General features: G+C 71.2%; 54 protein-coding genes (2 of these 54 only partly in view). 20 read left to right on the forward strand and 34 right to left on the reverse strand.

Going from position 1 to position 55,765, the window contains the following annotated elements; all coding sequences use genetic code 11:
• Positions 1-28, reverse strand: partial view of a glucose-6-phosphate dehydrogenase gene (locus tag ACPEH2_RS13090; RefSeq protein ID WP_423718871.1) — the start only. It extends 1,337 nt beyond the left edge of the window; only the first 28 of its 1,365 coding nucleotides appear in the window; the start codon lies at positions 26-28; the stop codon falls past the left edge of the window.
• Positions 29-107: 79 nt separating this feature from the next.
• Here ACPEH2_RS13090 and ACPEH2_RS13095 point away from each other — a divergent pair, with 79 nt between their 5' ends.
• Complete coding sequence (locus tag ACPEH2_RS13095) at positions 108-1,907, forward strand: glycoside hydrolase family 15 protein (RefSeq protein WP_423718872.1); 1,800 nt, start codon at positions 108-110, stop codon at positions 1,905-1,907.
• An 84-nt stretch (positions 1,908-1,991) separates the two neighbouring features.
• Positions 1,992-3,416 (forward strand): serine/threonine-protein kinase, encoded by a 1,425-nt coding sequence (locus ACPEH2_RS13100; RefSeq protein WP_423718873.1) that lies wholly within the window; start codon positions 1,992-1,994, stop codon positions 3,414-3,416.
• A gap of 57 nt (positions 3,417-3,473) precedes the next feature.
• On the opposite strand, the gene ACPEH2_RS13105 is transcribed toward ACPEH2_RS13100, so the two are convergent.
• Together ACPEH2_RS13105 and ACPEH2_RS13110 are read right to left on the reverse strand one after the other, a co-directional pair.
• The gene (locus ACPEH2_RS13105; RefSeq protein ID WP_423718874.1) at positions 3,474-4,559 is read right to left on the reverse strand and encodes an ABC transporter permease; all 1,086 of its coding nucleotides are present in this window, start codon (positions 4,557-4,559) and stop codon (positions 3,474-3,476) included.
• On the reverse strand, positions 4,556-5,440 hold the full coding sequence (locus tag ACPEH2_RS13110; protein ID WP_217532133.1) for an ABC transporter ATP-binding protein: 885 nt from the start codon (positions 5,438-5,440) through the stop codon (positions 4,556-4,558). The genes ACPEH2_RS13105 and ACPEH2_RS13110 overlap by 4 nt, the downstream gene beginning before the upstream one ends.
• A gap of 214 nt (positions 5,441-5,654) precedes the next feature.
• On the opposite strand from ACPEH2_RS13110, the gene ACPEH2_RS13115 reads away from it, so the two are divergent.
• Positions 5,655-6,224, forward strand: coding sequence for an NADPH-dependent FMN reductase (locus ACPEH2_RS13115; protein ID WP_423718875.1), 570 nt, complete (start codon positions 5,655-5,657; stop codon positions 6,222-6,224).
• A 64-nt stretch (positions 6,225-6,288) separates the two neighbouring features.
• Here the strand turns inward: ACPEH2_RS13115 and ACPEH2_RS13120 are convergent, their stop codons facing one another.
• From ACPEH2_RS13120 to ACPEH2_RS13175, 12 genes are all read right to left on the reverse strand, one after another.
• Positions 6,289-6,960: a response regulator gene (locus ACPEH2_RS13120; protein ID WP_423718876.1), complete on the reverse strand. Its 672-nt coding sequence runs from the start codon at positions 6,958-6,960 to the stop codon at positions 6,289-6,291.
• Positions 6,957-8,216, reverse strand: a complete 1,260-nt coding sequence (locus tag ACPEH2_RS13125; RefSeq protein WP_423718877.1) for a sensor histidine kinase — start codon at positions 8,214-8,216, stop codon at positions 6,957-6,959. The genes ACPEH2_RS13120 and ACPEH2_RS13125 overlap by 4 nt, the downstream gene beginning before the upstream one ends.
• A gap of 64 nt (positions 8,217-8,280) precedes the next feature.
• Positions 8,281-9,681: an FGGY family carbohydrate kinase gene (locus ACPEH2_RS13130; protein WP_217532139.1), complete on the reverse strand. Its 1,401-nt coding sequence runs from the start codon at positions 9,679-9,681 to the stop codon at positions 8,281-8,283.
• The gene (locus ACPEH2_RS13135; protein WP_423718878.1) at positions 9,678-11,159 is read right to left on the reverse strand and encodes an FAD-binding oxidoreductase; all 1,482 of its coding nucleotides are present in this window, start codon (positions 11,157-11,159) and stop codon (positions 9,678-9,680) included. The genes ACPEH2_RS13130 and ACPEH2_RS13135 overlap by 4 nt, the downstream gene beginning before the upstream one ends.
• A gap of 42 nt (positions 11,160-11,201) precedes the next feature.
• The gene (locus tag ACPEH2_RS13140) at positions 11,202-11,978 is read right to left on the reverse strand and encodes an SDR family oxidoreductase (protein ID WP_217532141.1); all 777 of its coding nucleotides are present in this window, start codon (positions 11,976-11,978) and stop codon (positions 11,202-11,204) included.
• A 16-nt stretch (positions 11,979-11,994) separates the two neighbouring features.
• Positions 11,995-13,467: an NAD-dependent succinate-semialdehyde dehydrogenase gene (locus ACPEH2_RS13145; protein ID WP_217532143.1), complete on the reverse strand. Its 1,473-nt coding sequence runs from the start codon at positions 13,465-13,467 to the stop codon at positions 11,995-11,997.
• Complete coding sequence (locus ACPEH2_RS13150) at positions 13,464-14,417, reverse strand: NAD(P)-dependent oxidoreductase (protein ID WP_217532145.1); 954 nt, start codon at positions 14,415-14,417, stop codon at positions 13,464-13,466. Before ACPEH2_RS13150 ends, ACPEH2_RS13145 begins: the two co-directional genes overlap by 4 nt.
• A complete protein-coding gene (gene fae, locus ACPEH2_RS13155) occupies positions 14,414-14,947 on the reverse strand; it encodes a formaldehyde-activating enzyme (RefSeq protein WP_423718879.1) in 534 nt (177 codons plus the stop codon). The genes ACPEH2_RS13150 and fae overlap by 4 nt, the downstream gene beginning before the upstream one ends.
• Positions 14,947-15,888, reverse strand: a complete 942-nt coding sequence (locus tag ACPEH2_RS13160) for a glycine betaine ABC transporter substrate-binding protein (RefSeq protein WP_423718880.1) — start codon at positions 15,886-15,888, stop codon at positions 14,947-14,949. The genes fae and ACPEH2_RS13160 overlap by 1 nt, the downstream gene beginning before the upstream one ends.
• Before the next feature lie 34 nt (positions 15,889-15,922).
• Entirely contained in the window at positions 15,923-16,714 is a 792-nt protein-coding gene (locus ACPEH2_RS13165) for an ABC transporter permease (RefSeq protein ID WP_423718881.1), read from the reverse strand.
• 1 nt (position 16,715) lies between these two features.
• A complete protein-coding gene (locus ACPEH2_RS13170; protein WP_217532152.1) occupies positions 16,716-17,744 on the reverse strand; it encodes an ABC transporter ATP-binding protein in 1,029 nt (342 codons plus the stop codon).
• A complete protein-coding gene (locus ACPEH2_RS13175) occupies positions 17,737-18,402 on the reverse strand; it encodes an ABC transporter permease (RefSeq protein WP_217532155.1) in 666 nt (221 codons plus the stop codon). The genes ACPEH2_RS13170 and ACPEH2_RS13175 overlap by 8 nt, the downstream gene beginning before the upstream one ends.
• A 113-nt stretch (positions 18,403-18,515) precedes the next feature.
• Here ACPEH2_RS13175 and ACPEH2_RS13180 point away from each other — a divergent pair, with 113 nt between their 5' ends.
• Positions 18,516-19,376 carry an IclR family transcriptional regulator gene (locus ACPEH2_RS13180; RefSeq protein WP_423718882.1) on the forward strand — a complete coding sequence of 287 codons (861 nt, stop codon included), beginning with the start codon at positions 18,516-18,518 and terminating at the stop codon, positions 19,374-19,376.
• A gap of 36 nt (positions 19,377-19,412) precedes the next feature.
• Here the strand turns inward: ACPEH2_RS13180 and ACPEH2_RS13185 are convergent, their stop codons facing one another.
• On the reverse strand, positions 19,413-20,252 hold the full coding sequence (locus ACPEH2_RS13185) for an exodeoxyribonuclease III (protein WP_423718883.1): 840 nt from the start codon (positions 20,250-20,252) through the stop codon (positions 19,413-19,415).
• A gap of 52 nt (positions 20,253-20,304) precedes the next feature.
• Here ACPEH2_RS13185 and pyrE point away from each other — a divergent pair, with 52 nt between their 5' ends.
• The gene (gene pyrE / locus ACPEH2_RS13190) at positions 20,305-20,883 is read left to right on the forward strand and encodes an orotate phosphoribosyltransferase (RefSeq protein ID WP_253035811.1); all 579 of its coding nucleotides are present in this window, start codon (positions 20,305-20,307) and stop codon (positions 20,881-20,883) included.
• A gap of 17 nt (positions 20,884-20,900) precedes the next feature.
• Here pyrE and ACPEH2_RS13195 read toward each other — a convergent pair whose 3' ends face one another.
• Positions 20,901-21,047, reverse strand: coding sequence for a hypothetical protein (locus ACPEH2_RS13195; RefSeq protein ID WP_423718884.1), 147 nt, complete (start codon positions 21,045-21,047; stop codon positions 20,901-20,903).
• Between the two features lie 184 nt (positions 21,048-21,231).
• Here ACPEH2_RS13195 and ACPEH2_RS13200 point away from each other — a divergent pair, with 184 nt between their 5' ends.
• The gene (locus ACPEH2_RS13200; RefSeq protein ID WP_064002595.1) at positions 21,232-22,185 is read left to right on the forward strand and encodes an SDR family NAD(P)-dependent oxidoreductase; all 954 of its coding nucleotides are present in this window, start codon (positions 21,232-21,234) and stop codon (positions 22,183-22,185) included.
• Between the two features lie 130 nt (positions 22,186-22,315).
• Here the strand turns inward: ACPEH2_RS13200 and ACPEH2_RS13205 are convergent, their stop codons facing one another.
• The gene (locus ACPEH2_RS13205) at positions 22,316-22,960 is read right to left on the reverse strand and encodes a metal-dependent transcriptional regulator (RefSeq protein ID WP_359920399.1); all 645 of its coding nucleotides are present in this window, start codon (positions 22,958-22,960) and stop codon (positions 22,316-22,318) included.
• Between the two features lie 10 nt (positions 22,961-22,970).
• Complete coding sequence (locus ACPEH2_RS13210) at positions 22,971-24,242, reverse strand: Nramp family divalent metal transporter (RefSeq protein WP_359920396.1); 1,272 nt, start codon at positions 24,240-24,242, stop codon at positions 22,971-22,973.
• A gap of 218 nt (positions 24,243-24,460) precedes the next feature.
• Here ACPEH2_RS13210 and ACPEH2_RS13215 point away from each other — a divergent pair, with 218 nt between their 5' ends.
• On the forward strand, positions 24,461-25,102 hold the full coding sequence (locus tag ACPEH2_RS13215; RefSeq protein ID WP_359920393.1) for a TrmH family RNA methyltransferase: 642 nt from the start codon (positions 24,461-24,463) through the stop codon (positions 25,100-25,102).
• A gap of 12 nt (positions 25,103-25,114) precedes the next feature.
• Here ACPEH2_RS13215 and ACPEH2_RS13220 read toward each other — a convergent pair whose 3' ends face one another.
• Genes ACPEH2_RS13220 through ACPEH2_RS13250 form a run of 7 tightly spaced genes read right to left on the reverse strand, consistent with a single transcriptional unit; the run spans position 25,115 to position 32,148 of the window.
• Complete coding sequence (locus tag ACPEH2_RS13220) at positions 25,115-25,525, reverse strand: hypothetical protein (RefSeq protein WP_359920391.1); 411 nt, start codon at positions 25,523-25,525, stop codon at positions 25,115-25,117.
• The gene (locus ACPEH2_RS13225; RefSeq protein WP_359920389.1) at positions 25,525-26,949 is read right to left on the reverse strand and encodes an ATP-binding protein; all 1,425 of its coding nucleotides are present in this window, start codon (positions 26,947-26,949) and stop codon (positions 25,525-25,527) included. The genes ACPEH2_RS13220 and ACPEH2_RS13225 overlap by 1 nt, the downstream gene beginning before the upstream one ends.
• Before the next feature lie 28 nt (positions 26,950-26,977).
• Positions 26,978-28,297: an MATE family efflux transporter gene (locus ACPEH2_RS13230; RefSeq protein WP_363492452.1), complete on the reverse strand. Its 1,320-nt coding sequence runs from the start codon at positions 28,295-28,297 to the stop codon at positions 26,978-26,980.
• A gap of 39 nt (positions 28,298-28,336) precedes the next feature.
• Positions 28,337-29,758 carry a rhamnulokinase gene (locus ACPEH2_RS13235; RefSeq protein ID WP_359920383.1) on the reverse strand — a complete coding sequence of 474 codons (1,422 nt, stop codon included), beginning with the start codon at positions 29,756-29,758 and terminating at the stop codon, positions 28,337-28,339.
• Complete coding sequence (locus tag ACPEH2_RS13240; RefSeq protein ID WP_359920380.1) at positions 29,755-30,612, reverse strand: alpha/beta hydrolase fold domain-containing protein; 858 nt, start codon at positions 30,610-30,612, stop codon at positions 29,755-29,757. The genes ACPEH2_RS13235 and ACPEH2_RS13240 overlap by 4 nt, the downstream gene beginning before the upstream one ends.
• Positions 30,613-30,619: 7 nt before the next feature.
• A complete protein-coding gene (gene rhaI, locus ACPEH2_RS13245; protein WP_359920378.1) occupies positions 30,620-31,786 on the reverse strand; it encodes an L-rhamnose isomerase in 1,167 nt (388 codons plus the stop codon).
• The gene (locus tag ACPEH2_RS13250; protein WP_359920375.1) at positions 31,783-32,148 is read right to left on the reverse strand and encodes an L-rhamnose mutarotase; all 366 of its coding nucleotides are present in this window, start codon (positions 32,146-32,148) and stop codon (positions 31,783-31,785) included. The genes rhaI and ACPEH2_RS13250 overlap by 4 nt, the downstream gene beginning before the upstream one ends.
• Before the next feature lie 106 nt (positions 32,149-32,254).
• On the opposite strand from ACPEH2_RS13250, the gene ACPEH2_RS13255 reads away from it, so the two are divergent.
• Positions 32,255-33,256, forward strand: coding sequence for a LacI family DNA-binding transcriptional regulator (locus ACPEH2_RS13255; RefSeq protein WP_359920372.1), 1,002 nt, complete (start codon positions 32,255-32,257; stop codon positions 33,254-33,256).
• 468 nt (positions 33,257-33,724) lie between these two features.
• Here the strand turns inward: ACPEH2_RS13255 and crcB are convergent, their stop codons facing one another.
• The gene (gene crcB, locus ACPEH2_RS13260) at positions 33,725-34,108 is read right to left on the reverse strand and encodes a fluoride efflux transporter CrcB (protein ID WP_359920369.1); all 384 of its coding nucleotides are present in this window, start codon (positions 34,106-34,108) and stop codon (positions 33,725-33,727) included.
• Positions 34,105-34,593, reverse strand: coding sequence for a fluoride efflux transporter FluC (locus ACPEH2_RS13265; protein WP_359920366.1), 489 nt, complete (start codon positions 34,591-34,593; stop codon positions 34,105-34,107). Before ACPEH2_RS13265 ends, crcB begins: the two co-directional genes overlap by 4 nt.
• A gap of 97 nt (positions 34,594-34,690) precedes the next feature.
• On the opposite strand from ACPEH2_RS13265, the gene ACPEH2_RS13270 reads away from it, so the two are divergent.
• Positions 34,691-35,734 (forward strand): LacI family DNA-binding transcriptional regulator, encoded by a 1,044-nt coding sequence (locus ACPEH2_RS13270; protein ID WP_359920363.1) that lies wholly within the window; start codon positions 34,691-34,693, stop codon positions 35,732-35,734.
• A complete protein-coding gene (locus ACPEH2_RS13275) occupies positions 35,731-36,837 on the forward strand; it encodes a glycerate kinase (protein WP_359920361.1) in 1,107 nt (368 codons plus the stop codon). The genes ACPEH2_RS13270 and ACPEH2_RS13275 overlap by 4 nt, the downstream gene beginning before the upstream one ends.
• Before the next feature lie 215 nt (positions 36,838-37,052).
• Here ACPEH2_RS13275 and araA read toward each other — a convergent pair whose 3' ends face one another.
• From araA to ACPEH2_RS13295, 4 genes are all read right to left on the reverse strand, one after another.
• A complete protein-coding gene (gene araA / locus ACPEH2_RS13280; protein ID WP_359920358.1) occupies positions 37,053-38,555 on the reverse strand; it encodes an L-arabinose isomerase in 1,503 nt (500 codons plus the stop codon).
• Positions 38,552-40,174: a xylulokinase gene (locus tag ACPEH2_RS13285; RefSeq protein WP_359920355.1), complete on the reverse strand. Its 1,623-nt coding sequence runs from the start codon at positions 40,172-40,174 to the stop codon at positions 38,552-38,554. Before ACPEH2_RS13285 ends, araA begins: the two co-directional genes overlap by 4 nt.
• Positions 40,171-40,866 carry an L-ribulose-5-phosphate 4-epimerase gene (locus ACPEH2_RS13290; RefSeq protein WP_064002525.1) on the reverse strand — a complete coding sequence of 232 codons (696 nt, stop codon included), beginning with the start codon at positions 40,864-40,866 and terminating at the stop codon, positions 40,171-40,173. The genes ACPEH2_RS13285 and ACPEH2_RS13290 overlap by 4 nt, the downstream gene beginning before the upstream one ends.
• Before the next feature lie 240 nt (positions 40,867-41,106).
• On the reverse strand, positions 41,107-42,099 hold the full coding sequence (locus ACPEH2_RS13295) for a LacI family DNA-binding transcriptional regulator (protein ID WP_359920352.1): 993 nt from the start codon (positions 42,097-42,099) through the stop codon (positions 41,107-41,109).
• Positions 42,100-42,217: 118 nt separating this feature from the next.
• On the opposite strand from ACPEH2_RS13295, the gene ACPEH2_RS13300 reads away from it, so the two are divergent.
• Genes ACPEH2_RS13300 through ACPEH2_RS13310 form a run of 3 tightly spaced genes read left to right on the forward strand, consistent with a single transcriptional unit; the run spans position 42,218 to position 46,547 of the window.
• Positions 42,218-44,008 carry a lipase family protein gene (locus tag ACPEH2_RS13300; RefSeq protein WP_359920349.1) on the forward strand — a complete coding sequence of 597 codons (1,791 nt, stop codon included), beginning with the start codon at positions 42,218-42,220 and terminating at the stop codon, positions 44,006-44,008.
• Positions 44,009-44,043: 35 nt separating this feature from the next.
• On the forward strand, positions 44,044-46,026 hold the full coding sequence (locus tag ACPEH2_RS13305) for a M13 family metallopeptidase (RefSeq protein WP_359920346.1): 1,983 nt from the start codon (positions 44,044-44,046) through the stop codon (positions 46,024-46,026).
• A 5-nt stretch (positions 46,027-46,031) separates the two neighbouring features.
• Positions 46,032-46,547 carry a 2'-5' RNA ligase family protein gene (locus tag ACPEH2_RS13310; protein ID WP_359920565.1) on the forward strand — a complete coding sequence of 172 codons (516 nt, stop codon included), beginning with the start codon at positions 46,032-46,034 and terminating at the stop codon, positions 46,545-46,547.
• A 147-nt stretch (positions 46,548-46,694) separates the two neighbouring features.
• Here ACPEH2_RS13310 and ACPEH2_RS13315 read toward each other — a convergent pair whose 3' ends face one another.
• On the reverse strand, positions 46,695-47,276 hold the full coding sequence (locus tag ACPEH2_RS13315) for a recombinase family protein (protein WP_242088785.1): 582 nt from the start codon (positions 47,274-47,276) through the stop codon (positions 46,695-46,697).
• A 347-nt stretch (positions 47,277-47,623) separates the two neighbouring features.
• On the opposite strand from ACPEH2_RS13315, the gene ACPEH2_RS13320 reads away from it, so the two are divergent.
• The 4 genes from ACPEH2_RS13320 to ACPEH2_RS13335 all read left to right on the forward strand — a co-directional run bounded on the left by ACPEH2_RS13320 (position 47,624) and on the right by ACPEH2_RS13335 (position 52,481).
• Positions 47,624-48,688, forward strand: coding sequence for a hypothetical protein (locus ACPEH2_RS13320; protein WP_359921440.1), 1,065 nt, complete (start codon positions 47,624-47,626; stop codon positions 48,686-48,688).
• A 269-nt stretch (positions 48,689-48,957) separates the two neighbouring features.
• The gene (locus ACPEH2_RS13325) at positions 48,958-49,551 is read left to right on the forward strand and encodes an RNA polymerase sigma factor (RefSeq protein ID WP_359921442.1); all 594 of its coding nucleotides are present in this window, start codon (positions 48,958-48,960) and stop codon (positions 49,549-49,551) included.
• On the forward strand, positions 49,517-50,605 hold the full coding sequence (locus ACPEH2_RS13330; RefSeq protein ID WP_359921445.1) for a CU044_5270 family protein: 1,089 nt from the start codon (positions 49,517-49,519) through the stop codon (positions 50,603-50,605). Before ACPEH2_RS13325 ends, ACPEH2_RS13330 begins: the two co-directional genes overlap by 35 nt.
• A gap of 514 nt (positions 50,606-51,119) precedes the next feature.
• Positions 51,120-52,481, forward strand: coding sequence for a restriction endonuclease (locus ACPEH2_RS13335; RefSeq protein WP_359921309.1), 1,362 nt, complete (start codon positions 51,120-51,122; stop codon positions 52,479-52,481).
• Here ACPEH2_RS13335 and ACPEH2_RS13340 read toward each other — a convergent pair.
• A complete protein-coding gene (locus ACPEH2_RS13340) occupies positions 52,478-53,083 on the reverse strand; it encodes a hypothetical protein (protein WP_359921312.1) in 606 nt (201 codons plus the stop codon). The genes ACPEH2_RS13335 and ACPEH2_RS13340 overlap by 4 nt on opposite strands.
• A 269-nt stretch (positions 53,084-53,352) precedes the next feature.
• Here ACPEH2_RS13340 and cmtR point away from each other — a divergent pair, with 269 nt between their 5' ends.
• The 3 genes in view from cmtR to ACPEH2_RS13355 are tightly spaced (each overlapping or abutting the next) and all read left to right on the forward strand, a layout consistent with a single transcriptional unit that may run on beyond the window.
• Complete coding sequence (gene cmtR / locus ACPEH2_RS13345) at positions 53,353-53,712, forward strand: Cd(II)/Pb(II)-sensing metalloregulatory transcriptional regulator CmtR (protein WP_359921314.1); 360 nt, start codon at positions 53,353-53,355, stop codon at positions 53,710-53,712.
• A complete protein-coding gene (locus ACPEH2_RS13350; RefSeq protein ID WP_197491836.1) occupies positions 53,709-55,634 on the forward strand; it encodes a heavy metal translocating P-type ATPase in 1,926 nt (641 codons plus the stop codon). The genes cmtR and ACPEH2_RS13350 overlap by 4 nt, the downstream gene beginning before the upstream one ends.
• A protein-coding gene (locus ACPEH2_RS13355; protein WP_359921316.1) for a cadmium resistance transporter crosses the window boundary here: on the forward strand, positions 55,634-55,765 show its 5' end (the start). The gene runs 477 nt beyond the window's last position; 132 of the gene's 609 nt are visible here — the first part of the coding sequence; its start codon is at positions 55,634-55,636; the stop codon falls past the right edge of the window. Before ACPEH2_RS13350 ends, ACPEH2_RS13355 begins: the two co-directional genes overlap by 1 nt.

Genomic DNA, 55,765 nt, shown 5'->3' on the forward strand with positions numbered 1-55,765 from the left:
GGATGAGCAGGGTCGTGTCGGCCGTCATGCGCGTCACCCTAGCCCCGCGGTGCGCGCGAACCGGAGTCGGGTGCCGGCTCTTGCCCCGACCGTGCGCAAGGGCGACAATGACGACGATGCCTGCCCCGATCGAGTCCTACGCCCTGCTCAGCAACTGTCGGACGGCGGCCCTGGTGTCGGATGCCGGCAGCATCGACTGGCTCTGCCTCCCCCGCTACGACGCGGCGTCGATCTTCGGTGCGCTGCTCGGCGACGAGGAGCACGGCCGGTGGAGCCTGCGGCCCGCCGATGCCGAGGCCACCGCCGCGCGGCGCTACGACGGCGACACGTTCGTGCTCGTCACGCGCTGGACGACGTCCACCGGCGTCGCCGACGTCATCGAGTTCCTGCCGATCGACGAGGACGTCGTCGTGCGGCGGGTGGTCGGCGTCGAGGGGACGGTCGCCTTCGAGAGCGAGTTGCGCCTGCGGTTCGACTACGCGCGGGCGCTGCCATGGGTGCGGCAGATCGGCGACGACGACGCGGCGGCCGTGCTGCTCGCGATCGCGGGGCCCGACGCCGTCGTGGTCCGCGGTCCGCGGCTGCGCCCCGACGGGACGACCCACCGCGGATCGTTCACGGCCCGGCCGGGGACGACGGTCGACTCGGTGCTCGCGTGGGACCGGTCGTACCACCCGCATCCCGTCGCGTGCGACGTCGACGCCGCCCTCGACGCGACCCGCCGGTGGTGGACCGAGTGGGCGTCCCGCATCGAGGGCCACGGACGCTGGGCCGACCACGTGATGCGGTCGATGCTCGTGCTGCGCGCCCTCACCCACCCCGACACGGGCGGCATCGTCGCGGCGGCGACGACGTCCCTCCCCGAGGACCCGGGCGGGTCGCGCAACTGGGACTACCGCTTCGTGTGGCTGCGCGACGCCGCGCTCACGCTCGAGGCCTACCTCGCCCACGGCTACACGGCCGCGGCCGAGCGTTGGCGCGGATGGTTGCTGCGGGCGGTCGCCGGCGACCCGGCCGACGTGCAGATCATGTACGGCCTCGGCGGCGAGCGCGACTTGCCCGAGCGCGAGCTGACGAGCCTGCCGGGTTACCGGGGCTCGGCGCCGGTGCGGATCGGCAACGGCGCGGTCGACCAGTACCAGGGCGACGTGATCGGCGAGGTGCTCGTCGCCCTCGAGGCGGCGCGCCTGGCGGGAGTCGCCGAGACGCCGTCGTCGTGGTCGCTGCAGCGTGCGCTGCTGGCGCAGGTCGTCGAGTGGGTCGACCGTCCCGACCACGGCATCTGGGAGATGCGCGGCGACCTGCACCACTTCACCCACTCGCGCGCCATGGTGTGGGCCGCGCTCGACCGCGGCGTCCGCGCGGTGCGCGAGCACGGACTCGAGGGCGATGCCGACGTCTGGGAGCGACTGCGCGACCGCGTGCGCGCCGAGATCGATGCGACCGGAGTGGATGCCGCGGGCGGCCACTTCACGCAGCACGACACCACCGACGAGGTCGACGCCTCGCTGCTGCTCCTGCCGCTCGTCGGGTTCTGCGCGGCCGACGACCCGCGGATGCTCGCCACCGTCGCCCGCATCGAGCGCGACCTCCTGCGGGACGGCCTCGTCATGCGGTACCGGACCGCCGCCGGCACCGACGGACTGCCCGGCGACGAGCATCCCTTCCTCGCCTGCTCGTTCTGGCTCGTCGAGCAGTACGCGGCGACCGGCCGCATCGACGACGCGACGCGCCTCATGGACCGCCTGTGCGCCGTCGCCAACGACGTCGGCCTGCTCTCGGAGGAGTACGACCCCGCCACCGGACACCACATCGGCAACACCCCGCAGGCGCTCTCGCATCTCGCCCTCGTCGGCGCGGCCGACGCGCTCGCCGGCCACGTCGGCCGCGCGGCGCACCGGACGTAGCCGCTCCGTCAAGGGACTGCGGGGGAGTGGATGCCGGGGGTAGCGTCGTAGACGGGACCGCTGACCCGGGCGGAGGAGGAGACGATGACGGACGTACCCGAGCCGCTCGTCGGCGACACTCTGGCGGATCGTTACCGGCTGATCGCGCAGGTCGGTCAGGGCGGCATGGCGCGGGTCTTCCGCGCGGACGACACCGCGCTCGGGCGGACGGTCGCCGTCAAGGTGCTGCGCCCCGGCGTCGAGGGGGTCGCCGGAGCGCCTGAGCGCGCCCGGAGCGAGGTGACCCTCCTCGCCTCGCTCAACCACCCGTCGCTCGTGACCCTCTTCGACGCGCACCTGACCGGATCGCCCGAATACCTCGTGATGGAGTTCGTCGACGGGCCGACCCTCAGCTCCCGGATCGCCGAGGGGCCGCTGCCCCCAGCCGAGGTCGCCGCGCTCGCCGCGGAGCTCGGCGAAGCCCTCCACGTCGTGCACGCGTCGGGGGTCGTGCACCGCGACATGAAGCCGTCGAACGTGCTGCTCGCCCCGCCGCACCTGCCGGGCGGGCGGCCCCGCGCGAAGCTCGCCGACTTCGGCATCGCCCTGCTCCTCGACAGCGCCCGGCTGACGACGCCCGGCACGATCATCGGGACGGCCGCCTATCTCGCCCCCGAGCAGGTGCAGGGCGGCGATCCGGCTCCGCCCGCCGACGTGTACGCGCTCGGCCTGGTGCTGCTCGAAGCCCTCACCGGCGAGCGCGCGTACCCGCACACCGACGGGGTCGGCGCCGCCCTGGCCCGCCTCACCACGCCGCCGACGATCCCCGACGCGCTCGGCCCCGCCTGGACGTCGCTGCTGTCGCGCATGACCGCCACCCGCCCTGAGGAGCGTCCGACCGCGCTCGCGGTCGTCGAGGCTGCCGAGCGGCTGCGCACCGCGCCGGTCGACGGTGCGCCCCCGCTGCCGCCGGTGCGCGCGGCGGTGGCCGCCGGCATCCCGATCGCGGCGACGACCCCCGCCGACGCGCCGGCGACGCAGGCGGAGCCTCGCGACGACGACGCCCCGACCGTGCTCGAGCCGGCGGCCACCCGCACGGCGGGCGATGCCCCGACGCGCCGCTATCCGACGGCGGCGACGGTGGCCTTCGGCTCGGCGCCGGCTCCGGCATCCACCGCGGCGGACTCACGTCGCCGGTCCCGCCGTCCGCTCGTCATCGGGCTCGCCGTCGCGGTCGTCGCCCTGCTCGCCGGGGCCAGCATCTGGGCGGCGTCGCTCTTCGGCGGACAGCAGTCCGGAACGACCGACCCCGCGCAGACCGAGCCGACGCCCGCCCGGACGGCGGAGGTGACGCCGACCGCCACCCCGACGCCCACGGTCTCGACGGTCGACGACTCGGGCACCGATGACCCCCCTGCCGACGACAAGGGCGGCGGCAAACCCGACAAGCAGGACAAGCCCGACAAGCAGGACAAGCCCGACAAACCCGGCAAGGACAAGCCCGGCAAGGGCGGCCCCGGACGCGGCTGAACCGCCCCGCCGCGGGTGCGGACGGAGCGGTTCAGCGGATGCCGCGGTGCGGCAGGATCAGCGCGACAGGGCCTCGCGCAGCTTGACGCGCGCCCCCATGCGCAGGAGCGAGTTCTCGTAGATCTTCGCGCCGAGGAGGATCGCCCCGATGCACGCGGCGAGCATGACGGCCAGCGCGAGCAGGGGCTCCCACCACTGCGCCTCGCCGACGAAGATGCGCACCGGCATCCCCACCGGGGCCGAGAACGGCACGTACGACATGATCGTCAGCACGACGGGGTTGTCGTTGAAGAAGATGACGAGGAAGTACGGCGCCATCACGATGTAGGTGAGCGGCGTGATCGTCGGTCCGATGTCCTCCTGTCGCGAGACCATCGCGCCCGCCGCGGCGAACAGCGCGGCCAGCAGGACGAACCCGAAGAGAAAGAACACCGCGAACCACGCGATCGGACCGCCGAGACCCGCGATGAGGAAGTCCTGACCGGTCACCGTCAGGCCGATGATCGCGACCGCGGCGATACCGACGATCTGCCCCATCGCGAGCACCGTGTTGCCGAGCACCTTCCCGGCCAGGAGCGCGCGGGTCGGGATCGCCGAGATGAGCAGCTCGACCACGCGGGTCTGCTTCTCCTCGACGACGCTCGTCGCGATGGTCGTGCCGAAGGTGAGCGCCGCGGCGAAGAAGACGCCGCCGAACGCGATCGCGATGATGTAGCGCAGGAACCCGTCGGTGCTCGCGGGTTCGAGGATCTCGACCTCGGGCGCGATGCTCAGCTGCTGCAGCAGGCTGTTGGAGACCTGTTCGTCGAACACCACGGTGTAGCCGAGTGGCTCGGCGCCGCCCGGGATGACGGCGGCGTCGACCTCGCCGTCGCGGACGAGTTCGCGTGCCTCGTCGGCGGTCGCGGCATCCGTCACGTCGAAGGCGTCGGGGTCGGTGAGGGCCGAGGCGGTCTCGGAGGTGACCGCGATCGGCGTACGGTTGTCGCTCTGCGCCGTGAAGCCGGCCCAGAGGACCGCGGCCAGCACGATCACGAACATGACGACGGTCGAGATGATGAACGACTTCGAGCGCAGCTTCGAGCCGATCTCCCGCTCGGTGACGAGCCAGACGCTCTGGCCGAAGGACGGTGACGTGTTCACTGGATGACCTCCGTGAAGATCTGGGCGAGGGTGGGGCGGCGGGGGGCGAAGCTCGTCACGGCGCCGTGGGTGACGGCGCGCTGCAGGACGCGCTGGACGGTCTCGTCCGAGTCGGCCTCGAACACCGCGTATCCGCCGTCGAAGTCGACGACCTCGACGCCCGGCTCGTCGCGCAGCCAGCCGGCGTCGGTGGCCGAGACGAGTTCGAAGCGCCGCGAGGCGTGCTCGGCGCGCAGGCCGTCGCGGGTGCCGGCCGCGCGGATCGTGCCGCCGGCGATGATGACGAGGTCGTCGCACAGGCGCTCGACGACGTCGAGCTGGTGCGACGAGAAGAGCACCGAGACGCCCTGCGCGGCGCGGGTCTGCAGCACCTCGGCCACGACGTCGACCGCGAGCGGGTCGAGGCCCGAGAACGGCTCGTCGAGGATGAGCACCTCGGGGTCGTGCACGAGCGCCGCGGCGATCTGGGCGCGCTGCTGGTTGCCGAGCGAGAGCGTCTCGACGTTGTCGTCCAGGCGCTCCCCGAGCCCCAGCTCCTGCAGGAGCGCCGTCGCGCGGGTCGTGGCATCCGCCTTCGAGAACCCGTGCAGACGGGCGAGATAGACGATGTGCTCGAGCACCTTCATCTTCGGGTACAGGCCGCGCTCCTCGGGCATGTACCCGAAGCGGCGGCGGTCGGCGGTCGTGACGGGCGCGCCGTTCAGCGTGACCTCGCCGCTGTCGCGGCCCAGCACGCCGAGCATGATGCGCATCGTGGTGGTCTTGCCGGCGCCGTTGCCGCCGACGAACCCGGTCAGGCGGCCGGGGGCGACATCGAACGCGACGTCGTCGAGCACCCGCCGCGAGCCGTAGCTCTTGGTGATCCCGCGTAGCTGCAGCATCCGTTCCTCCTGTGATCCTGGGCCACCGGCGGTGGCACGTGTCCCACGTTAGGAAGATCGGATGCCGGGGGCCTCCCCCCGGCGGGTGATCCGGGATCCCCGCCGCGAGGGGGGAGCGTGACGTCTTATTGCATTCACGGGAATAGGGATGCCGGGGGTCCCGTTGGACTCCTCGGTGCCGAACGGCATCCGTTTCGACTCTTTTGGAGGACCCATGACGAACCGCACCATCGGCTACATCGTCGGCAGCATCTCGTCGACGTCGATCAACCGCCGCCTCGCCAAGGCGCTCGAGCGCCTCGCACCCGAGGGCACCACGTTGGTCGAGATCCCGATCAAGGACCTGCCGTTCTACTCGGTCGACCACGACGCGGACTTCCCGCAGGTCGCCGTCGACTTCAAGCAGGCGATCGCGGACGTCGATGGCGTCATCATCGTGACCCCCGAGTACAGCCGCTCGATCCCGGGCGTGCTGAAGAACGCGCTCGACTGGGCCGCCCGCCCCTACGGCCAGAACGCGTTCAACCTCAAGCCCACCGCCGTCATCGGCACCTCGGGCAGCGGCATCGGCACCGCCGCCGCGCAGCAGCACCTGAAGGCGATCCTCAGCCACTTCAACGCCCCCACGCTCGGCCAGCCCGAGGGCTACGTGCAGAGCACGCCCGGCCTGTTCGGCGAGGACGGCGAGGTCACCAGCGACGAGACCGCCGGCTTCCTGACCGGCTACCTCGAGGCGTTCGGCGACCTGATCGACCGCTACGCCAAGGTTCCCGCGGGCGTCTGACCCGCGTCACGGCTGGAACGGCCCCGCCCCGACTCGGGCGGGGCCGTTCCGCGTGCGGGGCGGCTCAGCCCAGGCCGTGCCGGTAGGCCCAGACCACGGCGGCGACGCGGTCGCGGGCGCCGAGCTTCTGCAGCACGTTCGACACGTGCGTCTTGACCGTCGCCTCGCCGATGTAGAGCTCCTGGGCGATCTCGCCGTTGCTCATCGCACGCGCGAGCAGGCGCAGCACCTCGGCCTCGCGTTCGGTGAGCTCCACCGGCAGGGTGGGCGCGGCATCCGTCGTCCGGGGGAGGGATGCCGCCGGTGCCGACTCCGCCTGCGCGAACCGCTCGATCACCCGACGCGTGACCGACGGCGCGAGCAGCGCATCACCCGAGTGCGCGACGCGCACGGCGTTCGTGAGCTCCTCGGGGCCGGCGTTCTTGAGCAGGAACCCGCTCGCCCCCGCCGACAGCGCCTGGAACAGGTAGTCGTCGCGGTCGAAGGTCGTCACGATGACGACGGATGCCGCGACCTCGGCATCCGCCACGATGCGCCGCGTCGCCTCGAGGCCGTCCATGTCGGGCATCTGCACGTCCATGCAGATCACGTCGGGGCGCAGGTCGCGCGCGGCCGCGACGGCGGCGCGGCCGTCGCCCGCCTCGCCGACGACCTCGATGTCGCCCGCGGCCTCGAGGATCATGCGGAACCCGGTGCGCATGACGGCGTGGTCGTCGACCAGCAGCACGCGGATCATGCCGGCACCGCCTGCGTCAGCGGCATGCGCGCCCGAACGAGGAAGCCGCCCCGGTCGCGGGCGCGCGCCTCGAGCGTTCCTCCGGAGGAAGCGGCGCGTTCGCGCATCCCGACCAGGCCGAGGCCCGCGCGTCCGGAGATCGGCGCGCGTCCGGTGTTCGAGACCTCGAGTTCGACGTTGTCGTCGGCGTAGCGCAGGCGCACGTCGGCCGTCGCGCCGGGGCCGCCGTGACGGCGGGCGTTCGTCAGCGCCTCCTGCGCGATCCGGTACAGGTTCACCTGCACGAGGTCGGAGGTCGGCACCGCGTCGCCGACGACCGACAGCGTCGTCGGCAGGCCGTTCTCGTTCGCGTGGGCGACGAGCGTCGGCAGGGCGTCGAGGCGCAGCGTCGACCCGCCGAGCGCGTCGGTGTCGGATGCGTCGGTGTCGGGCGTGCGCAGCGTCTCGAGCAGCTGGCGCAGTTCGGTCAGCGCCTCACGCGCAGAGGACTCGATGCCGGTGAGCGCGGTGCGCGCGGCATCCGGGTTCTGCTCGAACACCGTCCGCGCGGCACCCGCCTGCACCCCCATCGCCGAGACGTGGTGGGCGACGACGTCGTGCAGCTCGCGCGCGATGCGCACGCGGTCGAGGGCGACGGCCTGTGCCGCCGTCCGTTCGCGCTCGCGTTCGAGCTCGGCGGTGCGCTGCTCGAGCGCCGCGCGCTCCATCGCACCCGTGTAGGCGCGCTCGCCGAACAGGTAGGCGCCGCCGAAGAAGGCCACGTTGACGAGGAACTGGATCAGAGCGAACGCCGCGAAGGGCGAGAACGGCCCCTGCTGCGAGAGTCCGTCGTCGGAGGCCGCCGACTGGAACATCGTGATGAGCAGCCACACGAACATCGCGACGATCAGCAGGATGCGGACGAGCGCCGCACGGCGCCGGTCGGCGACCCAGGCGCCCACCGTGTACATCGCGATGAACAGCGACACGTTGCCGACGTACACCTCGGGGATGCCCGCCGACATGCCCACGAAGAAGGCCGCGGACACGACGACCAGCACCGTGCCGGGGAACCGACGTCGCAGGGCGAGGGGGACCGTGATCGCCGCGGCGTAGAGCAGCCCCCAGTGCAGGGCTGGGCCGTTGCCGCCGTAGATGTTCGAGACCGTTCCGAGGGCGGTGCTGATCAGGCCGGCGACCAGCATCCCGGCGGCGAGCCAGGCGTCGTGACGCCGTTCGGCGGGGGTGACGGCGCGGCGGAGCGTCGAGTCGGACATGCCTTCCACGCTAGAGGGGCGGATGCGGCGCGGCATCCGTCCTGCGGGGGAGCGGCGAGGCGGGTTACTCGTCGGCGAAGAGCGAGCGGATGCGGGGCAGCACCCGCTCGTACCGGGCGACGACCGGCTCGTACGCTCGCTGCAGCTGCGCGTCCACCGGAACGACGACGCCCGGCGCGACCATCGCGGCCATCGCCGCCGCCCACGACTCGTGCAGTCCCGTGCCGACCGCGGCGGCGATGGCCGCGCCCATGCCGGCGGCGTCGGCGACTGCTGGCCGCCGCACCGGCACGCCGTAGACCGCCGCGAGGATGCGGAGCATGAGCGGGGATGCGCTCCCTCCGCCTGTCACGACGAGGCTGCGAAGGTCCCGCCCCAGCGCCAGGCGGGCGCGGCGATCCGCCTGAGCGGTCTCGATCGCGAGCGCCTCGAGGATCGCGCGGTGGATGTGGAAGCGGCCCTGCGTGCCGTCGAACCCGACCAGCGCCCCCCGCCGCCACGGCTCGTCCGAGGTGGCCAGCCAGTCGAGCGCGACGACGAGTCCGCCGGCGCCCGGGGGCAGGTCTGCGGCTCCGGCGTCGAGATCCGTCTCGGTGTAGCCGCCGCCGGTCGACGACACGAGGTCGCGGAACCAGCTGACGGTCCACATGCCGCGGCGGACGCCGTGGCTCTCGTGTAGGAAGCGACCCGGTTCGGCGGCGAAGTTCGTCCAGAAGTCGGGATCGTCGAGCACCCGGCTCCCCGGCGTCATGGTCGCCACGTAGGTCCCGAGCGACAGCACCGCCTCGTCCTCGCCCTGCAGCCCCGCCCCGAGCGCCTCGACGGCCTTGTCGTTGGACGTGGCGACGACGGGCAGGCCCTCGGGAAGACCGAGCAGCGCCGCCGCGCGGGCGGTCAACGATCCGAGGGTCTCCCCGGGAGGGACGAGGTCGAACAGCCGGGAGCGGCGCAGCCCGGTGCGAGCGAACTCGGCGTCGTCGTCGCTCCAGTCCCACCGCGGGGTGTCGATCGGCCACATCCCCTGCACGTTGCCGGCGGCGTCGCGACGGCGGCCCGTGAGTCGGTGCCCGAGGTAGCCCGAGGACGTCGTCACGAAGGCCGCATCTTCCGTCTCCGCCTCGTAGGGACGCGAGAGCCGCTCGTCCATCCAGCTCATGACCGGCTGTGCGAGCGTGCCGTCGGCGCGCAGGACCGCACGGCAGAAGCGGATCGTGCACAGCCCGATGCCCCGGATCGCGGCGGGGTCGCCGTCGAAGTCCGCCATCGCCAGCCGGACGGCGCCCACGATCGAATCCCAGAGGTCGTCGTCCGGGTGCTCCCAGCGTCCGGGCGCCGGTGAGGCGTACGGGCGCAGCGGCACCCGGGCGCGGGCGTGCACGACGCCGCGCCCGTCGACGATCAGGACCTTGGTGCTCTGCGAACCGTTGTCGATCGCGACGACGAACCCCGCCGCGGGGTCGCTCACGCGGTCACCGCCTCGCTCTCCTCGACGGGGAAGATGGTGCCGCGGTTCATGATCCCGCGGGGATCCAGCCCGTCCTTCAGCGTCTGCAGCAGCACGAACGCGCTGCCGTGCTCCTCGCGGGTCCAGGGCGTGCGGTACTTGCCGATGCCGTGGTGGTGGACCATCGAGCCCCCGAGCCGCAGGGCCTCCTCGACGACGATCGCGTTGAGGGGCTCGTGGTACTCGGTGATCTCCTCGCGCGGCGCGCAGGTGATGTTGTAGTCGTAGACGAAGTAGAGGTTCGTGCCGGTCTGGTAGCTGTGCGAGGAGTGCGCGCCCAGCATCGTCAGATCGGCGGCGCGCGGGAACTCCGTGCGCGCGCGCCGCATGACCGACTCGAACAGCTCCGCCACGCCCGACCAGTCGATCGAGACCTCGGTGGTGTACCCGAGGTGCGAGCGTTCGAGCATCTCGCGCTTCTCGGCGTCGATCTTGTCCTGGCCCCAGTTGAGGTTGTCGAACCACGACTTGATGAGGGCGGAGTCGACCTTCTCGTGGGGGATGTCGGTGAAGATCGACTCGACGCCCGCCGCCGTGGCCTCGGCGATGCCCGCCGGACCCTCGGCCACGACGACGACGACGGCCTTTCCGTCGGCGAAGTGCGAGAAGTGCTGTGCGGCATCCTCCTCGGAGTAGGCCCGGGCCACCGACGGCCGGTACCCGGCGACGATGACCTCGCGCAGACCCGCCACGCCGGCGGGGAGCGAGTCGACCAGGTAGCCGAGGAAGCGGTCGTTCTCGGGCTGATAGGTGAAGACCTTGACGGTGACCTCGGTGATGACCGCCAGGGCGCCCTCGTTGCCGATCAGGATGTGGCGGATGTCGGGCCCGGCGGCGCGGCGGGGCACGTTCTTGATGCGGACGACCTCGCCCCCGGGCAGCACGGCCTCGAGACCGACGACCATGTCCTCGATCCCGCCGTACAGAGTCGAGAACTGCCCGATCGAGCGGGTCGCGACGAGCCCGCCCATCTGCGCGAGCGGCTTGGACTGCGGCGAGTGCCCGGTCGTCAGGCCCTGCGCGCGCAGGGTGTCCTCGAGCACCTGCAGGGGCACGCCGCACTGCGCCGTGACCATCATGTCGACCGGGTCGATCTCGACGATCGCGTCCATGCGCGAGCCGTCGAGCACGATGGTGTCCTCGACGATCGTCTCGAGCCCGCCCTCGGTCGCGGTGCGTCCGGTGCGCGGCACGACGTTGACGACGTTCTCGTTGGCGAAGGCGAGGACGGCGGCCACGTCGGCGGTGGAGCGCGCGTAGACGATCGCGGCGGGGATCGGTCCGTCGAAGATCCCGTGCACGGACGTGTACTTCTTGAAGCGGTCGACGCTCGCCTCGCGCAGCTCCTGCGCATCGGTCTCGACCTGCTCGGGGCCGAGGAGCTCCTGCAGAGCGGCGATGATCTCACCGCGCGAGAGCGCGGATCGTGAAGCAACCATGGGAGAATGGATCCTGTTCGTTGGGGTGGTGGGGTTGCGCGTTCAGCGCACGAGGTATCCGCCGTCGACGGACAGCACGTGCCCGTTGACGAAGTCCGAGGCCGCGCTGGCGAGGAACACCGTCGCGCCCATGAGGTCGGCGACGTCGCCCCATCGCCCTGCGGGGGTGTGGTCGACGATGCGCTGGTTGGCGTCGGGGTCGGCGCGGCGCGGCGCGGTGATCGGGGTCGCGAAGTATCCGGGAGCGATCGCGTTGACCTGGATGCCGTGCCCCCCGAGCTCGTCGGCGTAGGCCTTCGTCAGCCCGGCGATGCCGTGCTTCGTGGCGGCGTACGCCGGCGAGCCCAGTCCGCCCAGGAACGAGAACAGTGACGCGATGTTGATGATCTTCCCGGAGCCCTGCGGGATCATCCGCCGAGCGGCCTCGTGCGACATCTCGAACGCCGCCGTGAGGTTCACGGCCACCATCGGGTCCCACAGCGACCGGTCGAACTCGGTGACCTCGGCCGTGCGGCTGATGCCGGCCGAGTTGACGACCACGTCGAGGCCGCCGAGCTCGTCGACGCATCCGTCCACGATGCGCGCCGGGGCGCCCTCGCCGGTCACGTCGATGCGCACCTCGCGGTAGCCGGCCCCGGTCGCTTCGACCATCGCGGCCGTCTCGCCGCCGTCGTCGAAGAGGGTGGGCACGAACACGTCCGCACCCGCCGTGGCGAGGGCGAGCGTGAACGCCTGACCGAGTCCGGTGTTGCCTCCGGTGACGATCGCGCGTCGGCCACGCAGCGAGAAGTGGTCGAGGGAGAAGTCGGTGATGTGCACGGGGGATCCTTGGGGGTCAGGCGGAGGGGTCCGCGATGCCGATGTACGTCGTCTCGAGGTACTCGTCGATGCCTTCGAGCCCGCCTTCGCGGCCGAGGCCGGACTGCTTCACTCCGCCGAACGGGGCGGCGGGGTTGGAGACGAGGCCCGTGTTGATCCCGAACATGCCGGTCTCCAGACGCTCGGACAGACGCAGGGCGCGGTTGAGGTCCCGCGTGTACGCGAAGCACACGAGGCCGTACTCGCTGTCGTTGGCGAGGCGGACGGCCTCGTCCTCGTCGCGGAACGTCGTGATGGGGGCGACGGGGCCGAAGATCTCCTCCCGCAGGATGCGGGCGTCGTGCGGCACGTCGACGAGGACGGTGGCCGGATAGAAGTACCCGCGGCCCGACGGGATGCGCCCGCCGAGGGCGACGCGCGCACCGTCGGCGACGGCGCCCGCGACGAGCTCGGCGACCTTGTCGCGGGTCGCCCCGTCGACGAGGGGGCCGAGGGTCGTGCCGGGCTCGGTCCCGCGGCCGTTGACGTACCTGGCCATGCGCTCGATGAGACGGGCGGAGAACTCCGCGGCGACGCTCTCGTGCACGAGGAACCGGTTCGCGGCCACGCAGGCCTCTCCGCCATTGCGCAGCTTCGCCAGCAGTGCGCCCTCCACCGCCGCGTCGAGGTCGGCGTCGTCGAAGACGAGGAAGGGGGCGTTGCCGCCGAGCTCCATCGACACGCGCAGCACCTGGTGCGCGGCGTCGGCGATGAGGCGCCGGCCCACCTCGGTGGACCCCGTGAACGACAGCTTGCGAAGACGCGGGTCGGCGATGAGCGGTCCGGTGACCGCCCCCGCCCGGCTCGTCGGGATCACGTTGACGACGCCGTCGGGGACGCCCGCCTCGCGCAGGACCTCGGCGAACAGCAGCGCCGACAGCGGGGTGAGGGCGGCGGGCTTGAGCACCGAGGTGCACCCGGCCGCGAGCGCGGGGGCGATCTTGCGGGTCGCCATCGCCAGGGGGAAGTTCCACGGCGTGATGAGCAGGCTCGGACCCACCGGGCGCTTGGTGACCAGCAGCCGGTTGCGGCCGTCGGGCGCGGTCGCGTACCGCCCCGAGATGCGGGGCGCCTCTTCCGAGAACCAGCGCAGGAACTCCGCGCCGTACGCCACCTCGGCGCGCGACTCGGCCAGCGGCTTGCCCATCTCGAGCGTCATCACGAGGGCGAACTCTTCGGCGCGGGCCGTGACGAGCTCGAACGCGCGGCGGAGGATCTCGCCGCGCTCGCGCGGTGCGGTGGCGGCCCAGGACGCCTGGGCCGCGGCGGCGGCGTCGAGGGCGGCCAAGCCGTCCTCGGGGCTCGCGTCGGCCACCTGCGCGATGACCTCCCCGGTCGAGGGGTCGTGCACGTCGATCGTGGCCCCCGTGCTCGCCGCACGCCACTGTCCGCCGATGAGCAGACCGGTCGGGACGGCCGCGAGGACGTCGGACTCGTGAGCGGCGCTCATGCCTGCACCTCGCGGCGCAGGTCGTGTCCGAGGACCTCCTCGTACAGGCGCACCGGCGTCATCTCGCCCGCCCGGTCGCCGTAGCGGGCGCGGGCCCGCCGGAAGATCTGTTCGACGAGCGACGACAGCTCCACCGGCATCCCGACCGACCGTGCCAGGTCCACCGAGAGCCCGAGGTCCTTGCACGCGAGCGCGATCGCGAAGCCCTCGTCGTAGTCGCCGTCGTCGAGGATCGACAGCACGTCGCGCGAGACGAACGTGCTGTTGGCGGGGCTGGCGACCAGCGCCCGGCGCAGGACCTCGAGGTCGACGCCGGCGGCGACGCCGACCGACAGCACCTCGGCCGTCGCGACGAGGTGCGAGAACCACAGCTGGTTGATCATGAGCTTGACGGCGTACCCGGCACCCGGACCGCCGACGTGGAGGATCCGCTCCGGATCGCCCATCGCCTCGAAGACCGGTCGCAGCCGGTCGACATCGGCCGCCTCGCCGCCGATGAAGATCTGCAGCATGCCGGTGGCGGCGCCGACGGACATCCCGCTCACCGGCGCGTCGATCAGGTGCAGGCCGCGCCCGGCAGTGGCCGCGCGCACCCCCGCGAGGACCTCGGGAACAGAGGTCGACATGTCGATCCACGTGCCCCCGTCGGCGAGCCCCGCGACCAGTCCGTCGGGACCGGATGCGACGGACTCGACGTGCTTGGGGGTGGGGAGCATCGTGATCACGAGGTCGCTGGCGGCAGCGACCTCCCGAGGGGTCTGCGCCCAGCGGGCGCCGCCCTCGATCAGCTGCGCCGCCGACTCGCGGCGCAGGTCGGTGACCACCAAGGGGAAGCCCGCGGCCTGCAGGTTGCGGCTCATGCCGGAGCCCATGTTGCCGAGCCCGATGAAGCCCACGGTGGGCCGGGTCTCGACGGACTCCGTCTCGAGGAGGGGGGTGGGGGAACTCATCGGTCGTGCGTGTCCTTCGCGGAGGTGGGGGCGGTGAAGAAGGGGTTGTGCGGAGCGTGGCGGGCGGCGAGCACCTCGTCGAGCTCCGGCAGGGCGGCCGCGCCGTTCGCGAGCGCGGTGCGGGTCGCCTCGCGATTGTTGCGGTAGACCTGGTCGGCGTCGTCAGCGGCCGGGTTGACCCAGACCGCGGTGATGAGCGCATGCGTGTCGGCGGCCTCGCGCGGGATGACCCCGTCGGCGACGGCGTCGGCGACCCCGGCCGCCACGCCCGCCTGCGCGGGGCCCCAGATGAGCAGCCCGTGCTCGTCGCCGGCGGGCGCCGCCTTCGTGACGAACAGGGTGAGGGGCTTGACCGGCAGCGAGGGGCGCAGCACGGCCACGAAGGGGACGTGGCCCTCGCTCGGCGTGGCCAGCGCGGTGGCCCACGCCGTTCCGGCAGGCCCCTCGCGGTGGCCCAGCACGGTGTTGATGTGGGCGGCGTTGACGCCCTCGCCGATGAAGCTCTCGCCGAACTGGATCGCGGAGGTCATCAGATGAGCCCCTGCTCCTGGAGCCAGTCCACCGCGACGTCCTCGGGGTCCTCGCCGTCGACGTCGACCTTCGCGTTGAGCCCCTGCATGACCTCGGTGGTCAGCAGCGGGCTGAGCTCGCCGAGGACGTCGGTGATCGCCGGGTAGTCGTCGAGGGTGCTCTGCTTGAGGGTGAAGCCGCCCTGGTAGCTCGGGAAGAACTCCTTGTCGTCGGCCATGACGACCAGATCCAGTGCCGGGATGCGGCCGTCGGTCTGGAAGACCTCGCCGAAGTTGCAGTCGTCGCCCTTCTGGGTGGCCGTGTAGATGACGCCGGTATCGAGCATCGTGACGTTCGAGTCGGGGGCCTCGAAGCCGTAGGCGGCCTTCAGCCCGGGCCAGCCGTCGTCGCGGGTGGAGAACTCGCTCTCGATGCAGAACGTCTGGTCGGCCGACGGGAGGGCGGCCACGTCGCTGAGCGTCGAGACGCCGAGCTCCTCGGCCTCGCTCGCGCGGATCGCGAAGGCGTACGTGTTGTTGAAGGGCGCCGGGTCGAGCCACGCGATGCCGTTCGCGGCATCCGCCTCCTTCACGGCGTCGAACTGCGCCTCGGCGCCCTTCACCGGCGTGGTGTTGCCGTTGTAGGTGATCCACGAGGTGCCGGTGTACTCCCAGTACCCGAGGAACTGGTCGTTCTCGAGCGCCTGGCGGACGTTCGACGAGCCGACCAGCTTCGTGTTGGCCTCGACGTCGGCGCCGTGGGCGTTCAGGAGCTCGGTGGTCAGGTAGGCGAGGATGTACTGCTCCGAGAAGTCCTTCGAACCGATCTCGCCGCTGAGACCGTCGAGTTCGTCGCCCTGGGCGCCGGAGCCGCCGCCGGTGGCGGACGAGCAGCCCGTGAGGAGCAGGGCTCCCACGGTGAGACCGGCGAGGGATGCGGACGCGAGAGTGCGCTTGTTCATTCGGATTCCTTTCACGCTGAGGTGAGATGGGGTGTCAGATGCCCTTGGGGCGGGAGATGTCCTCGACGAGTCCCGCCGCCCAGTCGATGAGGACGGCGATCGCGGCGACGAGGACGGCGCCGACGACGAGGACGGGGTATCGCTGCAGCTTCAGGCCGTTGACGATCATGTCGCCGAGGCCCCCCGCGTTGATGAAGGTCGCGACGGTGGCGACTCCCACCGCGAAGACGAGTGCCGTGCGCAGGCCGGCGAGGATGACCGGCGAGGCGAGGGGGAGCTCCACCCGGAGCAGGACCTGACCGGGGCGCATGCCCATGCCGCGCGCGGCCTCGCGGATGCCGGGGTCGACCTGGGCGAGACCGGCGATCGTGTTCTGCAGCACCGGCAGGAACGAGTAGGCGACGAGGGCGACGAGGGCGGTCGTGAAGCCGGTCTGCCACACGATCGCCAGCAGAATCACGACGCCGATCGCGGGCGTCGCCTGGCCGATGTTGGCGATCGCGATGACCACCGTGCGCACGACGCGGGAGCGGGAGCGGCTGACCATGATGCCGGTGGGGATCGCGGTCGCGGCGACCAGCACCGACGCGATGATCGACAGGACGAGGTGCTCGCCGATGCGGGCGCTGATGTAGCCGGCGTTCAGGGTGCGCTGCTCGATCGAGTCGAGCTCGAGGCTCGAGACCCAGAGGTAGGTGACGAGCAGGACGGCGGCCACCACGATCAGCGGCATCACCCGACGCAGCAGCACCGGCATCCCACGCCGCGGACGGCGCTGCGTCTGCAGCAGCGTGGTCGCCGAGGGGACGACCTGCGGGCCCGTCATCTCACGCCCCCTGCGCGTCGGAGCCGCCGGCGAGGGCGGCCGAGACGGCGGCGTGGTCGATCGAGCCGACGATGGAGCCGGCGCGCGTGACGTTGACGCGGGGCGCGCCGGTCAGCACCAGCGCGTCGAGCGCCTCGCGCAGCGACGCGGCCTCGTCGATCGTCGTCGGGGGAGCCCCCGCGTCGGCGGCGCCGATGCGCGCGTCGGACACCGGGATCAGGGCGAGGCGCTTGAGCGCCGCGCCCTCGCCGATGAATGAGCGCACGTAGTCGTTGGCCGGTGCCGCGAGGATGCGGGCCGGAGTGTCGAACTGCTCGATGTGGCTGCGCTCGCCGAGCACCGCGATGCGGTCGCCCAGGCGGATGGCCTCTTCGAAGTCGTGCGTGACGAAGATGATCGTCTTGCCGATGTCGGCCTGCAGCCGCAGGAACTCCGCCTGCAGCTTCTCGCGCGTGATCGGGTCGGTGGCGCCGAAGGGCTCGTCCATGAGCATGACCGGCGGGTCGGCGGCGAGGGCGCGGGCGACGCCGACCCGCTGCTGCTGGCCGCCGGAGAGCTGGCGGGGGAAGCGGTTCGCGAAGACGCCCGGGTCGAGCTGGACGGTTCGCAGCAGCTCGTCGACGCGCTCCGCCACGCGTGCCTTCGACCAGCCGAGCAGCCTCGGCACGATCGCGATGTTCTCGGCGATCGTGACGTGCGGGAAGAGGCCGATCTGCTGGATCACGTAGCCGATGTGGCGGCGCAGCTCGTTGCCGTCGAGCGAGAGGATGTCGTCGCCGTTGATGCGGATCGATCCCGAAGTGGGCTCGATGATGCGGTTGATCATCTTCATGGTGGTCGTCTTGCCGCATCCGCTCGGGCCGACGAACATGACCAGTTCGCCGGGCTCGACGCGCATCGAGAAGTCCTCGACGGCAGCGGTGTCCTGGCCGGGATACCGCTTCGTCACGTGGTCGAGGACGATGTCGACGCCGCCGGGCTGAGCCGCGAGGGACGACAGGACGCCGGTGTTCGTGGTGGTGTCAGACACGGAGACCCCTTGAGGTGGTGAGGCGGGAGATGAGAAGGAGGATGCCGTCGAGCAGCAGGGCGAGCAGGATCACCGCGATCGTGCCGGTGAGGGCGTAGTTGAGCGCGTTCTTGGATCCGAGCGAGCTGAGGCCTTTGAAGATGTACTCGCCGAGGCCAGGCCCGGCGACGTAGGCGGCGATGGCCGCGATGCCGACGGTCAGCTGTGCGGCGACGCGGATGCCGGTCATGATGACGGGCCAGGCGATCGGGAGCTGCACGGTGAGGAGGATGCGGGTGGGCCCGAGTCCCATGCCGCGAGCCGATTCGAGCACCGACACGGGAACCTCGCGCAGCCCGACCACGGTGTTGCGCACGACCGGGAGCAGCGAGTAGAAGACGAGCGCGACGACGGTGGGGAGCCAGCCGAGCCCGAGGATCGGGCTCAGCAGAGCGAGCAGGGCGAGGGAGGGGATGGTGATTGCGACGGCGGCGGCGGTGAGCACCGAGGTGCGGGCGATGCGGCGATCGCGCACCAGGATGCCGAGGCCGACGCCGATGATCGTCGCCAGCGCGACCGAGACGAGCACGACGACCAGGTGGTCGCGGGTGAGCTCGATGATGTCGTCGGCGCGGCGGCTGAGAAAGGCGGCGAAACCATCCCAGGTGAATCCGGTCACGGGTGCTCCTATCTCGACGTTGAGGGGATACCGGGTGAGATCACCGTACGCCGTGTCGCCATTTGCGCAAAAGGTGTTGTGCATATGGCAACAAAGCGGATTAGGATCGACGCATGACCTCAGCCACCCGAGCGCCCCAGCCCCGCCGCAACGCGTCCGGTCTCGGCCGCGACGTCGAGATCCTCGAGCTCCTCGGAACCGACGAGGCGGTGCGCGGCGGCGGTCTCGGCGTCTCGCAGATCGCCGCGATGACCGGCCGCGACAAAGCGGTGGTCTCGCGGACTCTCGCGACGCTCGCCGAGACCGGCCTCGTCGAGCGCGACGACGCGACGCTGCGCTACCTGCTCGGGTCCCGCCTGTACTCCCTCGCCGCGCGCACGGCGAGCAGCACGCTCGTCCATGGTGCCCGCCGCATCCTGCTCCGACTGGTGCAGTCCACCCGTGAGACCAGCCACCTGTGCGTCCTGCGCGGCGGCAATGTGCTGACGCTGCTCAGTGAGCTCAGCCCGCACGACATCCGCACGACCGGATGGGCCGGCACCACCACCGCCGCCTGGCGGACGCCGTCGGGCCGGGCGCTGCTCAGCGACTGGGACGAGGAGTCGCTCGAGCAGTGGTATGGGCACCACGGTCACGACCGGCCGCTCGTGGGCCGCTTCGATCAGTCCGACGCCTCCGTCTTCCCCGTCCTCGACTCGCCCCCGCCCGGCAGTGCGCCCGTGTCGGACTTCGCGAGCCTGCTCGCCGAGCTCGAGCGCATCCGCGAGCACGGGTACGCGCTGTCGGACGAGGAGCTCGAGTTCGGAGTCGTCGCGGCATCCGCTCCGGTCATCGACTTCACCGGACGCGTCGTCGCCGCCGTCAACGTGAGCGCGCCGAAGGTGCGGATCGGACCCCGCCTCGATGCACTCGGCGGGCTGGTCTCGCGCGCTGCACGCGAGCTGTCCGCCCAGTTGGGCGCACTGCGCGGCTGAGCGATCGGGCGACCCGCGCGTCGCGGGCGGGCCTGGTCAGAAGATCATCGGACGGTCGTCGTCGTCCTCGCCGCCGAGGTCGAGGTCGACGACCACCGGCACGTGGTCGCTGGGGATCTCGCCCTTGCGCTCGTCGCGGTGGATGGATGCCCCGACGACACCGTCGGCGAAGGCCGCCGAACCGAGGATGAAGTCGATGCGCAGGCCCTCGTTGCGGGGGAAGCGCAGCTGCTTGTAGTCCCAGTAGGTGTAGCCGGTCGGGACGAGCGGGCGGACCGTGTCGGTGAGGCCGGCGTCGAGCAGGGACTGGAAGGCGGCGCGCTCCTCGGGCGAGACGTGCGTCGTCACGCCCTCGACGACCGTCGGGTCGCCGTTGTCGGCGTCGGTCGGGGCGATGTTGAAGTCGCCGACGAGGGCCAGCGGCAGGCCGGGCTGCGCGGCGAGCGTCGACTGCGTGTAGGCGCGCAGCGCCTCGAGCCAGTGCAGTTTGTACGCGAAGTGCGGGTCGTCGAGACCGCGGCCGTTGGGGACGTAGAGGCTCCACACCTTGACCCCGTCGATCGTCGCGCCGAGCGCGCGGGCCTCCTGCGGGGCATCCGGACCCTCGTGGCCCTTCAGGAACCCCGGCATGTCGGGGAAGGCGTACTCGACCTCGGTGATCGGCTCACGACTCGCGATCGCGACGCCATTCCACTGGTTCAGGCCGTGCGCCTCGACGTGGTAGCCCGCCTCTCCGAACGCCTCGTAGGGGAACTGCTCGGGCTTGCACTTGATCTCCTGCATCGCGAGCACGTCGATGTTCTCGCGCACGGCGAACTCGACGGTGCGCACGACGCGCGCGCGGATGGAGTTGACGTTCCAGGTGGCAAGCCGCATGGTTCCCAGCCTAGATCGGGCGTCCGACGCCGCCGGTCGTAGACTCGGAGCCGTGACCGTCGCCTCCACGCCCGCACTCGAAGCCGACCGCCAGAGCCTCATCTCGCTCATCCAGGAGGAGGCCGTGTTCCACGGCGACTTCACCCTGTCGAGCGGCAAGAAGGCGACCTACTACGTCGACATGCGAAAGCTCACGCTCGACCACCGCGCGGCGCCCGCCATCGGGCGCATCATGCTCGACCTCATCCGCGACGTCGACGGTATCGTCGCGGTCGGCGGGCTGACGCTCGGCGCCGACCCCATCGCGAACGCCGTCATGCACGAGTCCGCGCGCACCGACGCGCCGCTCGACGCGTTCGTCGTCCGCAAGGAGCCCAAGGACCACGGCCGCGGTCGTCAGGTCGAAGGAGCCGATGTCGCGGGCAAGCGCGTCGTCGTCGTCGAGGACACCTCGACCACCGGTCAGTCGGCGCTCAAGGCCGTCGAGGCGCTGCGCCGCGAGGGCGCCGAGCCCGTCGCGGTGGCCGTGATCGTCGACCGCAAGACGGGTGCGCAGGCCGCGGTCGAGGCGGCGGGTCTCACCTGGCTCGCCGCGATCGACCTCGACGACCTGGGCCTGCAGCCGCAGTAACCCCGCCGGCGCAAGCCCTACTTGGGGTCGAGGTCGTCCCACGGCTTGCGGCCGCGGCGGTCGTCGCCGCGCCGTCGGAACCCGCGGACGACGATGAGCACGAGCGAGGTCAGCAGCGACAGCCCGACGACGCTGTACAGCAGGTTCTGCTCGAGCTCGTTCATGAGTCCACTCTCGCACGCGCCGCGCCGGCCGGGTCCGACCCGAATCACCACCGAGGTGCCGAATCACCACGGAAATGCGCGCAATCGGGTGGTGACTCGGCACGCGGCTGGTGATTCGGCACGCCGTGGGAACGCCGAGCGCAAGAGGATGCCGCGCATAGGTGCCGAGCGTAGGGTCGAGCATGTGGCGCGCGATGACTGGGACCCGGACGATCTCCCCGATCTGAGCGGTCGCCGCTACCTCGTCACCGGCTCGAACACGGGTGTCGGATTCTTCAGCTGTCTGCAGCTCGCCGCGGCCGGTGCCCACGTCGTCATGACGGCCCGCAACCCCTCGCGGCTGTCGCGCGCGCGGGCCGCGATCCTCGACCAGGTGCCGGATGCCGACCTCGAGACCCTCGCGCTCGACACGAGCAACCTGGGCTCGGTCCGCGCCGCCGCGGCGACCGTCCGCGGACGCGTCGGACTGCACGGCGCCCTCTTCAACGCGGGTATCGTCCACCCGCCGGAGGAGCGCGAGGTGACCCGCGACGGGCACGAGCTCGTCATCGCCACGAACGCGCTCGGCCACTACGCGCTCGCCGGTGCCGTGCTGCCCGCGCTCGCCGCCGCCCGCGGCCGCATGGTCTGGCTCGGCTCGATCGCGACCAAGCTCTTCCCGTGGGACCCGATCGACCCCGAACTCGTCGACGACTACACCCCGTGGCGGGCGTACGTGCAGTCGAAGGTCGCCACCGCGGCGCTCGGTTTCGAAGCGGACCGGCGGCTGCGTGCGGCATCCGTTCCCGTCCAGAGCCTCGTCGCGCATCCCGGCTACTCGCTCGGCGGGCGGACGCGACGGATCCCCGGCGTCAGCGCGCCGTCGCGGCGCAAGCGCCTGCTCGGCGGTCTGCAGGCCGCCGTCGCGCAGTCGAAGGAGCGAGGAGCGTGGGCGCCGGTGCGCGCGCTCGTCGACCCCGACGCCGAGGGCGGCCAGTACTGGGGTCCCGCGCGGACGTACACCGGGGCGCCGGTGCTCGAGCGCGCGCCGCGGATCGCGATCGACCCCGACGTCGGCGCCCGCATGTGGCACTACGCCGAGCACGCGACACGCACCGAATGGCCGTACCTGAAGGGCCGACGGCTGCGCCTGCGCTGAGCTCTCGCGGTCGGGTGCGGTGACGGATGCACGACGGCTGGGGCGGGAGGGGACCCGGACCCGCGCGCGGTGCGACAGCAGCACCGGCGGTGGTGCAGACGTGCGGTGCTCCCGGCGAGAGCGCGCTGACTCAGGCGGTCAGCCAGACCGCCTGTGCGGCGGCCGGCGGCAACTCGATCGTCGGACCGCCGTCGATCTGCACGGCGCCGCGCCCCGTCGCCGTCAGGGTGTGGCTGACGTCGATGCCGATCTCTTCGAGCGAGCGCAGGAGCGCGGGGTCGCGGTCCGAGACGCGCAGCACGCGGCCGGTGTGTCCGATCGTCGCCTCGGCGAGCAGCACGAACGGCTCGCGCTCGACACTGCCGTCGGGCCCCGGGATCGCGTCGCCGTGCGGGTCGAACCGCGGGTGGCCGAGCCGTGCGTCGATGCCCGCCAGCAGGCGGTCGCTGATCGTGTGCTCGAGCAGCTCGGCCTCGTCGTGCACCTCGTCCCATGCGTAGCCGAACTCGCGCACGAGCCACGTCTCGATGAGGCGGTGGCGGCGGATCACCGCGGTCGCGCGGCGGGTCCCGGCATCCGTCAGCGAGATCGGTCCGTACGGGCGGTGCGCCACGAGGCCCTGCGCGGCGAGCTTCTTGACCATCTCGGTGACCGACGACGGCGCGAGTCCGAGTTCGGCGGCGAGCACCGACGGGGTGACGGGATCGGTCTGCCACTCGGTGTGGTGGTAGATCGTCTTGAGGTAATCGTCGACCGTGGACACGGAGGCGGGCACGGACCCCAGATTATCCGCCGAAGAGGGTCAGCCAGAGCAGCAGGGCGTTGAGCGTCACGAGGAAGACCGAGGCCAGGATGCCTGCGGCCGTCGTCCACACCCGGTTGCGGTAGCCGCCGAGCACGTCGCGCTTCGCGGTGAGCGCGACGAGGGGGATGAGCGCGAACGGGATGCCGAAGCTCAGGATCACCTGGCTGAGGATGAGGGCGAACGTCGGGTCGACGCCGAGGGCGAGGATCGCGAGCGCGGGGACGAGCGTCACGAGGCGGCGGGCGAGGAGCGGGATGCGGACGCGCAGGAGCCCGTGCATGATCTCCGCCCCGGCGTAGGCGCCGACCGCGCTGCTGGCCAGTCCGCTCGCGAGCAGGCCGACGGCGAACAGTGTCGCGACGACCGGTCCGATGCCGTCCTGCAGCGCCGCGTAGGCGCCCTCGAGGCTGTCGGTGCCGGGGACCCCGGCGAGGTTCGCCGCCGCGAGCAGCAGGATGCAGAGGTTCACGGTGCCGGCGATCGCGAGCGCGATCGTCACGTCCCACCGGGTGGCGCGGAGGATGCGGCGGGTGTCGATCGCGGCGTCGGCGGCCGCGGCATCCGTCCTCTTACGGTCCTCGGCGGGACGGAAGCGGTCGCGGGCGAGCGAGCTGTGCGCGTAGATCGCGTGCGGCATGATCGTCGCCCCGAGGATGGATGCCGCCAGCAGCACCGAGTCGGTGCCGTCGAACCGGGGGAGGAGGCCCTCGACGACGCCGGCGGGCTCGGGCGGTCCGACGAAGACGCCGTAGGTGAAGCCGAGGGCGATGATCGCCATGAGCCCGATGATGACGAACTCGAAGCTGCGCGCCCCGCGACGGGACTGGATCAGCAGCAGCGCGATCGAGACCGCGCCGGTGATGAGCCCGCCCCACAGCAGGGGGACACCGAACAGCAGCCACAGCGCGACGGCGCCGCCGATGATCTCGGCGACGTCGGTGGCCATCGCGACGAGTTCGGCCTGCAGCCAGTAGGCGCGACGCGCCGTGTTGGTGCGGATGCGGCTGCCGAGCACCTCGGGCAGGCTCTGCCCGGTGACGATCCCGAGCTTCGCCGACAGGTACTGGATGAGCCACGCCATGACGTTGCCCAGCACGACGACCCACACCAGCAGGTAGCCGTAGCGGGCGCCCGCGGTCATGTTGCTCGCGACGTTTCCCGGATCGAGGTAGGCGACCCCGGCGACCAGTGCAGGTCCCAGCAGCCAGGCCGCACGCGTGCGCGTGTCTGCAGGCGCTCGATTTTTCGGCATACCGAAAAATCTAGCGCACCGGGTGCGATGCGGTGCTCGTGCTGCTGCGCGCGTGGCACGGCGCGCGTGCGGCGTCGCCCCCTGGGCCGAATCACCACTCGGCTGCCGAGTCACCATTCGAATGCGCGCATTCCGATGGTGATTCGGCACGCGGCTGGTGATTCGGCGACGAACGGGTGCACGGGGCGCACGGCGCCGCGCGCGGCTAGCCTGGACCGGTGCCCGAGCAGACCGATCCGTCAGACGCGGAAGCGCAGCTCCCCGTCGGCGTCGGTCCGTGGCCGGGCGGCCCGGGCGCCTGGCCCGACGACCCGCGGTACGACCGCGACCTGCTCGCGGACGGCGACCGCCGCAACGTGATCGACCGCTACCGCTACTGGACCATGGCGGCGATCGTGGCGGACCTCGACGAGAAGCGGCATCCGTTCCACGTCGCGATCGAGAACTGGCAGCACGACATGAACATCGGCTCGATCGTGCGCAGCGCCAACGCGTTCGGGGCGGCCGAGGTGCACATCATCGGCAAACGGCGCTGGAACCGTCGCGGGGCCATGGTGACCGACCGGTACCAGCACGTCCGTCATCACGAGGACGTCGCGGCCTTCGCCGCCTGGGCGGATGCCGCCGGGCTCCCGATCCTCGCGATCGACAACGTCGACGGCTCGGTGCCGGTCGACCGCTCGGACCTGCCCGAGCGGTGCGTCCTCCTGTTCGGCCAGGAGGGGCCGGGGCTGTCGCCCGAGGCGCTCGCCGCGGCATCCGGAGTCGTCGAGATCACCCAGTACGGGTCGACCCGGTCGATCAACGCCTCGGCCGCCGCGGCGGTCGTCATGTACGAGTGGTGCCGGCGCTACGCCTGATAGTCGGCCGGGTCAGTCCTCGATCGTGAGGCCGACGGTGTAGGTGGCGTCGGTTCGGCCGACGACCAGCAGGGCGAACCCGGGTCGTGCATCGGCGGGGACGGTGACCTCCGTGTCGAGGCGGCCGTCCTCGATCGACGCGGTGCCGAGCGCACGGGATGCGCCGTCCTGGCGCAGCTCGACGGTCACCTCCCGCCAGGGCGCCTCCCCCGAGGGGTCGTTCGGAGTGTCGTTGCAGACGGTCCATCCGGCGCCGGTCACGGCGACGGTCTCGCCGGGCGCCGCCGTCTCGGGTGACACCGTCAGCGTCGGCGCCTCGCATGCGCCGTGCGCCGTGCCCCCGGCCAGGACGCCGCCGCCGCTGCAGCCGGCGAGGGCGACGGCCACGATGGTCGCCGCGAGCACCGACCCCCGCCGGCGCATCAGCCGAACATCCCGAACTCCGCCGACCCGTGCCCGCCGGTGGCCTGCGCATCGGCCGCCGCGTCGCCGCCGAACAGCACGCGCGAGATGCCGCGGGTGTCCTCGAGCATCGCGTCGAGCGCCACGGCGAGGTCGTCGTCGGTCACGTCGCGGTCGTCGCTGACGGCGCGCAGCACCGCCCGGCGGATGACCTCCTTGACGAAGGATGCCGTGACCCCCTCGGCGCGCTCGGCTGCCGTCGCGAGCGCCTCGGCCGACAGCGGCAGGCCGCTGCCGTAGACCTGGAACAGCCGCTGCCGTGCGGGCAGGTCGGGCAGCGGGATCTCGAGCGCGAGGTCCACGCGGCCGGGGCGGGCGGCCAGCGCCGGCTCGAGGATCTCGGCCCGGTTCGTGGTGAGGACGAACGCCACATCGGCGTCGCCGTCGAGGCCGTCGAGCGCGTCGAGCACCTCGAACAGCAGCGGCTGCAGACCGAAGTCGCCGCGGTCGGCGGCGACGAGGTCGACGTCCTCGAGCACGACGAGCGCGGGGCTCATCGCCCGGGCGAGCGCCGCCGCCTCGCCGATCAGTCCGAGCGCCGCGCCCTGCAGCAGCACGACCGTCGTGCCCGGCGTCTCGTGGATGAGGTGGCGGATCGTCAGCGTCTTGCCCGTGCCGGGAGGGCCGTACAGCAGCACGCCGCGCTTGAGGTGCTGCCCGCGCGCACGGAGGTCGCCCGCCCTGCCGCCGATGTCGACGACGTGCGCACGGATGCGGTCGAGCAGCCCGTCCGGCAGGATCACCTGATCGGCGGTCACGGTCGGTCGCTCGAGGAACGTCATCTTGCCGATGCCGTGGTGCCCGAACTCGCCGCGCGCGAAGCTCACGACGTTGCCGCGGACGACGCTGAGCTCGGCCATCAGTCGGCGCACCTCCGCGAGCAGGCCCGACGCGACCTCGGGCGACGCCGCCACGACGTCGAGCGTCGCGGTCTCGCGACCCGTCTGCGGGTCGGCCGCGCGCTGCAGGGCGGCCACCGGCATCCCGTCGACACGGAAGAGGCGGAGCGCCGTCGACTTGGTCTGCCGGCTCGTGTCGGGGCCGGTCGGGACCGACACGTACTCGACCGGTCCCGGCTGGATGCGGGCGTAGGGCGAGGCGAGCAGGCCCGCGAACTCCTCGTGGCGCAGGTGCCGGCCGCCGCGCAGGCCGAGCACCTCCGCGTCGTCGCCGGCGAGGGCATCGAGGGCGAGGTCGAGGTCGACGAGCCGGTGCGGCGGAACCGACTCCGACACCATCGGGAGCGCGGTCGGGTCGGCGCCGAGGTGATCGGCTACCCGCTCGCCGAGCGGGGTCAGCGGGGCGTCCTCGGCCTCCGGCATCCGGTTCAACCGCTGCACCAGGCGGTGCAGGTCCTTCAGGAAGTCGTCGTCGCGCGGGTCCATGCCCGCACTCTAGGGGACGGCGGTGACGTCACACCGCGACGGTCAGCCATTCGGCCCGCCGCACCCGCCAGCCCAGCGTCACGAGGCGCGCGAGCATGTAGACGCCGAAGAAGCAGACCGCGAGCCACGCGAGCCCGCCCGATCCGGCCGGGTGCACGGCGATCAGGAGCACCAGCGCCGGCAGGTACGGCACGAGGTTCAGGCCGCCGGCGATCGCGAGGTACTTCGCGTCGCCGGCCCCCATGAGCACGCCGTCGAGCACGAAGACCACGCCGCAGATCGGCTGCGCGAGGGCGAGGACCAGGAGCGCCGGCTGGATGAGGGCGGCGAGCTCCGGATCGCCGGTGAACGCGAGACCGATGACCCCCGACAGGCCCGCGATCAGTGCGCCGACGATGACCCCGAACCAGGCGCCCCACGCGACCGTGCGGCCGAGCACACGGCGCACGAACGGTTCGTCCTGTGCGCCGAGCCCGCGGCCGATCAGCGCCTGCGCCGCGATCGCGAGCGCGTCGAGGGCGAAGGCCGCCGTCGAGAAGATCGTGAACGCGACCTGCCATCCGGCCAGCTCGTCGGTGCCGAGACCCGTCGCGACGCCGACGGTCGCGAGCAGCGCCGCGCGCAGCGACACCGTCCGCAGGAACAGCCACCCGCCCGACCGCGCCGACCCCCGCACGCCCTCGCGCTGGGGCAGGACGGATGCCGAGTGCCGCCGCGCGAGGCGTCCGATGACCACGGCGTACGCGGCGACCATGCCCCACTGCGCGGCGACCGTGCCGGCGGCCGACCCCGCGATGCCCCACCCGAATCCGTAGATGAACAGCCAGTTCAGGAGCGCGTTGGCGCCGAACCCGAGGCCCGCGATCCACAGCGGGGTGACCGTGTCCTGCATGCCGCGGAGCAGCCCCGTCGCGGCGAAGACGATGAGCATGGCGGGCAGGCCCCACATCGACAGGGCGAGGTAGGTCACCGCCTGCTCGGCGACGTCGCGCGCCGGACCGAAGAGGTCGACGAGCCACGGCGTCGCGAGCGAGCCGGCGAGGGCGAGCAGCGCCCCGAGCCCGAGGGCGAGCCACAGCCCGTCGATCCCGACGCTGACGGCGCTGCGACTGTCGCCCGCACCGAAGCGCCTCGCGACGGCGGGCGTCGTCGAGTAGGCCAGGAAGATCATCAGTCCGACGATCGTCTGCAGCACGGCGCTCGCGATCCCGAGCCCCGCGAGCGGCACGACACCGAGGTGGCCGATCAGGGCGGCATCCACGATGAGGAACATCGGCTCGGCCACGAGCGCCCCCAGCGCGGGGACGGCCAGGCGCAGGATCTCGCGGTTCAGGGTCTGCGCGGCCATGATTTTCAGCCTAGGGGTGGGCGGCGACGCGGCCCGCCTTCAACCGGTGCGCGGCTCGTACCGGCGGGGCAGGTGCGTGCGGGCGACGAGGTCGCGGAGCGCCTCGAGCGAGCCGGACACGAGGCCCGCCGCGCGGGCCTGCACGAGGATGTTGCCGAGCGCGGTCGCCTCGACGGGGCCGGCGAGCACCGGCACGCCCGCGCGATCGGCGGTCCGCTGGCACAGCAGTTCGTTCAGCGCGCCGCCGCCGACGACGTGGATGACGCGCACGTCGACTCCGCCGACGCGGCCCGCCTCGTGCGCCACGTCGGCGAACGCCTGTGCGAGCGACTCGACGATGCTGCGGGCGATCTCGGCGCGACTCCGCGGCGCGGCCACGCCGTGCTCGTCGCACCACGCGGCGATGCGCGCGGGCATGTCGCCCGGCGGGAGGAAGCGGGGGTCGTCGACGTCGAAGACCGCGACGGGCTGCCGCACCGCCGCAGCGGCCTCCAGCAGGTCGCCGAGCTCGACGGCCTCGCCCTCGCGCTGCCAACCGCGCACGGTCTCGCTGAGGATCCAGAGCCCCATGACGTTGCGCAGCAGACGGATGCGGCCGTCCACACCGCCTTCGTTCGTGAACCTCGCCTCGCGGGCCGTCTCCGTCAGCACGGGGCGCTCGACCTCGACACCGACGAGTCCCCACGTGCCGCAGGAGATGTAGGCAGCGTCCCGCGACGCCAGGGGCACGGCGACGACGGCGGATGCCGTGTCGTGCGACCCGACGGCCGTGACCGTGGCCTGCGCGCCGAGGGCGTCGGCGACCTCCGCCGACAGGTCGCCGATCGCCTCACCGGGCGAGACCAGCGGTGCGAGCAGGCACGGAGACAGGCCGAGCGCGGCGATCAGGTCGGCATCCCACTCGCCCGTGTCGGCGCGGAGCAGCCCCGTCGTCGACGCGTTCGTGCGCTCGGTGCGCGCCTGCCCGGTGAGCCAGAACCCGATCAGGTCGGGGATGAGGAGCGCGTGATCGGCGAGCGCGAGCAGGTCGCGGTCCTCGGCGGCGAGCTGGTACAGCGTGTTGAACGGCAGGAACTGCAGACCGTTGCGGGCGAACAGTGCGTCGTGCGGGTGTGTCCGGTGGACCGGCTCGACGCCGCGCGCGGTGCGCTCGTCGCGATAGTGGAAGGGTTCGCCCAGCAGGCGCGACCTCGCGACGAGGCCGTAGTCGACGGCCCACGAGTCCACGCCGATGCTCGCGACGTTCGCGTCGCCGCGCAGGGCCTCGCGCAGTCCGGCGAGGACCGATCCGTAGAGGCCGAGCAGGTTCCAGTGCAGGCCGTCGGGCAGGCGTACCGGCTCGTTCGCGAAGCGCGCGACGGTGGTCGTCTCGAGGGTGTCGGCGCCGACGCGGCCGACGATCACCCGTCCGCTCGTGGCGCCCAGGTCGACGGCCGCGACCGTCCCCGGTGCGCCGCTCACGAGGACAGCGCCGCGAGCCGTGCGGCGAAGCGAGCGAGGGTGAGGGATGCGGCATCCCCCTCGTCCGGACGGTTCAAGTGCCCGTGGTCGGTGCCCGGTTCGATGATGTGCTCGACTTCGCGGCCGGCGGCGGCCAGGGTGCGCGCGAAGTGCTCGCTCGAGACCCGCAGTTCGTCCACGTCGCCCGCGACGATGAGCGTCGGCGGGAACTCGGCGAGCTCGTCGGCCGTCGCGAGGCCCGGGATCGCGGCCAGCGGGGCGCCCACGACCGATCCGGCGAGGTAGTTCTCGTACATGCCGAGCACGGCGTCGCGGCCGAACCGGTCCGCCTCGGGCTGCGCGTCGAGTGCGGCGCGGAGCGCCTCGTCGGGGTCGGGCTGCTCGGCGAGCAGCGTCGGATAGGCCAGCAGCACGAGCGCCGGCAGCGCGCGGTCGTTCGCGATGAGGCGCAGCACGGCGCCGGCCGCGATGTTGGCTCCGGCGCTCGCCCCGCCGATCGCGAGGCGCGCCGGATCCACCCCGAGCGTTGCGGCCTCGGTGTGCAGCCAGTCCCACACCGCGAGCGTGTCGTCGGATGCGGCGGGGAACCCGGCGCGCTCGCGCCCGGGCTCGACCGCGGGCGGCTCCCATCCGTCCGGCAGCGGCGCGAGGCGGTAGTCGACCGAGAGGACCGTGGTCCCGGCATCCGCCAACGTCCGTGCGACGTGATCGGCCTCGGGCATGTCGATGTCGCCGGCGGCGAACCCGCCGCCGTGCAGCCAGACGAGTCCGGGCGTGGGGCGCTCGATCACGCGCGCGGGATAGACGCGGACGAGTCCGCCGGCGGCGCCGTAGGGGGTGGGGGTGTCGCTCATCGGTCGATCATGCACCCCAGCCGGCCTGCGTGCCGCCGACGCGCTCGGCGGCGATCTTCTGCAGGTGACCGGATGCCGCGTACGCGGCCATCGGGTCGGCGGGAAGTCCGCGCGAGGCTCGCCACTCGGCCAGCGCCGGACGCACGTCCGTGTAGAAGGCGTCCATGAGGATGCCGTTGGCTCCGAGGACGTCGTTGGCCTGCTGCGCGGCGTCGAGCGCGGCGCGGTCGACGAGGAGGGCGCGGGCCGTCATCTCCTGGACGTTGAGCACCGAGCGGATCTGGCCGGGGATCTTGTCCTCGATGTTGTGGCACTGGTCGAGCATGAAGGCGACGTCGGGGTTGTTCAGCCCGCCGCCGCGCACGACCTCGACGAGGATGCGGAACAGCTGGAACGGATCGGCGGCGCCCACGATGAGGTCGTCGTCGGCGTAGAAGCGCGAGTTGAAGTCGAACGAGCCGAGCTTTCCGAGGCGCAGCAGCTGCATGACGATGAACTCGATGTTCGTGCCGGGGGCGTGGTGGCCGGTGTCGAGGCAGACCATGGCGCGGTCGCCGAGCGCGGCCACCTGCGCGTACGAAGTGCCCCAGTCCGGGACGTCGGTGTGGTAGAACGACGGCTCGAAGAACTTGTACTCAAGCACGAGGCGCTGGTCGTCGCCGAGGCGCGCGTAGATCTGCTGCAGCGAGTCCTGCAGGCGGTCCTGACGGCCGCGCATGTCGTTCTGGCCCGGGTAGTTCGAGCCCTCGGCGAGCCAGATCTTGAGGTCGCGCGACCCCGTCTGGTGCATGATGTCGATGCACTCGAGATGGTGGTCGATCGCCTTGCGGCGGATGGCCTCGTCGTGGTGGGTGAGGGCGCCGAACTTGTAGTCCTCGTCCTGGAACGTGTTCGAGTTGATGGTGCCCAGCTGCACGCCGAGATCCTCCGCGTGGCGGCGGAGGGCCGCGTAGTCGTCGACCTTGTCCCACGGGATGTGCAGCGCGACGCTCGGAGCGAGCGCGGTGTAGCGGTTGACCTCGGCGGCATCCGCGATCTTCTCGAACGGGTCGCGCGGGGTGCCGGCCGTCGCGAACACGCGGAACCGCGTGCCGGAGTTGCCGAACGCCCAGCTGGGCAGCTCGATGCCCTGGCCTTCGAGCTGGGTGAGGATCTCGGGGGAGAGCGTGGTCATGACGGATCGCTTTCTGAAGGGGCGTCGACGGCGGCCGTCAACTGGTCGTGCAGGTTGAAGACTTCGACGAGCGGGGTCGCCGCCTGATCGGGGCGGCCCTCGAGGCCGACGAAGAAGCGGCTCATCTCGGCCTCCCACCGGGCGGCGACGGGCGAGGCGGCGAGGTAGGCCTGGGCGGCCGTGTCGTCGTCGACCTCGTAGTAGCCGAACAGGCGACCGCCGTCGCCGAGGAAGAGCGAGTAGTTGCGACGACCCGCGGCGGCGATCTCGGCGAGCATCTCGGGCCGCACCGGGGTGTGGCGGGCGACGTACTCGTCGATCAGTGCGGGGTCGATCTGCAGCTGGAAGGCGACGCGGGGCATGTCACTCCTTCGTGAGCGCGGGTCGTTGATCGCGGAAGCGTTCTATGAAACGATTCAAGAATCAGAACAGTAACGTGGGTCCGAAGCATCCGTCAAGGCAGGTCACGTGGCAGTCAGTGTGAAGGACGTCGCTCGCACCGCGGGCGTCTCGGTGGGGACCGTCTCGAACGTCCTCAACCGTCCGGCGAAGGTCGCCCCGGCGACCGTCGAACGCGTGCACGCCGCGATCTCGGAGCTCGGCTTCGTCCGCAACGACGCCGCCCGGCAGCTGCGCGCCGGCCGTAGCCGCACGATCGGGCTGGTCGTGCTGGACTCGGCCAACCCGTTCTTCGCCGAGGTCGCCCGCGGCGCCGAGGAACGCGCCGCCGAGCACGGGGTGATCGTCCTCTTCGGCAGCAGCGGACAGGATGCCGCCCGCGAGAACACGTACCTGGACCTGTTCCGCGAGCAGCGCGTCAACGGCGTGCTGCTGACCCCGATCGCGCTCGACGAGACGCGCGCCGCGATGCTCGAGACCGCCGGGGTGCCCGTCGTGCTCCTCGACGCCGAGGCCGACGGCGACCTGCCCTCGGTGGCCGTCGACGACGTCGAAGGCGGATACCTGGCCGTGCAGCACCTGTTGCAGCAGGGGCGCCGCCGCATCCTGTTCGCCGGGGGCCCGGCATCCGTCCGCCAGGTGGCGGACCGCCTCGACGGTGCCCGACGCGCGCTCGCCGAGGTGCCGGACGCCACGCTCGAGGTCGCTCCGACCGACGAGCTCACGGTGCTCGCGGGGCGGCTCGTCGGCGAGGAGCTCGCCCACCGCGCCGGGGTCGACCGGCCCGACGGCGTGTTCTGCGCCAACGACCTGGTGGCCGTCGGGGTACTGCAGGGGGCCGGCATCCTCGGATCGCTGCGCGTGCCCGAGGACCTCGCCCTCATCGGCTACGACGACATCGACTTCGCCCAGTCGACGGTCGTGCCGCTCAGCTCGATCCGCCAGCCCGCGCGCGAGATCGGCGCGGCCGCCGTCGACGCGCTGTTCGCCGCCCTGGAGGACCCGGATGCCCCGCCCCAGCGCATCCGCTTCCGCCCCGAGCTCGTCGTCCGGGCCTCCACCGGGGGCTGACGCGCGGCGGGGCACTGTCGCCGTCGGCGGGGCCTGCGGCGGGTCGGGCGGCGGGCCTGCGGCGGGTTGGGCGGCGGGGCTGAGCTTCGGCGCGCGGCACTGTCCGCGGAGATCGACGCTGTCCGCGGCGTGTCGGGCGGAATCCGAGCGGGTTTCCCCGCGAATCTCCGCGGTTCGTGCCGCAGGGCTGTGGGCGGGATGCCGAGAGGGGCGAGGCGCCGGAACGCTCGCGCCTGCGTGATCCGGACGTCGGTGAGGCGTCGCGCCGCACCAATCGCGGAGTTTTGGCGCAGCTGGCGGCGTGCGGCGCTGCCTCGGCCGCGTTCCGCTCGGATATCCGCGGTTCGTGCCGCGCGGCTGAGGGGGGATGCCGGCATCCGTTGACACGATTCAACACCGCGCCTAGGCTCGGGGTACAGGTCGATGCCGCGCGAGCTTTCCCTATGCCGTTCAGGCGAATCGCGGTCGTCAGCCGATGAGGAGTCGGCCGAGCGCGATGCCGAGAAGCCCCGCTGCGACGGCGAGCACCAGCATCCCGACCGCGTTCATCGCCCCGAGCGCGTACCGGCGCTCCTGCACGAGGCGCACCGTCTCGAAGCTCGCCGTACTGAACGTCGTGAACCCGCCGCACAGGCCCGTGCCGATCACGAGTCGCCACACATCGTCGACGATGCCGGCCAGCGCGAGCTCGGTCACGAATCCGAGGACGAGCGAGCCGGCCACGTTGATGAGGAGCGTGCCGACGGGGAGCGCCGTGCGAACACGCGCCTTCACGGCGCCGTCGACCACGAGGCGCAGAGCCGCGCCGACACCGCCGGCGAGAGACACTGCGAGGAACAGGAGTGGCGTCATCGGGTCACGGCCCTGCGGTGCCGGGCCGCGCCGAGCGCGATGCCGGCGACGGTCGCGAGCGCGCCGACGACGACGGTGCCGAGCGCGTACAGGATGCCGGCAGTCGGGTCGCCACCGGTCAGCAGCAGGCCGCTGTCGACGGCGAGCGCACTGTACGTCGTGAATCCGCCCGCGAATCCCGTGCCGAGGAGCAGGCGCAGCGCGCGGCGGCGACCGAGGTCGGGCCCGCGTCGCGCGAGGGTCTCGAGGAGTGCGCCGAGGAAGAGTGCGCCGACGATGTTGATCGCGAGGATCGCGACGGGGATGCCGCCGACCGAGGGGATCGCGAGCGACAGTCCCTCGCGGGCCGCCGTGCCGACGGTCCCGCCGACGAGCACGAGCAGGATCGACGACCACGCGAGGTGAACCGGCCGCGCGGCACCGGCGATGTCGCCGTCGATCGGGAGTTCGCCGCGCGGGTCGGGCGCGGGGCCGGGCGTGGTCATCGCGTCCACGATAGTCGCGGCATCCGTCTCACCGTCTCTCAGCGGTCGACGACGGGCCGCTCCGAGCAGGCCGACGGCCGCCCGTAGACTTCGCACCATGACCGACCGCACCCTGCGTCGGCCCGGGCCCTCGGGCGCGGTGACCCTCGACGACGTCGCGCGCGAGGCGGGCGTCTCGCTCGCCACGGCGTCGCGCGCCCTCAACGGCTCGACGCGCAAGGTCGCGGACTCCTATCGCGAGCGCGTCGAGGCCGCCGCGGCGCGGCTGGGCTACACCGCGAACCTCTCCGCGCAGGCCACCGCGCGGGGGACGTCGGCGATCCTCGCCCTGCTCGTCGCCGACATCGCCGACCCCTACTTCGGGCTCATCGCCTCGGGCGTCGCCCGCGGTGCCGACGAGGCCGGGCTCGTGGTGACGGTCGCGATCACCGAGCGCGACCCCGAGCGCGAGGTGCGGCTCGTGCGGGCGCTCCGCGGGCAGCGGCCCCGCGGGCTCATCCTCGCCGCGTCCCGGACCTCGGCGGGCCCGGCGCCCGAGCTCACCCGCGAACTGGACCTGCTCGGCGCGATGGGCGGCCAGGTCGTCGCCCTCGGTCCGGGGGCCGGCGGCGTGCGTTCGCTCATCCTCGACAACCGCGCGGGCGCCGAGGCCCTCGGGCGGGCGCTCGTCGACCGCGGCTACCGCCGGGCCGTCGTCCTGGCGGCCGAAGAGGGCACGGCCACGAGCGATTCGCGCCTCGACGGCTTCCGCGCCGGCTTCACGTCGGCCGGGGGCGAGGAACCCCGCGTCTACCGCGGCGGCTTCACGCGCGAAGCGGGTGACGAGGCGATGACCCGGGCGCTCGCGGACGGCGTCGAGACCGGCACGGTCGTGTTCGGCATCAGCGACGTCGTGGCGATCGGCGCCCTGACCGCGATCCGCGCGGCGGGACGCACGGCGGGCGCCGACATCGCCCTCGCAGGGTTCGACGACATCCCGACGGGACGCGACGTGACCCCCGCCCTCACCACGGTGCACGTGCCCCTCGAAGAGGTCGGCTACCAGGCGTTCCGCGCCGCGACCGACGCCGAGTGGGAGCCGCATCCCGACGACCTGCGACTCGACGTGCTGCTGCGCGAGAGCACCCCGCCGCGCGCATGAGCGTCGTCGTCGCCCTCGACAGTCTCAAGGGCTCGCTGCCCGCCGCCGCGGCATCCGCTGCCCTCGCGGACGGGTGGCGCGAGGTCGATCCCGCGGCCGAGATCGTGCTGCGCCCCATGGCCGACGGGGGAGAGGGGACCCTCGACGCCTTCGCCGCCGCCGTGCCCGGAGCGCAGCGCCGCCCGGTGCGCGTGCGCGGCCCGCGCGGCACGCTCGTCGACGCGGCGTGGCTGCTGCTGCCCGACGGCACGGGTGTCGTCGAGCTCGCCTCGACGAGCGGCATCGAACTCCTCGGCGAGGACCGCCTGCCGTGGGATGCGGACACGACCGGGTTCGGGCAGGCGATCGCCGCCGCCCTCGACGCGGGCGTCGAGCGGCTCGTCCTCGGCATCGGCTCGTCCGCCTCGACCGACGGGGGGAGCGGGATGCTGCGCGCTCTCGGCGCGCGCATGGTCGACGCCGACGGGCGCGACGTCCCCGCCGGCGCGCGCGGGCTCGCTGCCGTGTCGGCGATCGACTTCTCGCGCCTGCGGACCCCGCCGGCGGGAGGTGTGACCGTGCTCAGCGACGTGACGAACCCGCTGACCGGGCCCGCAGGCGCCGCGGCGGTGTTCGGACCGCAGAAGGGGCTGACCGCCGCCGACGTCGAGGTCGTCGACGGCGTGCTCGAGCGGTACGCAGCCTGCATCGCCCGGCGCGTGCCGGCCGCCGACCCGCTCCTGCCGGGAACGGGGGCCGCGGGCGGCACCGGGTTCGCGCTCGCCGCGTGGGGTGCCGAGCTCGTGCCCGGCGCGCAGCGCATCGCCGACCTCGTGGACCTGGCGGGTGCGGTGGCCGCGGCATCCCTCGTCGTCACGGGGGAGGGCGCGTTCGACGGGCAGTCCGCCGCCGGCAAGGTGCCCGCGTTCGTGCAGGGGCTCGCGGCGGCGCACGGGGTGCCCGTCGCGGTCGTCGCCGGGCGGATCGCCGCCGACGCCGACACCGCCGGTTTCGCGCACACGATCTCGCTCACCGACCTCGCCGGTGGCGCGGCCGCGTCGATGGCCGATCCGGCGCGCTGGCTGGCCGAAGCCGGGCGCCGCCTCGCGACACGGAGCGCCTGAGCGGGGCACACGCATGGCAGCCGAGGCGGAGCAGGGACGGCGGGAGTAGTCCCGCGAGGACTGGATCGCTTACGCCGACCGGCTGCTGGATGCCGCGCGCCGGCACGCGACGCCGGGCGGCGGCCGCATCCCGTGACACCTGTCACCCAACCGTCCCCCACGACACGCGAAACGCCCCGGCGCCCGACGGCACCGGGGCGTTCGTCGCGTGCGGGTTACAGCCCGCGGGCGAGGCGGTAGTACGCCTGGTTCCAGCGGAGCTCCTTCTGGAAGCCGCGCACCGTCGTGTCCTCGTCGATGACGAGCAGTTCGGTGCCGGCGATCTCGGCGAAGTCGCGGAAGACCTCGATGCCCACGGCCGTCGTCATGACGGTGTGGTGCGCGGCGCCCGCCGCGAGCCAGCACGAGGCCGAGGTCGCGAAGTCCGGCGACGGCTTCCACACGGCGCGGCCGACCGGGAGCTTCGGCAGGTCGGGCGCGTCGACGTTCTCGACGACGTTCGCGACGAGGCGGAACCGGTCGCGCATGTCGCTCATCGCCACGACGAGGGCGGGTCCGGCGTCCGCCGTGAACACCAGGCGCACGGGGTCGGCCTTGCCGCCGATGCCCAGCTCGTGCACTTCGAGGCGCGGCTTCGAGGTCGTCAGCGACGGCGACACCTCGAGCATGTGCGCGCCGAGGATGCGCTCGTTGCCGGGCACCAGGTCGTAGGTGTAGTCCTCCATGAGGCTCGCCCCGCCGGGCAGGCCCGAGCCCATGACGTTCGCGACGCGCACGAGGATCGCGGTCTTCCAGTCGCCCTCGGCGCCGAAGCCGTAGCCCTCGGCCATGAGGCGCTGCACGGCGAGACCGGGCAGCTGCGTCAGCGCGCCGAGGTCCTCGAACGACGTCGTGAACGCGCCGAAGCCCCCCGCCTCGAGGAACGAGCGCAGCCCGATCTCGATCGCGGCGCCGTCGCGCAGCGACTGGTGCCGCTCCGCGCCCGGCAGCAGCTCGTCGGCCACGTCGTACGAGGCGACGTACTCCTCGACGAGGGCGTCGATCTGCGCCTCGGATGCCTGGGCCACCGCATCCGCCAACTCGTTCACGCCCCACGTGTTGACCTGCACGCCGAACTGCAGCTCGGCCTCGGTCTTGTCGCCTTCGGTGACGGCGACGTAGCGCATGTTGTCGCCGAAGCGGGCGAGCTTGAGGGTCTTGACGGCCTGCCAGCCGGCGGCGGCGCGCTGCCAGTCCTCGATCTGCTGCACGACGACGGGGTTCGAGACGTGGCCGACGACGGTCTTGCGCGGCACGCCGAGACGCGTCTGGATGTACCCGAACTCGCGGTCGCCGTGCGCGGCCTGGTTGAGGTTCATGAAGTCGAAGTCGATGTCGGCCCACGGCAGCTCGACGTTCGCCTGCGTGTGCAGGTGCAGCAGCGGCTTGCGGAGCGCATCGAGGCCCGAGATCCACATCTTCGCGGGGCTGAACGTGTGCATCCACGCGATGACGCCGATGACCGAGTCGTCGGCGTTCGCGTCGAGGGCGAGGCGCTTGATCGAGTCCGAGTCCTTCAGGACGGGCTTCCATTCGACCTTGACCGGGAGGCCGGCGAGGCCCTCGGCGACGGCCTGCGACTGCTCGGCGACCTGGCGCAGCGTCTCCTCGCCGTAGAGGTTCTGGCTGCCGGTGACGAACCAGACGGTGTACTGCTCGAGGCTGGTGGAGAGGGTCATGCTGTTCCTTCGTTCGATGAGCGGATGCCGCGCAGCGGCAGCGCGGTGATGGCCGCGGCCTCGGCGGCGAGTCCGGCGCGGTATCGGGTGAGGTAATCGGCGAACCCGGCGACGTCGGCCGGGTCGGGCTCGGCGGTGACGGATGCCGCCCCCGCGAACACGTGGTCGGTGAGGTACGTCGACAGGTCGGAGCCGGTCTTCGCGGCGGCGAACGCGGCGAGCACGGCCATGCCCCACGCGCCGCCCTCGGCCGCCGTGTCGCCGACCGTGACGGGCGCGTCGAGCGCCCCGGCGAGGAACCGCTGCGCGACGCCGGCCGTCCGGAAGACGCCGCCGTGCGCGAACATCTGGTCGAGCGCGACACCCTCCTCGGCGAGCGTCTGCATGCCGATCGCGAGCGTCGCGAACACGCCGTAGACCTGCGCGCGCATGACGTTGGCGAGCGAGAACTCCGCGTCGGGCGTGCGCACGACCAGCGGGCGGCCCTCGTCGAGTCCGGCGATCGGCTCGCCGCTCAGGTGGTTGTACGCGAGGACCCCACCGGCATCCGGGGCGCCGGTCAGCGCTTCGCGCAGGAGCGTCTCGTAGACGGCATCCGTCGTCAGCGACTGACCGGATGCCACGGCGAACCGCGCGAACAGCGACGCGAACGACGCCAGCTCGCTCGCGCCGTTGTTGCAGTGCACCATCGCGACCGGGTCGCCCGCGGGTGTCGTGACGAGGTCGATCTCGGTGTGGACGCGCGCGAGCGGGCGCTCGAGGACCACCATCGCGAAGATGCTCGTCCCGGCGCTGACGTTACCCGTGCGCGGCGAGACCGCGTTGGTCGCGACCATGCCGGTGCCGGCGTCGCCCTCGGCGGGCGCGGCGACCGCGCCGGGCCGGAGCGTGCCGGTCGGGTCGAGCAGGGCGGCGCCGGCGGCGGTGAGGGTCCCGGCATCCGCTCCCGCGGGGAGCACCTCGGGCAGCAGGTCCGTGAGGCTGCGGCCGGCGAGGAACGCGGCGGCGTGCGCGTCGTACGCGGCGACGCGGTCGCGGTCGTACTGCCCGTCGGTGCCGATCGGGAACATGCCCGACGCGTCGCCGACACCCAGCGCGAAGCGGCCGGTGAGCTTCTCGTGCACCCAGCCGGCGAGGGTGTTGATCTTCGCGAGCGAGGCGAGGTGCGCCTCATCGTCGAGGATCGCCTGATGCAGGTGGGCGATCGACCAGCGCAGCGGGATGTTGACGCCCAGCAGCTCGGTCAGCTCCGCTGCGGCGGCGCCGGTCGAGGTGTTGCGCCACGTGCGGAACGGCACGAGCAGGGTGCCGTCCTCGTCGAAGGCGAGGTAGCCGTGCATCATCGCCGAGACGCCGATGCCGGCGAGGTCGGTCAGCTCGGCGCCCTGGCGGCGGACGTCGGCGACGAGATCGGCGTAGGCGGCCTGCAGGCCCGACCAGATCGCATCCTCGGCGTAGGTCCAGACGCCGTCCTCGAGCGCGTTCTCCCACTCGTGGCTGCCGACGGCGAGCACGGTGGTCGGGTCGCTCGCATCGACGAGGCACGCCTTGATGCGGGTCGAGCCGAGCTCGATGCCCAAGGCCGCGCCACCGGAGGAGATGACGGATGCGGCGCTCATCGGCGGTCGTCCGAGCTCTGGCCGTACACGTTCTGGTAGCGGTTGTAGAGGGCGTCGATCTTGTCCTGCGGGATCGGGATCAGCTCGCCGCCCTGCCGGGCGAAGTGCACGGTGCGGGCGGCGTCCTCGCACATGACGGCGGCCTTCACGGCATCCTTCGCGCTGACGCCGATCGTGAACGGTCCGTGGTTCTGCATCAGGACGGCGCGCGAGCGGTGGCCCTTCAGTGTCTCGACGATGCCGCGGCCGATCGAGTCGTCGCCGATGATCGCGAACGGTCCGACCGGGATCGGGCCGCCGAACTCGTCGGCCATGCCGGTGATGACGCAGGGGATCTCCTCGCCGCGCGCGGCCCAGGCCACGGCGTAGGGGGAGTGCGTGTGCACGACACCGCCGACCTCGGGCATGTTGCGGTAGACGTAGGCGTGCGCGGCGGTGTCGCTCGAGGGCGAGCGGTCGCTGCCGGGGCTGCCGGGCACGACGTTGCCGTCGAGGTCGCAGAGGATCATGTTCTCGGGCGCGAGGTCGTCGTACGAGACGCCGGACGGCTTGATGACGAACAGGTCCGCGCCGGGGACGCGCCCCGAGACGTTGCCCCCGGTCCAGATGACGAGGCCGTAGCGGACGAGTTCGGCGTGGAGGGCGGCGACGTCCGCGCGGACGGCGGCGATCGCCTCATCGAGATCGGTCATGCGCTCGATGTTATCGGTAACATCCCGATTCCGCCACGCTCGGATGACGGGTTCTCCCCGCCGGTCCGGCACCAACCGCGGAGAAAACTCACGCAGCCGCATCGGATCGCCCCCGGCGGGCAGATGGCGGCCGAATCTCCGCGGTTGTTGCGGGCCGAGCCCGACCCCGAGCCCCGACCCCGAGCCCCGACCCCGAGCCCCGACCCCGAGCCCCAGCCCTAGCCCCGACCCCCGCCGGCCTCAGCCGCGCGGCGCGGCGGTCGACGCGCGCGCGACGAGCACCGGTTCGGCGACCTCCGCCGTGGCCGGCAGGCCCAGCGCCTCGGCGACCACGCGCCGTGCCTCGCCGGCCGTGTCGACGTGCACCGTGGTGAGCGCGGGCGTGTAGAAGGCGGCATCCGCGTTGTCGTCGAAGCCGGTGACCGAGACGTCCTGCGGCACCCGCAGCCCTTCGGCGACGAGGCCCGCGATGAGCCCGAGCGCCATCTGGTCGTTCGCCGCCGCGACCGCCGTCGGCCCGTCCTCGCGGCGCACCGCCTCGGCCACCTCGCCCGCGAGAGCCGCGCCCGTTGCCGCGCTCCAGTCCCCGCGCCACATCGCCGCGGGACGGATGCCGGCGGTCGCCAGCGCCGCCTCGGCACCCTCGTCGCGGGCCGTCGCCTCGAGCCAGTCCGCCGGTCCCGCCAGTAGCGCGATGCGGCGGTGGCCGAGCGCGACGAGGTGCTCGATCGCGAGCGCCGCGCCGGCGCGCTGCCGCTCGGCGCCCGCACCGGTGTGCAGCGCGGCGAGCGGGGTCCCGCCCGCCACCTCGCGCAGCGCGGGCAGCGTCGCGGTGTGCGCGGCGACGACGATCAGCGCGTCGACCCCTTGCGACAGCAGGCGCTGGGCGGCATCGGTGACGGATGCCGGGTCCGCGGCATCCGCGTAGGCCGTCGCCAACCAGCGGTCCGCCTCGCGGGCCGCCGCGTCGAGCGCGGCGATGCCGGCGCCGGGGCCCCACAGGGTCGCGTCCGAGGCGACGACGCCGACGGTGCGGGTCGTCGAGGTGCCGAGCGCTCGGGCGGCGTTGTTGACGCGATAGCCGAGCTCGGCCATCGCGGCCTCGACGCGGGCCCGGGTCTCGGGGCGCAGGTTCGGGCTGTCGTTGATGACGCGCGACACGGTCTGCGTCGACACCCCCGCCCGCGCGGCGACGTCGCGCACGCCGGCGCGTGTCGTCCCGGCCCGTCCCATGGCGCTCACTGTAGCGGGCGCCATCTCACGTCGATGCGCTCGCTGTCGAGCACTCGGGCGCATCCGGCCCACGCGGTTAACGTGGAGGATCGACGCCGACGCACGGAGGAGGGACCGGATGCGGCTGCTGCAGCGCCTCGCGCTCGGACGCTTCTACGCGCGCCTGCCCGAGTGGGTGCGCCTGGTCGTCGCGGCCTCGGCGGTCGTGCTCGGCGTGGTCATCGTCATCCGGCCGACGACGGCGCTCGGCGTCCTCGCCTGGCTGATCGGCGGCGGCATGGTCCTCACGGGGGTCATCGAGCTGACCGGCCGCGACACGGAGGGGGTGCGTCCTCGCTGGCGCACGCTGACGGGCGGCGCGTGGCTCGTCGGCGGGCTCGTCGTCCTGCTGACCCCGGGGCTGACCGTGCGCGTCGTGGCGACCCTCGTCGGCATCCTGCTGCTCGTCGCGGGCGCGCTCGGCGTGATCGCGGTCTTCGCGAAGGGGCGCACGATCGATGCGCGCATCGCGGATGCCGCCTTCTCGGTCTCGGGCGTCATCTTCGGCGTCCTCGCGTTGTTCTGGCCCGACATCACCCTGCTCGTGGTGGCGGTCGTCTTCGGCGCGCGCCTCATCATGAGCGGGGTCGCCGACCTGTGGACGCGGGTGCGCCGTCGCCGCGACACCGAGCGGGAGCTCCGCCACCAGCCGCAGCGCCTGCGCCGCTGGGGGCGCACGGTCACGGCCCTCGTCTCCGTCGCGCTCGCCGTCACGACCGCGCTCGTCACCGTGCCGCTCCGCGAAGGATCGACCGTCGTCGACGACTTCTACGCGGCCCCTCGCGACATGCCGGGGGAGCCGGGGCGCCTCATCCGTGCCGAGCCGTTCACGAACGGCATCCCGGTGTCGGCGACGGCCTGGCGCATCCTCTACACGACCACCGGCGTCGACGGCGAGGTCCGGGTCGCGAGCGGTGTCGTCGTCGTCCCGAAGGAGGGCGACGGGCAGTGGCCGATCATCGACTGGAACCACGGCACGACCGGCTACTCCGAGCACTGCGCACCGTCGCTGCAGCCGCGCGGGCTCTGGTCGGGCGCGCTCTACAACCTGCCGACGATCATCCGGCAAGGGTGGGCCGTCGTGGCGACGGACTACATCGGGCTGGGCACCGAGGGCCCGCATCCGTACCTCATCGGTCCTCCCAGCGCGACGGCGTCGCTCGACGCGGTGCGCGCCGCCCGCGAACTGCAGGATGCCGACCTCGGCGTCCGCACGGTCATCTGGGGGCACTCGCAGGGTGGCGGCGCCGCGCTGTGGGCGGGGGCGATGGCGCGCGAGTACGCGCCCGAGCTGTACGTGCAGGGGGTCGCGGCGCTGGCGCCGGCCAGTGACCCGCCCGCGCTCGTGCAGAACATCTCGAGCGTCACGGGCGGCAGCATCTTCGCCTCGTATGCTTTCGCGTCGTTCTCGTCGATCTACGACGACGTCTCGTACGACGACTACGTGCGGCCGGGCGCCGACACGGTGCTCCGGCAGATGTCCGAGCGCTGCCTGTCCGACCCGTCGATCGTCGTCTCGGTCGCGGCGGCGCTCGGCATGAGCGGCGATCCTCGCCTGTTCTCGACACCCCCGGCATCCGGTCCGCTGGGCGTCCACCTGCGCGACAACGCGGCACCGCTCCGGCAGAATGCGCCGCTGCTCATCGCCCACGGCGGGGCCGACAGCGTCATCCCCGTCGCGACGCAGACCGCGTACGTCGATCGGATGTGCCGGGCCGGTCAGGTCGTCGACTACCGGATCTACGACGGGTACGAGCATGCGGCCGTCGTCGAGCGCCCGTCGCCGCTGCTCGACGAGCTCATCGAGTGGACCGCGGCGAGGTTCGCGGGTGACCCCGTGCCCGAGGAGTGCTCGACCACGAGGGAATGAGCCCCGGATCGGAGAGCGCCCATAGGGTGGGACGCATGACCGAGAACACCCTTGCCTCCGGCATCCAGCTCGACGGACTGAGTGCCGACATCCGGCCGCAGGACGACCTGTTCCGCCACGTCAACGGCGCGTGGCTCGAGCGCACCGAGATCCCCGAGGACAAGGCGCGCTGGGGGTCGTTCCACCTCATCGCGGAGCAGGCCGAGAAGGACGTCAAGACGATCATCGAGGAGTCGACGGATGCCGAGCCCGGCACCGAGACCCGCAAGATCGGCGACCTCTACGCGAGCTTCATGGACACCGCCGCGATCGAGGCGAAGGGTGCTGAGGCGATCGCGCCGCAGCTGACGTACGTCGACCAGGTCACCGGCATCCCGAGCCTGCTGCAGACCTCCGGAACCCTGGAGCGCGAGGGCGTCGCCGGCGTGTTCAGCACCTACATCGAGCCGGACCCCGGCAACCCGCAGCGGTACATCCTCTTCCTCGTGCAGGGCGGGCTCTCGCTGCCCGACGAGAGCTACTACCGCCTCGACACCTTCGAGAAGACCCGTGCGGCCTTCCGCGCGTACGTCGCGACGGTCTTCGGTCTCGCCGGTGTCGCCGACGCCGAGGCGCAGGCCGACCGCGTGCTCGCGCTCGAGACCGAGATCGCGTCGCACCACTGGGACAACGTCCGCAGTCGTGACGCCGTCGCGACCTACAACCTGATGAGCTGGGATGCCGCGGTGCAGCTCACCGGCGTCGACCTCGCGCCCTGGCGCGACGCCGTCGCCCCCGGCAAGGCGGGCGTCATCGAGGAGGTCGACGTCAACCAGCCGAGCTTCTTCGAAGGACTCGGCACCCTGCTGGTCGAGGACCGGCTCGAGGACTGGAAGGCGTGGCTGCGCCTGCAGGTCATCCGCGCGTCGGCACCGTTCCTGTCGCAGGCGTTCGTCGACGCGAACTTCGCGTTCTACGGCACCGAGATGACCGGCGTCCCGGTCAACCGCGAGCGCTGGAAGCGCGGTGTCTCGCTCGTCGAGGCCGCCCTCGGCGAGGCGGTGGGCAAGGTCTACGTCGAGCGTCACTTCCCGCCGCGCGCGAAGGAGGAGATGGACGTCCTCGTCGACAACCTCATCGAGGCGTACCGGCAGTCGATCTCGTCGCTGGAGTGGATGACGCCCGCCACGCGCGAGCGCGCGCTCGAGAAGCTCGAGGCGTTCACGCCCAAGGTCGGCTACCCGGTGAAGTGGAAGGACTACTCCGACCTCGAGATCGACGCATCCGACCTCATCGGCAACGTCCGCCGCTCGAACGCGTGGCAGCACGACCAGCAGCTCGCAAAGCTCGGGGCGCCGATCGACCGCGACGAGTGGTTCATGACCCCGCAGACGGTCAACGCCTACTACAACCCGCTGATGAACGAGATCGTGTTCCCGGCGGCGATCCTGCAGCACCCGTTCTTCGACATGGAGCGCGACCCGGCCGCCAACTACGGCGGCATCGGCGCGGTCATCGGTCACGAGATCGGTCACGGCTTCGACGATCAGGGCAGCGCGTTCGACGGCACCGGTGCCCTGAACGACTGGTGGACCGACGAGGACCGCGACGCGTTCACGGAGCGCACGAAGACCCTCATCGAGCAGTACAACGCGCTCGTGCCGCAGGGGCTGTCGTCCGATCACACGGTCAACGGCGCGCTGACGATCGGCGAGAACATCGGCGACCTCGGCGGCCTCGGCATCGCGATCAAGGCGTACCGGCTGCACCTGGAGAAGGCCGGTTCGACGGATGCCGACGGTCCCGTGATCGACGGGCTCACCGGCATCCAGCGCCTGCTGCTGAGCTGGGGGCAGATCTGGCAGCAGAAGGGGCGGGATGCCGAGACGATCCGTCTGCTGACGATCGACCCGCACTCGCCGAACGAGTTCCGCTGCAACCAGATCGTCCGCAACATCGACGAGTTTTACGCGGCGTTCGACGTGACCCCGTCGGACGAGCTCTGGCTCGACGAGGACAAGCGCGTCACGATCTGGTGACCGCGATGCGCGGCGCGCCGGTCGTCAGCATCGAGCTCGAGTTCGATGCGGCGACCGAGCGCGCCGTGCGCGCGGAGTGGCAGGCGCTCGCCGACGCCGGGCTGTCGAGTCTCGCCGCGCACACGTCGCCCTCGAACGCGCCGCACGTGACGCTGCTGGTGCGTCCGTCGGTGTCGCTGGCGTCGGTGCCGTTGCCGGCCGCCTTCCCCGTGACTCTCGGTGCGGTGGTGCTGTTCGGCGCGGGGGAGCGGCGGGTGCTCGCACGCTCGGTCGTGCCGTCGGCCGGGCTGCTGTCGCTGCACGCCGCCGTGCACGAGGCCGCCGGTCCCGGCGACGACGCTCCGCACACCGCCCCGGGCGAGTGGATGCCGCACGTCACCCTCGCGCGCCGGCTCAAGGTCTCGGACCTCGAGCGCGCGCTGCCGCTGCTCGGTGAGCCGATCGTCGGTGTCGCTCGCGGACTCAGGCGGTGGGATGCGGCAACCGCCTCCGTCACCGAGCTGGGGGTGTTCGCACGCTGATCTGGGACCGCGCCGAAAACTTGCCGCAGAGGTTTCGGCGCGATCCGGTTTGGATGGGGGTTTTCGGTGGATGCATCTGTGACTTTTGCCGATAAATGGCGGCGTTCTGTGATCGCTCTGTGTCGCATCGGCGGGCCGAGCGCAGCACTAGTCGGATAGGGCGCGGGACCTTCTGTAGAACGTCGCGCGGGACATTCCAAGATCGCGGGCGACTTGAGCTGCGGGCTCACCGCTCTGGACCAGGCGAAGAGCGTTGCGGATCTGACTGTCGGTTACCCGACGCGGGCGACCGCCGAGATCCTTCCCCGCGGCCCGGCGCTTGCTGATCGAGTCGACGATCCGCTCTCGCTTGATGTCGTGCTCCATCTGCGCCAGCGCAGCCATGACCGTGAACAGCATGGACCCCATCGGGGTTGAGGTGTTGACGTCGCCGCCGCCGAGGTTCAGCACGCGAAGGCCCGCGCCGCGGTCGCGCAGCTCCTGTGCGAAGCCGAGCATGTTCTGCGTCGATCGGCCGAGCCGATCCAAGGTCGTGATGATGAGCGTGTCTCCGGCCTCGAGCGCATCAAGCGCGCGATCGAACTGCGGACGGGATGCCCTGGCCCCGGAGACGCCGTGATCGACGTACAAGTCGTCGCGCCGGACGCCGGCACCCAGAAGGTCAGTCTCCTGCCGATCCGTCGACTGCGGCCGCGTCGATACCCGCGCGTATCCAATCAGTTTCGTCACGATGCTCCAGGTGTCTCATAACTGACGTTGAGTACCTGAATCCAACCATGCAGTTTCGACACATGGTTATGAGAATCGCCGTCCCCGAGATATTCCGCCGTCCTCCTGCGATCCTGACCGAGCTGGCGAGACGTCGCGTATCCCTAGGGTTGTGAGGCACCTACGGTGTCGCGTATGAGGCGCCTGCGCGGGCAGGTTCACCGAGCGGGGCATACGGACACCAGGGTGACGACGGCCGCGCGACGCCCCGATCAGGCGACCGGCAGCCCGCTTGTCGACCGGCATCCGCGCGGTAGGTATGCGCGTTAGCCCACACGGACCGCGAACGATCTGAGACGCTGAGCTTCATGAGTTTCGAGGAGGCTGGTTGGTTCGAGGTCGGCGCTGAAGACGCGCCGATCATAGTGAGCCTCGATTACCCGATGGCTGTGATCCGGTCGCGGGGCGCGGACGATGTGATCGTGTCGTGGCCGGACCTGGATGTTGGGCCGCGGGCGGTGTCGGTTACCGTGATGGGTGCTCCGACAGGCGCGTGGGTGTTCTATCGTCCGGAAGAGTCGGAGGATGCCGAGTTGCCGGACGGCGCGCCCGCCGCTGTGCATATCGCCGGCGATGGTCGTCTGACAGAGTTCACCGGCCTCACCGCTCGCCACGCACTCGGGCCGACGAGGCATGGACTGTGGTTGATGACCAGCAATCTGCCCAACCCCGACATTCAGAGCGCATGGCGCGAACTTCAGCAGGTGACGGTTCTGCAACCTGGCGGACATGCGCGAAAAGTCACGGTTGAGGGAGTGCCCGCATTCGCCCTCGATCACGGCGGATCTGCGCGAGTGGTCCTTCACGATGGTGCGCCCGCGACGAAGAGCGCAGGCTGGGGCGGGCGGACATACATGTACAGCTACATCGGCGTCCCCCTCGGTGACGAGCTCCCCGACGAGATACGCCCGTCGGGGCGCGACGCCGAACGCTTTGACGACCAGGAACTGTTCACGGCGATGGAAACGGCAGTGCCCCGATCACCCGCCAGTCCCCCCGCGCACGCTCCTATCTCCTGGGATATGGTCCAGCTGAGCGACACCGAAAAAGAGGCGGCCGTGAAGTCGGTGCTGCGCGAGTTCGATCACCTCGACCACTACTGGCACAGCGCAGATGGCAGCACCGGTCCACTTGCGCGTGGGCTCCGCGATCCCCTCGTCGAAGTAAACGGTCAATGGCCCCACACACGCGTCGACGTGTCCTTCACCCACCCGCACTACCCGGCAGGCCGGCTCCGCCGATCCATCCAGGTCTACGACACAGCCGGCCGGATACGCCCCGCCACGTACGCATCCATCCACCTCATGGAAGACCTAGACACGATGGCACCGCCCTCCACCGAACACGCTCGCAACGGCGTCCAGCACATTTAGTCCATCGCGGCCAGCCCGCAACAGGTCGCGCGCTGAAGGACCGGCTTTCGGGCGGTGCTGATCGGTGTCATCGGACCCTGTCCGGCGCACTCATCACCGGAATTCGCGGGACTCACGGCCTTCCGGATTCACTTTCGGGCCCACGCTCTCGCGCGCTTGCCTTCGTGGCGTCGCTGTTGTCGTTGCTGTGCTTACCGGCACGTCGTGACGTCCGATCGAGCGCGTGTACTGGATCGTGAACTCGAACGGGACAAATGAGCAATACAGACGTGAGCACAGACAACGAGGTGATCGAACGCTCGGCCGATGAGCCGGGTGCGTTCGCGCTGCTCTTCGATCGACATGCGCCAGTGATCTACCGCTACGCGGCGCAGCGGCTGGGAGAGGGCAGCGCCGAGGACGTGATGTCGGAGACGTTCCTCGTCGCCTTCGAGAAGAGAGCAGCGTACGACCTCGCGGTCGTCGATGCTCGCCCCTGGCTGTTCGGGATCGCCACCCGCTTGATGCATAAGCATGTGCGGCTGGAAGCGCGGGCGTGGAAGGGCATGGTTGCGGATCTCGCGGCGCAGCTCTCGCCCGACGTGATCGAGCAGGCGGGTGCGCGGTTGGACGCTGCGCGGCTCACGCGGCGCTTGGCTTCGGCGCTGCGTGGTCTGCCTGCGTCCGACCGCGACACCCTGCTGCTGTACGCGTGGGGCGACCTCGACTACGCGGGCGTCGCACGCGCTCTCGACGTGCCGATTGGCACCGTTCGCTCACGACTCAACCGTGCCCGCCGCATCCTGCGGACCGCGGCCGGCACGACCGATCCCGAGATGGAGAAGGAACATGGACGAGTTGACGCTGCTGCGCAACACGCGTAGCGAGGCCGCACCACCGGAAGCGGCGCTGAACCGGGGGCGCGGCGCGCTCCTAGCCGCAGCCGCCGGCTACGCCCAGCCGCACACCAGCACGCCACGCCGACCGAAACGCGCTCGGCGTTTCGCGATCAGCGGGCTCAGCGCTGTCGGCGCCGCGGCGCTCGTGGCGGGGCTCGTGTTGACGGACGTGGTCGGTTTTGCGGGGTGGCGCGGGGGCGCGGATGCAGCTGCCGCAGCCGTCCTCGATGAAGCCAGCTCCGCTGCGATCGCCTCGATTGACCCGGTGGTGCAGCCCGGTCAATACCTAAAGGTCAGGACGGTGGGAGTGCACCTGTCAAGCGGGGGCAATGGTGACGTCGTGGCCTCGTACCAGTACGCGTCCGATGACACCCTCTACCGTCCCGCGGATCCGTCCGACGACTGGGTATGGGTGCGCGGTCCGCAGTCCATCGCGGCGACCTTCGGTCCAGAATCGGAGGAGATCGCGAACGAGTGGTGGGACGGGGTGTCGTCGTCGGACACGTTCGAGGCTGGAGATCTCCTTCGAGCGCCGGGCGGCGCGTTCTACGGGGGCTCATCCGGGGCGGGATTCGCGGACTTGGACGAGCTTCCGCGAGACCCGTACCGTCTGCTCAACTACATCTACCGTGTCACCCTCGGCGCTGGCCCTTCACCCGACACCGAAGCGCTCGTCTATATGGCGGACCGGCTCCGAATCGGGAACGTTCCTGCGGATCTGCGCGCTGCGATGTATAAGGCCGCGGCCATGATCCCTGGCGTGACCTTCGTCAGTGATCAAGCCACCCTTCAGGGTCGAACGGGGATCGCGATCGGGCGGGTCGAGGAGGCATGGGGCACTCGCGTAGACATCATCATCGACCCCGACACCGGTACTTTCATCGGCGATCGCGAGGTGCTTCTCCGGGATCAGGATGGAATCCCGGCGGGAACCGCCGTGTCATGGACCACCGTCACTTCTTCGGTTGTCAACGAGGCGCCGGAGGGTGGATCGGTGTGCGGGAAGATGACCGTCAATCCCGAAACGGGAGAATGCTGAGTGGAGCTATCGTCGGGGTCGAGCCGGCGAGCCTCATCCTCCCGCCGACAGAAACTCTCCTGATCCCGCTCGAACTCCACCGGCCATCTGGCATGAGCGACCAGAGCTGACACCACCGCATCAATCCCCCTCGCGAGTCGCGAGGGGGATTGATGCGGTGAAGTGCATGCCGCCACAGTGAGCTCGTACAGCCGAACATTTGCACCCACCCGGGTGACACGCTGCTCGAATAGCTCATGCGGCGCGCAGAGGGATCCCTACCGGGCACCCCACTGCGCCAAATAGCGATGAAGATTCACCGCCATGAAGCGATCAAATTCACAGATGCATCTTCGGCGTGTCGCGTTCGTCTGCGGTGCTTCGGTCGGGCGTACCGAAAACGATCGTTTCCGGCCGAGTCGCGATCGGGCCGCGATGACGTCTGTCGAAAAGGTGGTGCGTAACCGCCTTTCGGCGGGGGTTTTCGGCAGATCTGTTCTCGGTGCGTGGGGGTGGCGAGACCTAGCATGGGGCCGTGCACGGTACGAAGGCGGTCGCCCCTGATGCGGTGTTGATGGCCGCGCTGTTGCCCGCACAGGTGCGGCTGAAGCGTGAGCGGCCCGGGAACACGATCTGGCTCGTTGATTCGGCGGCGCCTGTGGCGGCGTACAACCCCGACTACTTGTCCGAGTTGACTCCTGGTCATGCCGAGACCGCCCGCCGAGACCGCCCCGGTGAGTTGATCGACGCATTCGAGTCAGACGACCATCCGCTGATCGCCAACTTCATCGTGATCCGCGAGGCGGCTGCCGTCGTTGCGAGGATTGAAGGGCGGCGTCTCGCAGAGACTCTGGGGAGTGGGACTGACTTCGCGGTCGCGCTGCCCGAATTGCATTCCATCGGATCCGGTCTTGCGAGCCTTGTCTGCGCCGGGAGCGCGAGCGCCGATTCGAGCGTGCAATCCGGGATCGGTCGAGTCATCGCAGACCTGACTGGCAGGTTCTCGGTTGCCGCATCGATCTCGTTCGTTCTCAACGCGTATGGGGTCGGTCGCGCTCAATACAGCGCCGCGGAGACGGACCGATGGCCGATCCAAGCGGCCAGCGATCGCCTGTCCCTGGGGCAGTACCAGGCATTCGGGAACTTCAGCCGCGACCCCCGACCGATGATCGAGGTGCTCGACGCTGCGGGGTCAAGGGCGGTCGCCGGCTATGAGGCTGGCCCGTGGAGTCTCATCCGGTCATTCTTCTGGGACAGCCGCGACACGCTGGCCGCGCAGATCCCCGCCAATCTCCTACCGGCGAACCAGCAGTGGAAGCAGATCCCCAGCATCGAGCAGATTGCTGGGACGCTCGCTGAGATGTCGACCTTCCGCATCGAACATCGAGCACCGGCGTCATTGGCCACGGTGAAGGAGACGCGGCGCGCCGCGATCCTCGACGATCTCGCTGGGCACTGGGCACGATTCGACGTCACCCCGCCACTCCCTGCGGTCACGAGTGCGGTCCGGCCGGCCGCTCATCCGTACGGTGTCAGCCCTCGAGGCGCAGAGTTCCTGTGCCGCGATTGGATGCGATTCCTCGGCATCGCCGACGCTGAAGTCACCCGATCGCACTCCGATGGAGGGGTCGACGTCACTTCCAGCACCCACGTCGCGCAGGTCAAGCACTACACAGGGTCGGTCGGTGCCCCGGAGGTCCAGCAACTCGTCGGAGTAGCGCACACCACGCGCCGTGAACCGATCTTCTTCACGTCCGGCAAATACACCCCCGCCGCACTTGCAGCGGCCGAAGCGGTCGAGATGCCGCTCATCCGCTACTCCGCGGAAGACGGCACCATCGAAGGCGAGAACACCGCGGGCACCCGCCTCGTACGGTTCGGTGCAGAGGTGCGTTAGATCCGCGAGGGGAGCCGCCCGGGATATACCCAACGGTCGCTACTCAGATGGGAAACAACGTCCAGACCATATACCGCGAGCCAGTTGTGGTCCGATCGTGCGTCTAGAGCTCTCTTAATCTCGTACCGAGAAGCGACGGCAATCCTGCTGACCGCATTCAGATTCTTTGCGGAAGCGAGGAGGAGTGCAGGAAGTCTCGACTCATCTGACTCGCGGTCGGCCACCAGATCAGGAGCGGCTTGTCGCCAAAGCGTGAATCGTGGGTACTGCAAGAGCTCCAGTTGGTCGAGCTCGGGCGAGGGCCCGCCTACGGATGCTTCAGCGAACGTGGACACGAACACGCTGTAGGTGTGGCGATCGAGGGTGTTCCGGAACATGCCAGCCAGCAACTCGTTTCCGGCTAGGCGGACCCTAAGATCCCCGCTGGAATGATTCCGATATCGCTCGCTCAGAGCGTTTCCGTGAAACTCATCAAGTTGTGGGATCACGTACTTGTCGACATCGGACGGATCGTCGCGGCTGCCATAGCCGTTCAGTTCAGCTCTACCCCGAGGTTCGGGGAGCTTCGGCTGGTCTGCCGGCCGTCTTGAGAAGAGCCCCACACGCCGAAAGCTACCAAAGCTTCCGCTGTTGCGACTCTCCTTGAGCTGCACTGTTACTACTCGCCGTAATCGTCCCCGCCGAAAACGATCGTTTGCGGCGCGGTGAGTGAAGGCACACCAGATCGAATGCCAGAAACGTGCGCCGTAAGCGGGTTTCGGTAGGCGTATTCGGTGGGGTGTGAGCCGGATGTACTTACACCCAGGCCCCAGAGATGTCGCCTGGGGTGAAGCCGTTCCAATAGGTCATCAATCACTGTATAGTTCAGTGTGTGCTGACTATTTCCTCACGCCTCGATGTCATGAACCGGCTCGGCCGGGCCATGGCCGATCCCACGCGTTCCCGAATCCTAATGTCTCTGCTCGGTGGACCGAGCTACCCGGCTGTGCTCTCTCGTGAGCTGGAGCTGACGCGTTCGAACGTGTCGAACCATCTCACCTGCCTGCGTGACTGCGGGATTGTCGTTGCCGAGCCGGAGGGTCGCCAGACTCGTTACGAGATCGCCGACCCGCATCTTACGGCTGCGCTCGTCGCGCTCGTGGACGTGACGCTGGCGGTCGCTGAGCACGCGCCGTGCGTGGACTCTGCGTGCACGGTGGCTGGCTGCTGTGGGACGGGGGCGGACGCGTGAGCGCGGCGTGTGGCTGCGAGCACGAGCCTGCCCAGCCTGCCACTGCGGCGGAGGATGAGACCGAAGAGGTTGTGCGGCCCTGGTGGAGGGACCGTGGGATCATGGTGCCGGTCTTCTCCGGTGTCGCATTCCTGGCCGGTCTGATCCTTGAATGGTCCGGCCTCGAGATCCCGGCGCTGGTGTTGTTCTGGGCCGGTCTGCTCCTCGGTGCGTCGACGTTCACGCCCGGCGCGATCCGGAAACTGTTCAAGGGCAAGCTCGGTATCGGGCTGCTGATGACGATCAGCGCGATCGGCGCGGTCATCCTCGGCTACGTGGAGGAGGCTGCGGCTCTGGCGTTCTTGTACTCGATTGCTGAGGCGCTCGAGGACAAGGCGATGGACCGTGCCCGGGGCGGGCTGAGGGCGCTGCTGAAGCTCGTGCCGGAGACAGCGACCGTGCTGCAGAACGGCGTCTCTGCGCAGGTGCCCGCGAGAGAGCTGACGGTCGGCCAGGTCATGGTGGTCCGTCCCGGCGAGCGGATCGCAACCGACGGGATCGTCCGTTCTGGCCGCTCCAGCCTGGACACCTCGGCGATCACCGGGGAGTCGATCCCCGTCGAGGTCGAGCCCGGCGATGCGGTGTCGGCCGGTGCGATCAACAGCGCCGGCGCGCTGGAGGTCGAAACGACCGCTGCGGGCACCGACAACTCGCTCACCACGATCGTGGAGCTGGTCGAGAAGGCGCAGACCGAGAAGGGCGAGCGTGCACGTCTCGCGGACAGGATCGCCCGCCCGCTCGTACCCGGCGTTCTGATCCTCGCAGCGCTCGTCGCGATCATCGGGTCGCTGCTGGGCGATCCAGAGGTGTGGATCACCCGCGCGCTTGTCGTGCTGGTCGCCGCTTCTCCGTGTGCGCTGGCGATCTCGGTGCCGCTGACGGTCGTCGCCGCGATCGGCGCAGCAAGCAAGTTCGGCGTGATCATCAAGTCCGGCGCCGTCTTCGAGCGCTTCGGCACGGTCCGCCACGTCGCGGTCGACAAGACCGGCACCCTCACCCGCAACGAACCTGCGGTCACCGCGGTGCTCACTGCGAACGGCGTGACCGAGACACAGGCGCTGGCCTGGGCGGCCGCACTGGAGCAGCACAGCACGCATCCCCTTGCCTCTGCGATCACCGCCGCGGCCCCGGGCACACCGGCAGCTGCAGATGTGACCGAGCAGGCCGGGCACGGCATCGACGGCACTGTCGGCGGATCGAGAATCACCGTCGGCAGTCCTCGCTGGCTGGACGCGGGCGACCTCGGGAAGCAGGTCGCGGAGTTGGAGGAGCAGGGCATGACCGTCGTGATCGTCCACCGCGACGGAACCCCCGTCGCCGCGATCGGCGTCCGCGACGAACTGCGCCCTGAAGTCCCCGAGGTAGTCCGGACGCTCACCAACCAAGGCGTCGGCGTGACGATGCTCACCGGAGACAACGCCCGCACCGCTCGTGCACTGGCCGCGCAGGCCGGGATCAGCAACGTGCGCGCGGAACTGCGTCCCGAGGATAAGGCAACCGCGATCGGCGAGCTGTCAAAGGCGGGGCCGGTCGCGATGATCGGCGACGGAATCAACGACGCACCGGCCCTCGCTGGCGCAGACATCGGTATCGCGATGGGCGCCACCGGCTCCGACGCGGCAATCGAATCCGCCGACGTGGCCTTCACCGGCCATGATCTGCGCCTCATCCCGCGAGCGTTCGATCACGCCCGCCGCGGTCGACGGATCATCAACCAGAACATCATCCTGTCGCTGCTGATCATCACTGCACTGCTCCCGCTCGCGCTCTTCGGCGTCCTGGGGCTCGCGGCCGTCGTCCTGGTCCACGAGGTCGCGGAGGTCATCGTGATCCTCAACGGTCTGCGCGCCGCACGCACCCGCACGCCACGACTGGAAAGCTGATGCTCGCAACTATCGGTTCAGCGATCGGCCTGTTCGCGGCAACCAACATCGACGACATTGTCGTGCTCACCGTGCTGTTCCTGGCTTCCAGTCGAGGGAAGCCCCGGCCGTGGCAGATCGTCGCGGGCCAG

The organism is Microbacterium sp. NPDC064942, assembly GCF_049545525.1.
Taxonomy (GTDB): domain Bacteria; phylum Actinomycetota; class Actinomycetes; order Actinomycetales; family Microbacteriaceae; genus Microbacterium; species Microbacterium gawkjiense.

Excerpts from the sequence above, each read along its gene's own strand:
- ACPEH2_RS13110 (WP_217532133.1), bottom strand. The coding sequence starts at position 5,440 with ATGCTGCAGCTACGCGGGATCACCAAGAGCTACGGCTCGCGGCGGGTG.
- ACPEH2_RS13125 (WP_423718877.1), bottom strand. The coding sequence starts at position 8,216 with ATGTCCGACTCGACGCTCCGCCGCGCCGTCACCCCCGCCGAACGGCGT.
- ACPEH2_RS13195 (WP_423718884.1), bottom strand. The coding sequence starts at position 21,047 with ATGAACGAGCTCGAGCAGAACCTGCTGTACAGCGTCGTCGGGCTGTCG.
- crcB (WP_359920369.1), bottom strand. The coding sequence starts at position 34,108 with ATGACGCCACTCCTGTTCCTCGCAGTGTCTCTCGCCGGCGGTGTCGGC.
- ACPEH2_RS13115 (WP_423718875.1), top strand. The coding sequence starts at position 5,655 with ATGACGAACCGCACCATCGGCTACATCGTCGGCAGCATCTCGTCGACG.
- rhaI (WP_359920378.1), bottom strand. The coding sequence starts at position 31,786 with ATGACCACGCTCTCCCCCGAGATCCTCACCCAGCTCGAAGGCCAGGGC.
- ACPEH2_RS13320 (WP_359921440.1), top strand. The coding sequence starts at position 47,624 with ATGAGTTTCGAGGAGGCTGGTTGGTTCGAGGTCGGCGCTGAAGACGCG.
- ACPEH2_RS13150 (WP_217532145.1), bottom strand. The coding sequence starts at position 14,417 with ATGAGTTCCCCCACCCCCCTCCTCGAGACGGAGTCCGTCGAGACCCGG.
- ACPEH2_RS13120 (WP_423718876.1), bottom strand. The coding sequence starts at position 6,960 with ATGATCCGCGTGCTGCTGGTCGACGACCACGCCGTCATGCGCACCGGG.
- ACPEH2_RS13240 (WP_359920380.1), bottom strand. The coding sequence starts at position 30,612 with ATGAGCGACACCCCCACCCCCTACGGCGCCGCCGGCGGACTCGTCCGC.
- ACPEH2_RS13225 (WP_359920389.1), bottom strand. The coding sequence starts at position 26,949 with ATGGACCCGCGCGACGACGACTTCCTGAAGGACCTGCACCGCCTGGTG.
- ACPEH2_RS13095 (WP_423718872.1), top strand. The coding sequence starts at position 108 with ATGACGACGATGCCTGCCCCGATCGAGTCCTACGCCCTGCTCAGCAAC.
- ACPEH2_RS13180 (WP_423718882.1), top strand. The coding sequence starts at position 18,516 with ATGACCTCAGCCACCCGAGCGCCCCAGCCCCGCCGCAACGCGTCCGGT.
- ACPEH2_RS13265 (WP_359920366.1), bottom strand. The coding sequence starts at position 34,593 with ATGACCACGCCCGGCCCCGCGCCCGACCCGCGCGGCGAACTCCCGATC.
- ACPEH2_RS13285 (WP_359920355.1), bottom strand. The coding sequence starts at position 40,174 with ATGAGCGCCGCATCCGTCATCTCCTCCGGTGGCGCGGCCTTGGGCATC.
- ACPEH2_RS13220 (WP_359920391.1), bottom strand. The coding sequence starts at position 25,525 with ATGCGCCGGCGGGGGTCGGTGCTCGCGGCGACCATCGTGGCCGTCGCC.
- araA (WP_359920358.1), bottom strand. The coding sequence starts at position 38,555 with ATGACCCTCTCCACCAGCCTCGAGCAGTACACCGTCTGGTTCGTCACC.
- ACPEH2_RS13100 (WP_423718873.1), top strand. The coding sequence starts at position 1,992 with ATGACGGACGTACCCGAGCCGCTCGTCGGCGACACTCTGGCGGATCGT.
- ACPEH2_RS13160 (WP_423718880.1), bottom strand. The coding sequence starts at position 15,888 with ATGAACAAGCGCACTCTCGCGTCCGCATCCCTCGCCGGTCTCACCGTG.
- ACPEH2_RS13310 (WP_359920565.1), top strand. The coding sequence starts at position 46,032 with ATGCGCGGCGCGCCGGTCGTCAGCATCGAGCTCGAGTTCGATGCGGCG.
- ACPEH2_RS13165 (WP_423718881.1), bottom strand. The coding sequence starts at position 16,714 with ATGACGGGCCCGCAGGTCGTCCCCTCGGCGACCACGCTGCTGCAGACG.
- ACPEH2_RS13230 (WP_363492452.1), bottom strand. The coding sequence starts at position 28,297 with ATGGCCGCGCAGACCCTGAACCGCGAGATCCTGCGCCTGGCCGTCCCC.
- ACPEH2_RS13185 (WP_423718883.1), bottom strand. The coding sequence starts at position 20,252 with ATGCGGCTTGCCACCTGGAACGTCAACTCCATCCGCGCGCGCGTCGTG.
- ACPEH2_RS13275 (WP_359920361.1), top strand. The coding sequence starts at position 35,731 with ATGAGCGTCGTCGTCGCCCTCGACAGTCTCAAGGGCTCGCTGCCCGCC.
- ACPEH2_RS13290 (WP_064002525.1), bottom strand. The coding sequence starts at position 40,866 with ATGACCGATCTCGATGAGGCGATCGCCGCCGTCCGCGCGGACGTCGCC.
- ACPEH2_RS13135 (WP_423718878.1), bottom strand. The coding sequence starts at position 11,159 with ATGGTTGCTTCACGATCCGCGCTCTCGCGCGGTGAGATCATCGCCGCT.
- ACPEH2_RS13295 (WP_359920352.1), bottom strand. The coding sequence starts at position 42,099 with ATGGGACGGGCCGGGACGACACGCGCCGGCGTGCGCGACGTCGCCGCG.
- ACPEH2_RS13210 (WP_359920396.1), bottom strand. The coding sequence starts at position 24,242 with ATGCCGAAAAATCGAGCGCCTGCAGACACGCGCACGCGTGCGGCCTGG.
- ACPEH2_RS13270 (WP_359920363.1), top strand. The coding sequence starts at position 34,691 with ATGACCGACCGCACCCTGCGTCGGCCCGGGCCCTCGGGCGCGGTGACC.
- fae (WP_423718879.1), bottom strand. The coding sequence starts at position 14,947 with ATGACCTCCGCGATCCAGTTCGGCGAGAGCTTCATCGGCGAGGGCGTC.
- ACPEH2_RS13300 (WP_359920349.1), top strand. The coding sequence starts at position 42,218 with ATGCGGCTGCTGCAGCGCCTCGCGCTCGGACGCTTCTACGCGCGCCTG.
- ACPEH2_RS13145 (WP_217532143.1), bottom strand. The coding sequence starts at position 13,467 with ATGAGCGCCGCTCACGAGTCCGACGTCCTCGCGGCCGTCCCGACCGGT.
- ACPEH2_RS13330 (WP_359921445.1), top strand. The coding sequence starts at position 49,517 with ATGGACGAGTTGACGCTGCTGCGCAACACGCGTAGCGAGGCCGCACCA.
- ACPEH2_RS13250 (WP_359920375.1), bottom strand. The coding sequence starts at position 32,148 with ATGCCCCGCGTCGCCTTCCAGCTGCAGATCGACCCCGCACTGATCGAC.
- ACPEH2_RS13305 (WP_359920346.1), top strand. The coding sequence starts at position 44,044 with ATGACCGAGAACACCCTTGCCTCCGGCATCCAGCTCGACGGACTGAGT.